General features: G+C 73.2%; 37 protein-coding genes, 1 tRNA gene and 1 pseudogene. 24 read left to right on the top strand and 15 right to left on the bottom strand.

Translation table 11 applies throughout. From position 1 onward, the window contains the following. Positions 1 to 97 precede the first annotated feature (97 nt). Positions 98 to 1,165, bottom strand: coding sequence for a WD40/YVTN/BNR-like repeat-containing protein (locus IF02_RS0129325; RefSeq protein ID WP_037837348.1), 1,068 nt, complete (start codon positions 1,163 to 1,165; stop codon positions 98 to 100). 95 nt (positions 1,166 to 1,260) lie between these two features. On the opposite strand from IF02_RS0129325, the gene IF02_RS0129320 reads away from it, so the two are divergent. The 4 genes from IF02_RS0129320 to IF02_RS0129305 all read left to right on the top strand — a co-directional run bounded on the left by IF02_RS0129320 (position 1,261) and on the right by IF02_RS0129305 (position 5,376). Next, positions 1,261 to 1,677, top strand: coding sequence for a (4Fe-4S)-binding protein (locus tag IF02_RS0129320; RefSeq protein WP_030162233.1), 417 nt, complete (start codon positions 1,261 to 1,263; stop codon positions 1,675 to 1,677). Between the two features lie 178 nt (positions 1,678 to 1,855). Next, positions 1,856 to 2,272, top strand: coding sequence for an SsgA family sporulation/cell division regulator (locus IF02_RS0129315; protein WP_030162230.1), 417 nt, complete (start codon positions 1,856 to 1,858; stop codon positions 2,270 to 2,272). A 255-nt stretch (positions 2,273 to 2,527) separates the two neighbouring features. Continuing rightward, on the top strand, positions 2,528 to 4,168 hold the full coding sequence (locus tag IF02_RS0129310; protein ID WP_030162227.1) for an ABC-F family ATP-binding cassette domain-containing protein: 1,641 nt from the start codon (positions 2,528 to 2,530) through the stop codon (positions 4,166 to 4,168). A gap of 236 nt (positions 4,169 to 4,404) precedes the next feature. Further along, positions 4,405 to 5,376, top strand: a complete 972-nt coding sequence (locus tag IF02_RS0129305) for an acyl-ACP desaturase (protein ID WP_030162225.1) — start codon at positions 4,405 to 4,407, stop codon at positions 5,374 to 5,376. Between the two features lie 117 nt (positions 5,377 to 5,493). Here the strand turns inward: IF02_RS0129305 and IF02_RS0129300 are convergent, their stop codons facing one another. The 3 genes from IF02_RS0129300 to ligD form a co-directional block, all read right to left on the bottom strand. Continuing rightward, a complete protein-coding gene (locus IF02_RS0129300; RefSeq protein WP_030162223.1) occupies positions 5,494 to 5,739 on the bottom strand; it encodes a WhiB family transcriptional regulator in 246 nt (81 codons plus the stop codon). Between the two features lie 76 nt (positions 5,740 to 5,815). Beyond that, positions 5,816 to 6,610, bottom strand: a complete 795-nt coding sequence (locus tag IF02_RS0129295) for a VOC family protein (RefSeq protein ID WP_030162221.1) — start codon at positions 6,608 to 6,610, stop codon at positions 5,816 to 5,818. Between the two features lie 56 nt (positions 6,611 to 6,666). Next, positions 6,667 to 7,686, bottom strand: a complete 1,020-nt coding sequence (gene ligD / locus IF02_RS0129290) for a non-homologous end-joining DNA ligase (RefSeq protein ID WP_030162219.1) — start codon at positions 7,684 to 7,686, stop codon at positions 6,667 to 6,669. Between the two features lie 75 nt (positions 7,687 to 7,761). Here ligD and IF02_RS0129285 point away from each other — a divergent pair, with 75 nt between their 5' ends. Then, the gene (locus tag IF02_RS0129285; protein ID WP_030162217.1) at positions 7,762 to 8,835 is read left to right on the top strand and encodes an ATP-dependent DNA ligase; all 1,074 of its coding nucleotides are present in this window, start codon (positions 7,762 to 7,764) and stop codon (positions 8,833 to 8,835) included. On the opposite strand, the gene IF02_RS0129280 is transcribed toward IF02_RS0129285, so the two are convergent. Together IF02_RS0129280 and IF02_RS0129275 are read right to left on the bottom strand one after the other, a co-directional pair. Next, positions 8,793 to 10,217 (bottom strand): NAD(P)/FAD-dependent oxidoreductase, encoded by a 1,425-nt coding sequence (locus IF02_RS0129280; protein WP_030162214.1) that lies wholly within the window; start codon positions 10,215 to 10,217, stop codon positions 8,793 to 8,795. The genes IF02_RS0129285 and IF02_RS0129280 overlap by 43 nt on opposite strands. 104 nt (positions 10,218 to 10,321) lie before the next feature. Beyond that, positions 10,322 to 11,344 carry an NAD(P)/FAD-dependent oxidoreductase gene (locus IF02_RS0129275; RefSeq protein WP_030162212.1) on the bottom strand — a complete coding sequence of 341 codons (1,023 nt, stop codon included), beginning with the start codon at positions 11,342 to 11,344 and terminating at the stop codon, positions 10,322 to 10,324. Positions 11,345 to 11,409: 65 nt separating this feature from the next. Between IF02_RS0129275 and IF02_RS0129270 the strand changes: the two genes are divergently transcribed. The 3 genes from IF02_RS0129270 (at position 11,410) to IF02_RS0129260 (ending at position 12,565) form a co-directional block, all read left to right on the top strand. Then, on the top strand, positions 11,410 to 11,895 hold the full coding sequence (locus tag IF02_RS0129270; protein WP_030162210.1) for a nucleotide triphosphate diphosphatase NUDT15: 486 nt from the start codon (positions 11,410 to 11,412) through the stop codon (positions 11,893 to 11,895). A gap of 150 nt (positions 11,896 to 12,045) precedes the next feature. Further along, positions 12,046 to 12,318, top strand: coding sequence for a DUF6400 family protein (locus tag IF02_RS0129265; RefSeq protein ID WP_030162208.1), 273 nt, complete (start codon positions 12,046 to 12,048; stop codon positions 12,316 to 12,318). Then, positions 12,305 to 12,565, top strand: coding sequence for a hypothetical protein (locus IF02_RS0129260; protein WP_030162206.1), 261 nt, complete (start codon positions 12,305 to 12,307; stop codon positions 12,563 to 12,565). The genes IF02_RS0129265 and IF02_RS0129260 overlap by 14 nt, the downstream gene beginning before the upstream one ends. Before the next feature lie 13 nt (positions 12,566 to 12,578). Here the strand turns inward: IF02_RS0129260 and IF02_RS0129255 are convergent, their stop codons facing one another. From IF02_RS0129255 to IF02_RS0129245, 3 genes are all read right to left on the bottom strand, one after another. Continuing rightward, positions 12,579 to 14,693, bottom strand: coding sequence for an MDR family MFS transporter (locus tag IF02_RS0129255; protein WP_199809304.1), 2,115 nt, complete (start codon positions 14,691 to 14,693; stop codon positions 12,579 to 12,581). 51 nt (positions 14,694 to 14,744) lie between these two features. Beyond that, positions 14,745 to 16,100: a 6-phospho-beta-glucosidase gene (locus tag IF02_RS0129250; RefSeq protein WP_030162202.1), complete on the bottom strand. Its 1,356-nt coding sequence runs from the start codon at positions 16,098 to 16,100 to the stop codon at positions 14,745 to 14,747. Between the two features lie 107 nt (positions 16,101 to 16,207). Continuing rightward, positions 16,208 to 17,080, bottom strand: a complete 873-nt coding sequence (locus IF02_RS0129245) for a helix-turn-helix domain-containing protein (RefSeq protein ID WP_037837347.1) — start codon at positions 17,078 to 17,080, stop codon at positions 16,208 to 16,210. A 336-nt stretch (positions 17,081 to 17,416) separates the two neighbouring features. On the opposite strand from IF02_RS0129245, the gene IF02_RS0129240 reads away from it, so the two are divergent. From IF02_RS0129240 to IF02_RS0129230, 3 genes are all read left to right on the top strand, one after another. Beyond that, positions 17,417 to 18,082: a helix-turn-helix domain-containing protein gene (locus IF02_RS0129240; RefSeq protein ID WP_030162198.1), complete on the top strand. Its 666-nt coding sequence runs from the start codon at positions 17,417 to 17,419 to the stop codon at positions 18,080 to 18,082. 67 nt (positions 18,083 to 18,149) lie between these two features. Then, positions 18,150 to 18,707, top strand: coding sequence for a hypothetical protein (locus IF02_RS0129235; RefSeq protein ID WP_030162197.1), 558 nt, complete (start codon positions 18,150 to 18,152; stop codon positions 18,705 to 18,707). Beyond that, positions 18,704 to 19,891 carry an MAB_1171c family putative transporter gene (locus IF02_RS0129230; protein WP_030162195.1) on the top strand — a complete coding sequence of 396 codons (1,188 nt, stop codon included), beginning with the start codon at positions 18,704 to 18,706 and terminating at the stop codon, positions 19,889 to 19,891. Before IF02_RS0129235 ends, IF02_RS0129230 begins: the two co-directional genes overlap by 4 nt. Before the next feature lie 18 nt (positions 19,892 to 19,909). Here IF02_RS0129230 and IF02_RS0129225 read toward each other — a convergent pair whose 3' ends face one another. Then, on the bottom strand, positions 19,910 to 20,689 hold the full coding sequence (locus tag IF02_RS0129225) for a DUF4239 domain-containing protein (RefSeq protein WP_030162193.1): 780 nt from the start codon (positions 20,687 to 20,689) through the stop codon (positions 19,910 to 19,912). A gap of 82 nt (positions 20,690 to 20,771) precedes the next feature. Next, positions 20,772 to 21,371 carry a hypothetical protein gene (locus IF02_RS33310; protein WP_158708583.1) on the bottom strand — a complete coding sequence of 200 codons (600 nt, stop codon included), beginning with the start codon at positions 21,369 to 21,371 and terminating at the stop codon, positions 20,772 to 20,774. A 216-nt stretch (positions 21,372 to 21,587) separates the two neighbouring features. Between IF02_RS33310 and IF02_RS0129215 the strand changes: the two genes are divergently transcribed. Beyond that, positions 21,588 to 22,913: a sensor histidine kinase gene (locus tag IF02_RS0129215; RefSeq protein WP_051696633.1), complete on the top strand. Its 1,326-nt coding sequence runs from the start codon at positions 21,588 to 21,590 to the stop codon at positions 22,911 to 22,913. Beyond that, complete coding sequence (locus IF02_RS0129210) at positions 22,901 to 23,569, top strand: response regulator transcription factor (RefSeq protein WP_030162188.1); 669 nt, start codon at positions 22,901 to 22,903, stop codon at positions 23,567 to 23,569. Before IF02_RS0129215 ends, IF02_RS0129210 begins: the two co-directional genes overlap by 13 nt. Here the strand turns inward: IF02_RS0129210 and IF02_RS0129205 are convergent. Beyond that, positions 23,487 to 24,734: a glycosyltransferase 87 family protein gene (locus IF02_RS0129205; RefSeq protein ID WP_030162186.1), complete on the bottom strand. Its 1,248-nt coding sequence runs from the start codon at positions 24,732 to 24,734 to the stop codon at positions 23,487 to 23,489. The genes IF02_RS0129210 and IF02_RS0129205 overlap by 83 nt on opposite strands. 188 nt (positions 24,735 to 24,922) lie before the next feature. Beyond that, positions 24,923 to 26,638: a methionine--tRNA ligase gene (gene metG / locus IF02_RS0129200; protein WP_030162184.1), complete on the bottom strand. Its 1,716-nt coding sequence runs from the start codon at positions 26,636 to 26,638 to the stop codon at positions 24,923 to 24,925. A gap of 448 nt (positions 26,639 to 27,086) precedes the next feature. Between metG and IF02_RS0129195 the strand changes: the two genes are divergently transcribed. Both IF02_RS0129195 and IF02_RS0129190 read left to right on the top strand, forming a co-directional pair. Continuing rightward, positions 27,087 to 27,770 (top strand): RNA polymerase sigma factor, encoded by a 684-nt coding sequence (locus tag IF02_RS0129195; protein ID WP_234318363.1) that lies wholly within the window; start codon positions 27,087 to 27,089, stop codon positions 27,768 to 27,770. Positions 27,771 to 28,543: 773 nt separating this feature from the next. After that, positions 28,544 to 29,263: pseudogene (locus tag IF02_RS0129190) on the top strand (IclR family transcriptional regulator domain-containing protein); the annotation flags it as partial. A gap of 378 nt (positions 29,264 to 29,641) precedes the next feature. Here IF02_RS0129190 and IF02_RS0129185 read toward each other — a convergent pair. Then, on the bottom strand, positions 29,642 to 30,493 hold the full coding sequence (locus tag IF02_RS0129185) for a LysR substrate-binding domain-containing protein (RefSeq protein WP_030162177.1): 852 nt from the start codon (positions 30,491 to 30,493) through the stop codon (positions 29,642 to 29,644). A gap of 160 nt (positions 30,494 to 30,653) precedes the next feature. Between IF02_RS0129185 and IF02_RS0129180 the strand changes: the two genes are divergently transcribed. Together IF02_RS0129180 and IF02_RS0129175 are read left to right on the top strand one after the other, a co-directional pair. Then, positions 30,654 to 31,706 carry a bile acid:sodium symporter family protein gene (locus IF02_RS0129180; RefSeq protein ID WP_030162175.1) on the top strand — a complete coding sequence of 351 codons (1,053 nt, stop codon included), beginning with the start codon at positions 30,654 to 30,656 and terminating at the stop codon, positions 31,704 to 31,706. Between the two features lie 9 nt (positions 31,707 to 31,715). Then, positions 31,716 to 32,153: a (2Fe-2S) ferredoxin domain-containing protein gene (locus tag IF02_RS0129175; RefSeq protein WP_199809303.1), complete on the top strand. Its 438-nt coding sequence runs from the start codon at positions 31,716 to 31,718 to the stop codon at positions 32,151 to 32,153. Between the two features lie 52 nt (positions 32,154 to 32,205). Here the strand turns inward: IF02_RS0129175 and fdhD are convergent, their stop codons facing one another. Continuing rightward, a complete protein-coding gene (fdhD, locus tag IF02_RS0129170; protein WP_030162171.1) occupies positions 32,206 to 33,042 on the bottom strand; it encodes a formate dehydrogenase accessory sulfurtransferase FdhD in 837 nt (278 codons plus the stop codon). 217 nt (positions 33,043 to 33,259) lie between these two features. Here fdhD and IF02_RS0129165 point away from each other — a divergent pair, with 217 nt between their 5' ends. The 7 genes from IF02_RS0129165 to IF02_RS0129135 form a co-directional block, all read left to right on the top strand. Then, on the top strand, positions 33,260 to 34,201 hold the full coding sequence (locus IF02_RS0129165; RefSeq protein WP_030162170.1) for a beta-ketoacyl-ACP synthase III: 942 nt from the start codon (positions 33,260 to 33,262) through the stop codon (positions 34,199 to 34,201). Positions 34,202 to 34,368: 167 nt separating this feature from the next. Continuing rightward, a complete protein-coding gene (locus tag IF02_RS0129160; protein ID WP_037837346.1) occupies positions 34,369 to 34,830 on the top strand; it encodes a hypothetical protein in 462 nt (153 codons plus the stop codon). A 144-nt stretch (positions 34,831 to 34,974) separates the two neighbouring features. After that, positions 34,975 to 35,062 (top strand) — tRNA-Leu (locus IF02_RS0129155). 77 nt (positions 35,063 to 35,139) lie between these two features. After that, positions 35,140 to 36,852 carry a serine/threonine-protein kinase gene (locus IF02_RS0129150; RefSeq protein ID WP_051696631.1) on the top strand — a complete coding sequence of 571 codons (1,713 nt, stop codon included), beginning with the start codon at positions 35,140 to 35,142 and terminating at the stop codon, positions 36,850 to 36,852. Between the two features lie 198 nt (positions 36,853 to 37,050). Then, a complete protein-coding gene (locus tag IF02_RS0129145; protein ID WP_030162164.1) occupies positions 37,051 to 38,874 on the top strand; it encodes an AMP-dependent synthetase/ligase in 1,824 nt (607 codons plus the stop codon). A 113-nt stretch (positions 38,875 to 38,987) separates the two neighbouring features. Next, positions 38,988 to 40,265 (top strand): ABC transporter substrate-binding protein, encoded by a 1,278-nt coding sequence (locus tag IF02_RS0129140; RefSeq protein WP_030162162.1) that lies wholly within the window; start codon positions 38,988 to 38,990, stop codon positions 40,263 to 40,265. Positions 40,266 to 40,275: 10 nt separating this feature from the next. Continuing rightward, the coding region (locus IF02_RS0129135; protein ID WP_030162161.1) for an ABC transporter permease at positions 40,276 to 42,260 on the top strand (1,985 nt) is incomplete at its 3' end.

Genomic DNA, 42,260 nt, shown 5'->3' with positions numbered 1-42,260 from the left:
CCCGACACGGAAGGACAGTGGACTGACGGGACGCCCCCGGACCCTTCACCGACCCCGGCCGACCGGAACCCTGCCCCCCCGGAGCCCGATGTCCCCCTCAAGCCCCCTCCAGCCTCCCCACCCTCCCCTTCTCCCCCGCTGCCCAGCAGCCCCCGTCGCCCGCGCAGTCGACCGTGTCGAACGAGCCTTGGGCCAGTGCCCTCCAGGTCCTGCCCCCGTCCGTCGTCACGTCCGTGCCCGTCGGGCCCACCGCCAGGGCCGCCGTGCGCAGGTGCGGGAGCCAGGCCGCGCCCGAGCGGTAGGCGGGGGGCGGGGTCGAGGCCGGGCGCCAGGTGCGGCCCGCGTCCGCCGATACCGCGGCTGCCTGCGGGGAGGCCTCGCCGGTGCGGTAGTCGCCGCCGACCGCGAGGCCCGTCGTACGGTCGCGGAAGGCCAGGGCGAAGACCCCCTTGGCCGGGTCGCCCGCCGGGATCCCCGACTCGGCGATCCGCCAGGTGCGGCCGCGGTCCGCCGAGTGCAGGATCCGGGCGACCGCGCCGCCGCCCGTGGCCAGCCACACGTCGCGCGGCCCGGCGTTCACCAGGCACTGGCCACTGGCCGCGAAGCCCGCCTCGCCCGGCAGGGCGTCCGGCATCCCCGTACTCGGCAGCACCGCCCAGTTGCGGCCGCCGTCGTCCGTCGACAGGATCCGGAACTTGCCGTCCACCGGGTCGCTCATGGCCAGCCCGTGGCGGGAGTCGAAGAAGGTGAGGCAGTCGTAGAAGGCCCGCGGGTCGGGGTTGCGGAAGGCCTCGGTCCAGGTGGCGCCGCCGTCCTCGGTGCGCAGCACCCGCGAAGCCTCGCCCTCCCCGATGGACAGGGCCACCGCGCGCCGTGCGTCGAAGGCCTCGATGTCGCGCAGCTCCAGGCCCTCGGCGACCGCGCCCGGCGGTGAGACGTCACGCCAGCTGCGGCCGCCGTCCACCGTGCGCAGGACCGTGCCCTTGGAGCCGGCCACCCAGGCCGTGGAGCGGCTGACCGCCGCCAGCCCGCGGAACCGGGCGTCCTTGCCGGTGTCCTTCAGCGCCCAGGCCGCGCGCCCGTCCCGTAACCCCTGCACGTCGCCCGGGTCCTCCGCGTGTGCCGGGGCGGCCAGCAGACCCACCGCCAGAGCCGCCGCGCACATGCCAACTCCAAGAAGTCTCATGGCGCCGGAAGCTAATGCACACCGGATTCGGCGTCCAGGGTGCGTCCGTGCCGCCGCGTTCCTACGCTGAGGCCATGCCATCCAAGGAACCCAAGGCCTACGACGGCAAGCGCATCACCGTCACCTACGACACCGGGCGGTGCCTGCACGCCGCCGAATGCGTGAGCGGCCTCCCCGAGGTGTTCGACTCGGGGAAGCGTCCGTGGGTACAGCCGGACGGCGCCGAGCCGGAGCGGGTCGCCGAGGTGATCCGCCGGTGCCCCTCGGGCGCGCTCCAGTACCGGCTCGCCGACGGCGGGCCGGCCGAGGAGCCGGACCGGCCGACCACGGTCGTACGGTCGCCCGCCGGTCAGCTCGTGATGCGCGGCGATCTGCGCGTGACGACCCCCGAAGGGACCGTCCGGCGGGAGACCAGGGCGATGCTTTGCGCCTGTGGAGTGAGCGGGAACCAGCCGTTCTGCGACCACTCGGGGGCGTGCGGCAGCGACTGAGGCCCCTTCACCCGCACCCCTCCCCTCGTTACTCTGTGCGATCAAACGGACGCGTTCCAGCCAATCGGTGACACAGCTCACGTCAGTTCGCATGCACGGATTTGCCGATTCCGGCGTCTATCCGGTTGCCGGGCTTCACCCCACGCCCGGCAGCAGATCCGCCGCAAGGGAGCGAGCCTTGATCACTGTTATCGAGCAGGCCGTGCAGGCCCGTCTGGTCGCCACCGCCCCGAAGGTCGAGACCGTACCCGTCACGCTCTGCTACGACCGTGCCGATCCCTTCGCGGTGCGCATGGCCTTCCCCGCTCCGGCCACCCTGGAAGGCGTCGAGGTTTCGTGGACGTTCGCCCGCGAGCTCCTCGAATCGGGGCTGGACCGCCCCACGGGGTGCGGCGACGTGCGGGTGCGGCCGTACGACATCGACCGGACCACGATCGAGTTCCACGCGCCCGAGGGCGTGGCGATCGTGCTGATGCTGACGGCCGAGCTGCACCGGTTCCTGGAGCGGGCGGCGGCGGTCGTGCCGCCGGGTCTGGAGCACCTGTACCTCGACATGGACCACAGCCTGGCCGAGCTGATGCGCGACCCGCGCTGAAGCCCGGCCCTGGCACCGGCCCCGGCACCGCCCCTCCCCCTCCCCCGCCCCCTCCCACGGTTAATTCGATTGCGGGCGGCTCCGGCCGTCCGTAGCTTCGTCGACGCCCCACTGCCGTCGAAACGGAGCAGGACATTGCTCGTCTGAGGTTCGAGACACCGACCGATCCCACCGATCCCGCCGATCCGCCATCGGATCCCACCGTCGGCTGTCTCCCCGAGTTGCACGTACCACTCACGCAACCTGGAGGCCTCCATGAGCCATACCCCTGCATTCATCACCTGCTCCGCCCTGTCCTTCGACTGGCCCGACGGCACTCCCGTCTTCGAGGACTTCCAGCTGGCCGTCGGCCCCGGCCGCACCGGCCTGATCGGGCTCAACGGCTGCGGGAAGTCCACCCTGCTGAAACTCATCGCGGGTGAACTGAAGCCGTCCGACGGCCAGTTGTCCGTGGCCGGCACCATCGGCTACCTCCCGCAGAGCGTCACCCTCGACACCGCCCTGCGCGTGGACGAGGCGCTCGGCATCCGCACCGTCCGTACCGCCCTGCACGCCATCGAGGCGGGCGAGGCCACCGAGGCGAACTTCGCCGCGGTCGGCGACGACTGGGACGTCGAGGAGCGGGCCCTGGCCGCCCTCGACCAGCTCGGTCTCGCCCGGACCGGCCTGGACCGTACGGTCGGTGAACTGTCCGGCGGCGAATGCGTGTTGCTGCGCCTCGCCGCCCTGCTCCTCGCCCGCCCCGACGTCCTGCTGCTGGACGAGCCGACGAACAACCTGGACCTGCGGGCCCGGCGCCGGCTGTACGCGGCGGTCGAGTCCTGGTCCGGGGTGCTGCTCCTGGTCAGCCACGACCGGGAGCTGCTGGAGCGGGTCGACCAGATCGCCGACCTGCACGACGGTGAAGTCCGCTGGTACGGAGGGAACTTCACGGCGTACGAGGAGCAGCTCGCCGCCGAGCAGGACGCGGCCGAGCGGATGGTCCGGGTCGCGGAGGCCGACGTACAGCGGCAGAAGCGGGAACTGTCCGACGCGCACCTGAAGTTGGCGCGGCGCAAGCGGTACGGCCAGAAGATGTACGACACCAAGCGCGAGCCGAAGATCGTCATGGGCGCCCGCAAGCGCGCGGCGCAGGAGTCGGCCGGCAAGCACCGCATCCTGCACACCGAGAAGCTGGCGCAGGCGAAGGAGCGGCTGGACCAGGCGGCGGAGGCTGTCCGGGACGACGACGAGATCCGGATCGAGCTGCCCGCCACGCAGGTCCCGCCGGGGCGCCGGGTCCTGACCCTGAGCAACGTGCACCTGGCGCACGGGGCCCGGGCCGCGGGCGAGTGGGAGCTGCGCGGGCCGGAGCGGATCGCGCTGGTGGGCCGCAACGGCAGCGGCAAGACGACCCTGCTGCGCACGATCGCGGGGGCGCTCGCGCCGGTGTCCGGTGAGGCGATCACGCACGTGCCGACGCGGTTCCTGCCGCAGCGGCTGGACGTGCTCGACGAGAGCCGGTCGGTGGTGGAGAACGTGGCCCGGTTCGCCCCGCAGGCCTCGAACAACCTGATCCGGGCGCGGCTCGCGCACTTCCTGTTCCGGGGCGCCCGGGCGGACCGGCCGGCCGGCACCCTGTCGGGCGGCGAGCGGTTCCGGGCGGCGCTGGCGGCGCTGCTGCTGGCGGAGCCGGCTCCGCAGCTGCTGATGCTGGACGAGCCGACGAACAACCTGGACCTGGCGAGCGTAGGGCAGCTCACGGACGCGCTGGGGTCGTACCAGGGCGCGCTGCTGGTGGCCAGCCACGACGTGCCGTTCCTGGAGTCGATCGGGATCACCCGGTGGCTGCTGCTCGACGGCGAGCTGGAGCCGACCACGGCCGAGGAGGTGCGCGAGGCGCTCTGGCACGGTTAGGCCGTTTCTTGCGGATCGTGCCGCGACGCCCGCCGTCAAGGCGGGTGTCGCGGGCCACCTGCCGGGGCGACTTTCGCTCCGGCGGGCCCTTCGCGCACGCCCTCAAACTGCACAGATAACCGGATGTAACCGGTCATATGAACGCCTGGGGCTTGGCTGGTCCTCACGCTCCGCTTAACCTACGGATTCGTAGGCTACGGAACCGTAGGTATTTCGCTTTGTCCCCAGGAGCACCCGTGACAATCACCTCTCCCCACCTCGGCAGCTCGGAGGCGTGGACCGACGCCAAGCTGCTGTACGCGCTGGAAGAGGTGGTCGAGAAGGAACTCAACCGCCACCTGAAGGTCACCAAGGACTGGATGCCCCACGAGTACGTCCCGTGGAGCGACGGCCGGAACTTCCCGGGCTTCTTCGAGGACGGCGAGGCCTGGGACCCGGAGCAGTCCAAGGTCACCGACATCGGCAAGATCGCGCTGGTCGTGAACCTGCTGACCGAGGACAACCTCCCCAGCTACCACCACGAGATCGCCACGCTCTTCGGGCGCAACGGCGCCTGGGGCACCTGGGTGCACCGCTGGACGGCCGAGGAGGGCCGCCACGGCATCGTGATGCGCGACTACCTGCTGGCCTCGCGCGCCGTGGACCCGGACAAGCTGGAAGCGTTCCGCATGCAGCACATGTCGGAGGGCTTCGAGTCCGACAACCGGCACTCGATGCTGCACTCGGTGGCGTACGTGGCCTTCCAGGAGCTCGCGACCCGCATCTCGCACCGCAACACCGGCCACCAGTCCGGTGACCCGGTCTGCGACCGGATGCTGGCCCGCATCGCGCAGGACGAGAACCTGCACATGGTCTTCTACCGCAACCTGCTGGGCGCGGCCTTCGAGATCGCCCCGGACCTGACGATGCAGGCCGTGCGGGACGTCGTGGTCAACTTCCGGATGCCCGGTCACGGCATGCCCGGCTTCGAGCGGATGGCCGCGCAGATGGCGATCGGCGGGGTCTACAACCTGCGGATCCACCACGACGACGTGCTGAGCCCGGTGATCCGCTTCCTGAAGATCATGGACATCGACGGTCTCGGCCCGGAGGGCCAGAAGGCCCAGGAGGAGCTCGGGCTCTTCATGAACGGCCTGGACTCCGAGGCCCGCAAGTTCGACGAGCGCCTGGCCGCCCGCGCGGCCCGTATCGCGGCCCGCAAGGCCTGACCGCTCCGCAACGTCACGCAGCGCCGCAGCGCCCCCGCAGCGCCCCGAAACCCTGGCACGGCCCCGCCCTGCCAGGGTTTCGCCTTGTCCGGCGGTGCCGGCCGCTCGCGGGCCCGGTCAGCCGCGCGGGCGCAGGGCGAGGCGCTCCGACTCCGAGAGGCCGCCCCAGACGCCGAATCGCTCGTCGTTGGCCAGGGCGTACTCCAGGCATGCCGCGCGGCCCTCGCACGCCCCGCACAGCCGCTTCGCGTCCCGCAGGGACGAGCCGGGCTCGGGGAAGAAGAAGCCCGGGCCCGTCTGGGCGCAGAGGGCGAGGTCGTACCAGGCGGGTGCTGCGGTGGTGGTGGCGGTGTTCATCGACATGCCGGAGATACTCATCGCCGCCGATGGACGTCCGATCAACGCCTGATCAACACCGCTTCGCTGCCGGCCGCGCTCCTCACGCCCCGGGCGCGGGAGCGCTGGCGATGACCGCGAACCGCGCGCCGTAGGGGTCCGCCAGCTTCGCGAAGCGGCCGACGCCCTCCATGAACACCGGCGACAGCCGGACCTTGCCGCCCGACTCCTCCGCCCGGGCCGCGGTCACATCGCAGTCGGCGACCTCGAAGTACGGGGTCCAGTAGGGGCGTTCGGCGTCCTCCACCGGGTCGGACCCGATCGGGACCAGGCCACCGAAGGCCGCCTCGTCGGACGCGCCCGCCGCCTTGACCACGGTGTACGAGCCGCCTTCGAAGGGCATTTCGCTGATCTCCCACCCGAACACCGAGCCGTAGAAGGCGGCGGCCGCCGGCACGTCGCCCGTGTACAGCTCGGTCCAGCACAGGGTGCCGACGTCGGTCACCGCGCCGAGGCCTTCGATCCTGCCCGGCTGCCAGATCGAGAACGTGACCCCCGCCGGGTCGGCGAAGATCGCCATCCGGCCGAGGCCCATGACGTCCCTGGGCGCGACCGCCACCGTGCCGCCCGCCTTGACCACGGCGGCCGCCGTGGCGTCCGCGTCGGGGCTCTGGAAGTACAGCGTCCAGGCCGACCGGACCTCCTCCGGCGCGACGGCCATGCCGCCGGCCACCGTCTTGCCGTCGAGCTGGAACATCGCGTATCCGCCGGCTTCCTCGCCGCCCGGCCGGTAGTCCCAGCCGAACAGTCCGCTGTAGAACCCGGCGGCGCCGTCGAGGTCGGGCGTGCCGAGGTCGACCCAGTTCGGCGAGCCGTCCGTGTAGTCCGTCGTGAGCATGACCCGTACTCCTTCCGTCCTCCCTGTGAGCATGGCATCCGCCACTGACAGGGCACTCAGTCCTCGTGCTTCGCCCGGCTCGGCTGGACGCGCTTCGGTTCGCCCGGCATCTTCGGGTAGTCCGGCGGGTACGGCATGTCGCCCAGGCCGTGGTCGTGTTCGTGGCGCTCGGCCAGTTCCAGGGCCGCGTCCAGGGTGAAGGCGTGGTCGTCCATGTCCGCGTGCAGGTCCCCGAGCTCGGCGTAGCGCGCCGGCATCGTCGTGATGTCGAAGTCGCGGGGCTCGGCCGAGTCGATCTCGTCCCAGCGCAGCGGGGCCGAGACGGGGGCGTGCGGGCGCGGGCGCACGGAGTACGCCGAGGCGATCGTGCGGTCGCGGGCGGTCTGGTTGTAGTCGACGAAGATCCGCTCGCCGCGCTCCTCCTTCCACCACGCCGTGGTCACCTTGCCGGGCATCCGCTGTTCCAGCTCGCGGCCGATCGCGATCGCGCAGCGCCGGACCTCGGTGAAGGTCCAGCGCGGCTCGATCGGGACGAAGACGTGCAGCCCTCGCCCGCCGGAGGTCTTGGGCCAGCCGCGCAGGCCCAGGTCCTCCAGTACGTCGCGCAGTTCGTGGGCGCAGATCACCGCGTGGTGGTAGTCGGTGCCCGGTTGCGGGTCCAGGTCGATGCGCAGTTCGTCGGGCCGGTCGGTGTCCTCGCGCCGCACCGGCCAGGGGTGGAAGGTGAGGCAGCCGAGGTTGGCGGCCCACAGGACGGCGGCCGGCTCGGTCGGGCAGATCTCGTCGGCCGTCCGCCCGCTGGGGAACTCGATGTGGGCGGTCGGAATCCAGTCGGGCAGGTTCTTCGGGGCCCGCTTCTGGAAGAAGGACTCGCCCTCCACGCCTTCGGGGTAGCGCTCCAGGGTGGTGGGCCGGTTGCGCAGGGCGCGCGTGATCCCGTCGGCCACCGACAGGTAGTACTGCGCCACGTCCAGCTTCGTCAGGCCCCGCTCGGGGAAGTAGACCTTGTCCGGGCTGGACAGCCGCACGGTCCGCCCGCCCGCGTCCAGCTCGATGGCATTACCGGATGCACCCATGTGCGCCACGGTAGGCGGCCCCCGCCTGGTGCGCATACCGGGCGGGCAGGGACGTACCACCGCAGAATCTAAGACATGGATCTGCCCGTGATGCCGCCCGTGAAGCCGATGCTCGCCAAGTCGGTGGCCAAGATCCCGCCGGGTATGCAGTACGAGGCGAAATGGGACGGATTCCGGGCCATCGTGCACCGCGACGGCGACGAGGTGGAGATCGGCAGCCGCACCGGCAAGACCCTGACCCGGTACTTTCCCGAGCTGGTGACCGCGCTGAAGGACAACCTGCCGGCCCGCTGCGTGGTGGACGGCGAGATCGTCATCGTTCACGGCGGGCGGCTGGACTTCGACCGGCTGACCGAGCGGATCCATCCCGCGCAGTCCCGTGTCGACATGCTGGCGCGGACGACCCCCGCCAGCTTCGTCGCCTTCGATCTGCTCGCGCTGGGCGACGAGGGGCTCCTCGACACCCCGCTCGCCGACCGCCGCAACGCCCTCACCAACGCCTTGTCCACTGCTCGGCCCCCCGTTCACCTCGCGCCCGCGACCACTGACCCCGCGCTCGCGCAGGAGTGGTTCGAGCGGTTCGAGGGCGCCGGGCTCGACGGGGTGGTCGCCAAACCGCTCGATCTCCCCTACCGGCCCGATGCCCGTCTCATGTTCAAGATCAAGCACGAGCGTACGGCCGACGTCGTCATCGCGGGTTTCCGTTTCCACAAGAGCGGTCCGATTGTCGGATCGCTGCTCCTGGGCCGGTACGACGACCACGGCGCCCTCCAGCACGTGGGGGTCTGCGCCGCCTTCCCGATGAAGCGCCGCGCCGAGCTGGTGGACGAGCTCGCACCGCTGCGGATGGAGGACACCGCCGGGCACCCCTGGGCCGCCTGGGCCGAGGAGTCCGCGCACGAGAGCGCCCGGCTGCCCGGCGCGCAGAGCCGCTGGACCGGCAAGAAGGACCTCTCCTGGGTGCCGCTGCGCCCCGAGCGCGTCTGCGAGGTCGCGTACGACCACATGGAGGGCGACCGCTTCCGGCACACCGCGCAGTTCCGCCGCTGGCGGCCCGACCGCGAACCGCCGAGCTGTACGTACGCCCAGCTCGAGGAGGTCGTCGGCTACGACCTCGCCGATGTCCTCGGCCCGACCGCCGGGTCGTAGACCAGCCTCTCCCACTCCTCCCGGTCCGGCCCCGCCACGTGCGGCGCGTACCCGGGGCGGGCCGCCAGCCAGCGCTCCACCCGCGCCCGCACCTGCGGGTCCGCGTACGCCCGCTCCGGCGGCTCGACCAGGTGCCGCACCCGCGCGCGGGCCCGCATCACCTCGGGGTCCTCCAGTGCGCACTCGAACAGGGCGGCCACCACGCGCGCCGGATCCGTCCGCCCGGCCCGCGTCGCGAACCGCTCGCCGATGGCCGCGTCGGCCACCACCTGGAAGTCGAACCACGGCTTCAGGGTCCGCACGGCCCACGCGTGGTACGCGGCGGCGAACCGCACCGATCCCGCGTCCTGGTGCGCCGTACGGGCCACCCGGCACGCGGCCCACAGCGCCAGCGAGGTGCCCTGACCCAGCGTCGGGTTGGTGTGCGCGATCGCGTCCCCGATCGCCACCAGTCCGGTCGCCACCGGCCCCCGCTCGTCGACCAGCGCGCTCCACCGGTTGTCCAGGCTCGCCGTGGCCAGTACGCCCGACAGCGGTTCGGCGCCCAGGCCCAGCCAGGCCGCACCGGGCGGAAAGGCGCGCGCGGCGGCCTCGAACACGGCGGGATCGCGCAGCGCGGAGCGGGTGGTGTCCCCGGTGTGGACGAACAGGGTCACGGCGAACACCCGGTTGTCGGCGGGGAAGACGGCGCACCCGGCGAAGGTGCCGCCGGTCACCGCCCAGGGCCGGCGCGGCCCCTCCTCCATCCCCTCGGGCAGCCGGTACCAGCGGCAGAAGTACGCCAGCCCCGTGCGGTGCCGTTCCACGACCGGCGGCCGGCAGCCCGCCGCGGGCAGCAGTCGCTCGACGCCGCCGCGCCGCCCGCCCGCGTCCACGACGAGGTCCCCCGTGTACGCACCGGCCCGCGTGGTCACGCCCCTCACCCGTACGGCGGAGCCCGTCGGCTCGGCCAGCAGCCCGGTCACCGTCTCCCCGTGGTGCATGACGGCTCCCGGTTCCGCGCGCAGCGCGGAGGCCAGGGCGCTCTCCAGCACGATGCGCCGGGCCTGGAGCATCACCAGGTCCTCGTCGCCGGGCCGCGCCGGCGGGCGTACGTCGAACCAGTCCAGCTCGTGCCGCTCGCGGGCCCCGAGCCGCAGCATCTCCGCGTGGACGTCGGGCAGTTCCTGCCGCAGGACGGTACGGGCCGCGCCGAGCAGGGCGTGCGGCTGCGCGGCCTGCGGGACGCCCGGCCGGTGCCATCCGAAGAAGTCCCGGTCGAGCGCGGCACCGGGTGCGCGGGTATCGCGTTCGAACACTTCGGCGGTGTGCCCGTACCGCGCCGCGAGCAGCGCGGTCGCCAGCCCTCCGACACCTCCGCCGATGACCAGCACATGTGCCATTGCGAGCCCCCCGAGCCTCTGAGCCGATGAACGGTACGAAGATCAGACTGCTCAGAGCCTGCACGGACCCGCCCTGGCCGAAACCCGCACACGTGTCCGACGGGCTACGCCCCGCTCGCGCTCCGGCCGGTGCTCCGGCCGGCAGCGCGGTGGGCTTCGAGGGCCCTCCGGCCCTCCTCCTCGATCAGGTCGGTGTTGATCGCCACGGCCGCGCGGACCCCGGCCGCGGCCGCCCCGGCCAGCTGCTCCATGGGGCCGGCCACGTTCCCGGCGGCCCAGACGCCGCTCAGCGCGGTGGCCCCGCTCGCCGGATCGGCCTCCAGGCAGGTGCCGATCGCCGCTCCGGCCCGCTCCACGGTGGCGACGGACAGCCCGAGGCTCGCCGCCACCCCGGCGCGGGCGGTGAACCTCGGGGCCACCACGAGCGCCGTGCACGCCACGGCCGCGCCGTCGGCCAAGGTCACCCCGGCCAGCCGGTCGCCTTCGGTGGCGAGACCGGTCACCTCACCCTCCACCACCGCGACACCGAGTGCGGACAGCAGCTCCCGGTCCGCGTCGGTCAGGCGCCGGGTGTGGGTCAGCAGGGTCACGCGGTCGGTCCAGCTCCGCCACATCTGCGCCTGGTGCACGGCGACGGGGCCGGTGGCCAGGACCGCGACCGGCTCGTCGCGGACCTCCCAGCCGTGGCAGTACGGGCAGTGCAGCACGTCCCGCCCCCAGCGCTCCCGGAGCCCCGGCAGCTGCGGCAGCTCGTCCACCAGCCCGGTGGCGATCAGCAGCCGGCCGGCCCGGACCGAGGACCCGTCGGCGCACCGGACGAGGAAGCCGCCGCCGGGCAGCCGGTCGGCGGCGAGCGCGGTGCCGGCCGCCCCGGAGCGGATCTCGCCCCCGTACCCGGTCACCTCGGCCCGCCCCGCGGCCAGCAGCTCCGCCGGGCTCGCCCCGTCCCGGCCCAGGTAGCCGTGCAGGTGGGCGGCGGGGGCGTTGCGGGGGCTGCCGGAGTCGAGCACCAGCAGCGAACGGCGGGCCCGGGCCAGGGTCAGCGCCCCGGCCAGTCCGGCGGTCCCGCCGCCCACGACCACCACGTCGAAAGAGCCCGTCAGCGTGTTGTCCCTCGCGTCGTCCATACCGCCGAGGGTGCCGCCGGCCGACCCGCTTGACAAACGCTGTTGCCGAACCGGCAAATGGAGCGATGACCACACCGAACGACCAGCCCGGACGCCCGGCACGGGCCGTCCCCCGGCCCAACGCCGTCGTCGGCGTCGGCCTCGTCGTGACCGACGCCGCCGGGCGGGTGCTCCTCGGCCAGGCGCACGACGGCCGCTGGGAACTGCCCGGCGGGAAGGTCGACCCCGGGGAGAGCTTCGAGCAGGCCGCCGCCCGCGAACTGGCCGAGGAAACGGATCTGCGGGCGGCCCCCGGGGACATCCGGATGCTGACCGTCCAGCTCTCCCCCGAGGCCGGGACGACCCGCCTGACCGCGGGGGCCGTCACCGGCGCCGCCCGGGGCACGCCCAAGGTCACCGAGCCGCACAAGATCCTGCGCTGGCAGTGGTTCGCCCCGGACGGGATCCCGGAGGCCCTCTACGCGCCCTCGGTGACGGTCCTGCGGGCCTGGCGCCCCGAGCTCGGGCCGACCCTGCCGCCCGTCCCGTCGTACGACTACCCGACGCCCTAGAGCCGCGAACAGGGGCCACCGACCGGGCGCGCCCCGCCACCGACCGGCCGCCGACCGGCCATCGACCTGCCGCCGCCCCGCCGCCGGCCTGCTGTGACATCTCCCACCCCCTCTTGCCACAGGAAGGAAGGCATACCTAAGTTCAGACGTATGGCCCCACACCACCCCACACCCCCCACCGGCCCGGGCACCCCCGAGCTGGTCGACTTCGCCGTCGACCTCACCGCCCAGGAGGTCCTCCGGCGGGCCCAGGTCATGGCCGCCCTCGGCCCCGACTGGGACCCGATCGAGGTACTGCGCGGTGAAGAGGCGGCGTACGACCTGCTGTACTCCGGCCTCGACGCCGAGCAGCAGCGCGTCTACGACGGCCTGGTCGCCGCCGGCGTGCTCGCCCCGCGCGGGGACGGCCATGCTGCCCCTTGACCCGCAGGCGGACCCCGGGCGACGCGCCTGGGTGGCCTGCCCGAGCTGCGACGACGCCCGCGGCTGCGCTTCCTGCGAGCAGCAGCGCACCTGCTCCGCGCACTGGCGCTACCTGCTCACCAACACCGGCAGCCTGCTGCACCTGCAGTGCCCGTCCTGCGCCCACGTCTGGGTGCACGAGAGCGGCTTCGGCGCCACGCGCTCCCTGTGGAGCCGCATCACCAGCGGCCGGTCGGCCGGACTGTGACCACGGTCTCGGCTCACAGCCCCGCCGGGGCCTTCTGCGCGAAGTAGCCCTCGCTCAGGTCCTCCACGAGCAGCCGCTTCGCGATCGCGTCGGCCGCCGCCCGGAGTTCCTCGCTCCGCGGGCGGCCGCGGTCCTTCTCCAGTTCGCCGCCTAGCCAGTCCCCCCACGCCTTCGTGAGGGTCGCCGCCTCCCGCTGCCCCGCCGGCGTGAGCGTGAAGAAGGCACCCTCGCGGGTCATGTACCCCTCCTGCTCCATCCGGTCGAAGACCGGCACCAGGACCTCCGGCGGCAGGGCGCGGCGCGAGGCGATGAGCCCGAGGCTCGCGTGGCCGACCGTACGGGTCGTGATCTCCACCTGCATCACCGCCCACGCACCCGCGATGTCCAGCCGGGTGTCCGAGGCGTTCACGATCGCCCGCGCCGTCTCCGGCCCCATGTTCCGTACGAGCTTGCCGACCGCCAGCTCCAGCAGTTTGGCCGAATCGCCGGAGGCCGTGGCCGGTGAGGCGAAGCCGTCGCCCATGTCCGTCGACGCCGCGCGGGCGCTGTCGCGCAGCCGGACCTGCTTGAGGAAGAGCGCGACGACGAAGCCGACCCCGGCCACCGGCACCGTCCACAGGAACACCGTGTGCAGTGCGTGCGCGTAGGCCTCGACGATCGGGGCGGCCGCCGCCGGGTCGAGCCCGTGGACGCCCTGGGGGCTCTGGGCTGCCTTCGCCAGCTCCGCCGGATCGGCCCCGGTGGCCCGCGCGGCCTCCGCGACGGCCTTCTCCAGCGCGGGGCCCAGGGTGTTGGCGTAGATGGTTCCGAACACGGCGGTGCCGAACGAGCTGCCGAGCGTACGGAAGAACGTGACACCTGATGTGGCGGTTCCGAGGTCGGCGTAGTCCACGGTGTTCTGCACGGCGATCGTCAGGACCTGCATGCACAGGCCGATCCCGACACCGAGCACGAACATGTACAGCGATTCCAGCCACGCGCCGGTCTCCGGGCCCATCCGCGAGAGCAGGTACAGCCCGACGCCCATCACCAGGCTGCCGACGATGGGGAAGATCCGGTACCGCCCGGTCTTGCTGGTGACGTTCCCGCTGAAGACGGACGCGATCAGCAGCCCGATCACCAGCGGCAGGGTCCGTACGCCCGAGACCGTGGCCGAATCCCCGTCCACGTACTGGAGGTACGTCGGCAGGAAGGTCATCGCGCCGAGCATGGCGAAGCCGACTACGAAGCTGAGCACCGAGCAGACCGTGAAGACCTGGTTCCCGAAGAGCCGCATCGGCAGCATCGGCTCCGCCGCCCGCCTCTCGACCAGGCAGAACAGGGCCAGGGCCAGCACGCCGAGCACGAACAGCCCGATGATCCTCGCGGAGCCCCAGGCGTACTCGTTCCCGCCCCAGCTGGTGGCCAGGATCAGGGCGCTGGAGCCCACCGCGACCAGGGCGATGCCCAGGTAGTCGATCCGGGCGCCCCCGGGTGCCCGGACCGAGGGGATCGTCCGGGCCGCCGCGACGACCACCAGGATCGCGATCGGGACGTTCACGTAGAACGCCCAGCGCCAGGTGAGGTGGTCGGTGAACAGGCCGCCGAGCAGCGGCCCGATGACGGTCGCGACCCCGAAGACGGCGCCGATCGCGCCCTGGTACTTGCCGCGTTCGCGCAGCGGGACCACGTCGGCGATCAGGGCCATGGAGGTGACCATGAGGCCGCCGGCGCCGACGCCCTGGACGCCCCGCCACAGGATGAGCAGGGACATGTTGCTCGCCAGGCCGCACAGGAACGAGCCCGTGATGAAGACGATCGCGGAGATCTGGAAGATCAGTTTCCGGCCGAAGAGGTCACCGAACTTGCCCACGAGCACCGTCGCGACGGTCTCCGCGAGCAGGTACGAGGTCACCACCCACGACATGTGCTCGCCGCCGCCGAGATCCGCCACGATCGTGGGCAGCGCGGTGCCGACGATCGTCTGGTCCAGGGCCGCGAGCAGCACCCCCAGCATGATCGTGCCGAAGACGACGTTGCGCCGCCGCCGGTCCAGCACGGGAGGCTCCGCGGCCGCCGGCGCGGCTGCGGCTTCGGCGGGGGCAGTGGTCACATCTCGCACTCTCACAGCGCCCCCGCCCCACCGCATGCCCACTGAGCCGTACGGGGGACCCTCCCCGGCGGTCCGGCCGGCGCGGGATCAGCGCAGGTAGGCCAGGCCCGGGTGCTCGGCCGCGTACCCTTCCAGCAGCCGCCGGGCCACCCCGACCGAGTCCACCAGCGGGTGCAGCGCGAAGGCCTTGACGGCGTCCGCCCGGGAGCCGCTCGCGGCGGCCGCGAGCACCTCCCGCTCGACCGCCTTGACGGAGGTCACCAGGCCCACCGCGTGCAGCGGCAGCGGGTCCACGGCCACCGGGTGCGCGCCGTTCGCGTCGACCAGGCACGGCACCTCGATGACCGCCTGCGCGTCGAGCACGGACAGCACGCCGCGGCCCGGCACGTTGAGGATCAGCGTGGCCCGCTCGTCCCGCGCGATGGCCCGCATCAGCGCGAGCGCCACCTTCTCGTACCCGCCGGACTCCAGATCGCTCTCGTCGCGCTCGCCCATGCCGGCCGCCTCGCGGTTCTCGGCCATGTACGTGGCCTCCCGCTCGGCCCGGGTCCGGTCCCAGGCGGCCAGCGCCGCCCCGGCCGCCTGGTCCGCCCGGCCCGCCTCGGCGTAGAACCCGCGCTGCTGGTCGCGCAGGAACGCCCCGCGGGTCTGCTTGGCCTGCGTGTACGCCCGTACGGTGTCGCGGTTGAAGTAGTAATAGTGCAGGTACTCGTTCGGGATCGCGCCGAGCGAGCGCAGCCACTCGGCCCCGAACAGGCGGCCCTCCTCGAAGGACTCCAGCGCCTCGGTGTCGGCCAGCAGCCGCGGCAGTTCGTCGCGGCCGCCGATGCGCAGCCCGCGGACCCAGCCCAGGTGGTTGAGGCCGACGTAGTCGATCCAGGCCTCCTCGGGGCGGGCACCGAGCAGCCGGGCGATGCGCCGGCCGAGCCCCACCGGGGAATCGCAGATCCCGATCACCCGGTCGCCGAGCTCCTCGGCCATGGCCTCGGTGACCAGCCCGGCCGGGTTGGTGAAGTTGATGACCCAGGCCTCGGGGGCGATGCGGGCCACCCGGCGGGCGATCTCCCGGGCGACCGGCACCGTCCGCAGGCCGTACGCGATCCCGCCCGCGCCGACCGTCTCCTGGCCCAGCACGCCCTCGGCCAGCGCGACCCGCTCGTCGGCGGCGCGCCCTTCGAGGCCGCCGACGCGGATGGCGGAGAAGACGAAGTCGGCCCCGCGCAGGGCCTCGTCGAGGTCCCCGGTGGCGGTGACGGCCGGGGCGTCGGGCGCTCCGGAGGCGGCCGCCTGGTCCGCCAGCACCCGGGCCATGGCGCGGAGCCGGGCGGGGTCCTCGTCGTACAGCGTCACCTGGGACACCCGGCCCTCGGCATGGTCGCCGAGGAGTGCACCGTAGACGAGCGGGACCCGGAATCCGCCCCCGCCGAGGATGGTCAGCCGCACGCCTTACCGCCCTTCGCCCGTGCCACGATCGGTGCCACGATCCGTGGCATCCGATCCGCGACACGGGATCGACCCGTGATGGAGGCTCCCAGTGTCCCCCGCCGGGACTAGTCCTCCAGCGAGGGCACGGCGCGCAGCCGGGGCCCCTGGTGGAGCGGGGCGGTCGCGCCGCCCCGGACCGGGTCCGTCGCCGCGCCCTGCGGAGTCGACAGGATCATGGTGATCCGGGTGAGGCCCATCCCGTCGAGCATCCGGCTGGATTCGGCCACCATCCGGCAGCGCACGTGGCCCCAGCGCGGGTCCCAGTGGCGGACGGTCCGCACGGCCCCGTCGCGCTCGGCGGCGTCCGCCCCGTGGGTGCTCAGCCAGTGCGGCACCCCGTAGCGGTAGGCCGCCTCCATGAACGGATCGCGGGCCACCTCCTGGCGGATGCTGCTCAGGCCCTCGTCCTCCGGGGCCGCGGCGAGCGCGCCGGCGAACTGGGCCAGCAGCGGTACGCACCAGGCCGGTTCGTGGTCCTCCAGCACGGCCGCGGCGTCCGGGTGGAACAGCACGAAGCGCAGGAAGTTGTCGTCCGGCAGGGCCGTCGGATGCGGGCGCACCGACTGGAAGAGCTTGTCGAACGCCGAGTTGGTGAGCGCCACGTCCCAGCGGTGGTCCACCAGGAAGCTCGGGTACGGCACGGCCTCCATGAGCGCCGCGTAGTCGCACAGGTAGTCGCGCTGGGCGGGGTCCTGGGGCAGCCGGCTCTCCTCGGCCGCCCGCCAGGTCGACGGCGGGTCCCGGTCGACCATGACGCGGAAGAGCCAGAAGCACTGCCGCTCGCTCATCTCCAAGGCCTCGGCCAGGGCGAGCAGTTTGCGGTCGGTCCATTCCTTGACCAGGCCGCGTTCCCAGTTGCCGTAGGCGCGGACGCTGATGCGCAGCCGGGCGGCGAGGTCCTCCTGGCTCAGGCCCAGTTCCTCGCGCCGCTGGCGCAAAATCTCCTTGCGTCGCTCCGACCGCACTGCGCCGCGTGCGGACTCTTCGCCCGCAAGGCGCTCCTCACCGGCTCGGGCAAACCCATCGGACGGGCCCACCGCTGCGAGATGTGGCACCGAGAGCTCCCCCTCTTCACGGTCTGGATCTTCAATTTCCTCTGGCGATCCTGCTACCGACTTCATTCGAGTGTCAACTATCGTGGCAATTCCAGCCTCTTGACAGCTCATTCCCGCCACAGCTGTGGCAAGTTCTGGCCCTGCGGCGGGTCCTCGGCTAGATTCCAAAAGCCGACCATGTGCCCGTACCGACCCCGCCGCGATCTAGGAGAACCACTGGTGACAGACGGCTTCCCGGCTCCCGTCGCGGTGGCCAACGCGCCCCTGGCAGCCACCGTCACGCGCGTCGCCGAACTCGCGGGCAAGATGGGCCACGACCTGAACAAGGTCTTCGACCTGCGCCGCCTCTCCGAGGCCTCCGGCGTACCCGCCGACGTGGTCCGGTCCCTGCTGGACGGCCGGCCCGCCGTCGAGCCCTGCCTGCAGACGCGCTTCCTCCAGCGCCTCGACCTGCTCCGGCGCACCCGGCTGAAACCGAACGGACGCCGCTACACACAGCAGGAGATCGCGGACGGCGCCGGCATGTCCCGCCAGCAGGCGGGCGCCCTCATCAACGGCGACCGCCGGCCCACCATGGAGCACTGCGACGCGATCCAGCGCTTCTTCGGCGTCCACGCCGGCTTCCTCACCGCGCACGACGCCGAGGCCCTCACCGACGCCCTCCAGCGGACCGAGCAGCAGCTGCTCCAGGACTACGCGGGCCGCACGCGCGAAACCGTACCCGCCCCGGCGGCTTCGACCGGCGATCCGCTGGCAAGACTCCTGCAGAACCACGGTGTCCGCGGCATCGCCTGGCGCGCGGCCCAACTGCCCAGCGACAAACACCGGGACAAGGTGACCGAGTGGCTGGACATGCTTCTCGAAAGCGTCAAACCGAATGAATGATGACCCGGTCGAGAGTCTGGGTCTGATCCTTGAGTCCTGATCCGGATCCGCGCCGACGGGGAGAACGGTGAGCATAGGCAGAGAGCAGCGCCGGTTGTGCGGCGAACTGGTGGCCGGGCTCCGGCTGACCGCGCCCGTGGAACCCGTGGACCTCTACGCCGCCCTCTGCGAGGGCATGAGCAGACACCGCGGCCGCCGGGTGGACTTCCGGATGGCCTCGTTCCCGCCGGGGACGGCCAGCGGACTGTGGCTCGACATGGCGGACCGCGATCTGGTGGTCATCGAGGAACGCACCGCACCCGACCACCAGCTGGTCATCCTGGGCCACGAGCTGTGGCACATGAAGGCCGGCCACTGCAGCCACCACGTCGACGGAGCCGCCGTCGCCGCCCGGATGCTCTCCGACGAGGCCGACCTCGGCGAGACCGTCCGGAGCGTGGCCGCGCGCACGCGGGCCGACGTCTCGGAAGAGACCGAGGCGGAGACGTTCGGTTTACTGTTGGGCAGCCGGTGCCGGACCTGGCTCGCCGGTTCCGCGAGCCATCGGGCGCCCGCACAGCGTGATCAGTTGGCGGGCCGCATCGAGGCCTCGCTCGGATACCGGGGGCACAGGAACGACCGTTGAACGGCCAGGACTACTACATACCGGCAGCCGCCCTGGCGGTCTCACTCGCCTTCAAGCTGCCGGCGCTACGGCACAACTGGCGCGACCCGCTCCTGCGGTCGGTCTGCGCCCTGCTGGTCCTGGCCGGGTCGGTGTTCACCTTCGCCGCCCCGCCCACCATCGAGGCGGTCAACAAGTGGACCGGCATCACCAACGTCTCCGCCCCGCTCGTCTACTGCCTGATCACCCTATTCAGCGCCGCCTGCCTGGTGCTGATCGTGAACTGGCGCGGCGGCCCGCCCGAAGAGACCCGGCGCATCTCGCGCCGCTGGATGCTCGGCTACGGCGGGGTCGTCGTGGTGCTGGTGGTGCTCTTCGCGCTCGGCGACGCCCCGGTCGAGCGGCTGCGCGACTTCGACACGTACTACGCCAACACCCCGTACATCCAGCAGATGATCGCCCTCTACCTGACGGCGCACCTGGTGGCGGCCGTCGTGATGGTGGCCATGTGCTGGCGCTGGTCCCTCCAGGTGCACGGCTGGCTGCGGATCGGCCTGATGATCATCGTCTCGGGCTACGTCTTCAACCTCAGCTACGACGCCACCAAGATCTCCGCGGTCGTCGCCCGCTGGGCCGGCCACGACCTCGACGACCTGAGCACCTACATCGCCCCGCCGCTCGCCTCCGTCGGCGCCCTGATCAGCGCGATCGGATTCGTCCTGCCCCTGCTGTGCCAGCGGCTGTCCGACAGCTGGCAGACCTGGACCACGTACCGGCGCCTCGGCGCGCTCTGGCACGAGGTGCAGATCGGCGCCCCCAGCGGCACGCCCTGCGTGCAGATGTCCTGGTGGGCCCCGGCGGAGCTGCGGGTGATCCAGCGCGAGTCGGACATCCACGACGGATTCCTGCACCTCGGCCCGTACTTCGACCCCGGCCGCCGCGAGGACGCGTACGCGCGGGCCCTCGCGGCGGGGGCGAAGGAGGAGACGGCGCGGGCGGTAGCCGACGCGGCGATGGTCGCGGCCGCCGTCCAGGCCCGCTCGGCGGACCCCGAGGGCGCGGTCATCGGGGCGAGCGACGAGAGCGTCCTCGACACCCTCGGGGGGCCGCGCGACCTCGTACGGATCTCGCACGCGCTACGGCATTCGCCGGTGGTGGCGGCCGTACGGCGGCAGGTGGCGCTGTCGGGGAGCGGACCGGCCTGAGCCGGCGGCCTCAGGGGGTCAGCGCTCGGCTGCGGCCAGCGCCACCTTCGGGAACAGGTCCTGGAACGGGCCCGCGGAATCGATTCCGTCCCGGCCGTAGGGTGCGTCGAAGCTCCACACCATGAACAGCAGGAACACGATCAGCGCGCTGAACAGCCCCGCCAGCAGCAGCTCCCGCCCCGAACGGCGGATCTGCAGGGTGAAGATCAGCCCCACCGTGACCAATCCGCCGACCAGCAGCCCGAACCACACCACGCTCGGCAGGGTGGACTCGTCGGCCTGCATGCGCGAGTGCCGGGCGTCGTCGGCGGCCGCGATGTGGTCCAGCAGCGGCTGGTAGGCCTGCGCCTGGAGCTCGTTCGCCGGGCTCTGGTGGGTCACGTCGGTGCGCAGCTTGCCGAGCAGGTCGGCGCCCTGGGACGAGGCGCCCTGGCCGGAGGTGAGCAGCGGCCAGTCCACGGCGACGGTGTGGGAGACGTACGCGTCGACCTCGCCGCGGATCCGGTCGCGGACGGGGGCCGGGTAGACGTCCGCGCGCTGGGTGACCTCGTACAGCGACTGGGCCTCGCGGCGCACGCTGTCCTCGGCGGCGCCGCGCGCCTCCCAGACTCCGGCGATGGCCAGGCCGAGCACGATCGCGTAGACCACGCCCACCATCATCGTCATGTACTCGATGACGTCGGGGGTTTCGCTGGTGTCCTCGTCCTCCGCGACCCGGCGGTGCCGGAGCGCGGTGCAGGCGAGGACGAGGGCGCAGACGAGCGCCATGGCGACGGCCAGGACCAGCCATTCGGACACGAGGGTTCTCCCGTTGGTGGATCGGTGGATCGGTGGATCGGTGGGTCGGTGCAGGGGTGGGTCGGTGCAGGGGTGGTCGGAGTCAGCGACGGCTCTTGGAGCGCGGCCGCAGCGCGGCTGCGGCGAGCACGGCCGGGGTCGTGACGACGACCATGAGCATCACGGTGGACATACCGCCCGGGCCGCGCCGCTCCAGGGCGATCGAGTGGTACGGGCGCACGTGAAAGGCTCTGACGGGCGCGGCCACGGCTGCGGCCCGGGGCGGGGCAGGCGTTTCGGCCGGCGCCGGCCCGGCAACGGCCTCGGGATCCGGCGCGGGTGGCGCGGGCTGCGGCTCCCCGGCCCCGGCCTTCGCCGTCGGCCCGGGAGGCTGCGCCTCGGGGGCCGGGGCGGCCGGCGCGGGCCCCCGCCCCGGGTGGTGCACGGTCGGCCGCTCGGCGCCGGGCACGAGCACCCGTACCGGAGGCCGGACCGCGGGCGGCACGACGGCCGGGGGTACGACGGCCGGGGGTACGGCGGCGGGCGGCCGCGGCTGCCCGGTCGGGACGCAGGCGTCGAGCCGGGCTCCGTGGCCGCGGAGGGGGGTGGGTCCGGTGCCGTCGTCCGCGACCGCCACATGGCCGTACAGCGGGCACAGCGCCGCCACCATGCCTGCTCCGGCGAGGTACTGCCAAGCCGTCACCGCGCGTCCTCCCGTTGTGAGGGTTCCGGCTGAAGAAACGATCACAGCGGCGCTTCGATACGCCGCAGACGCGTCAAGATCTCCGGCGGAGGGGTGACTTCAAGCCATCGACCCCGCGAGCGCACCCCCTGTGTCCCTGTGGGCAGTCGGCCCTCCACCGGGAGCCCGAGCCGGCCTGATCCGAAAGACACCCCCTAGGCTGGCCGCATGTCCCGCATGTCCGAACCCGCCGCCCCCGGGGAGCCGCGCGAGGAACCGCCGGGCGCCGAACCGCCCGTCGCCGTCCGGGCGGCGCTGAAGACGCCGGTCCGATTCCTCGCCTCCTGGTGGCCGTGGCGCTGCTGGGCGTACCTCGGCAGCGGGACGGTCCTCGGGTACGGGGTCCTGCTCGCGCTGGCGGTGCTCGTCGGGCTGGGTGTGCTGCTGGCGGTGGCCGGGATCGGGCTGCTCCTGCTGCTCGGCGCCGTCGCCGGCGGTGTGCCGCTCGGCGCCCTGGAGCGGTGGCGGCTGCGGTGGGTGGAGCCGGTCCCGGTGCCCGATCCGCACATCTCACTCGCGGGGGCCGGTCCGGCCGCCTGGCTGCGGACCCGGCTGCGCGAGCGGGCCACGTGGCGGGAGCTCGGGTACGCCGCCCTGCTCGGGCCGGCGTTCGGGGCGGCCGGCTTCGGGGTCGTCACCCTGCTCGCCTTCTCGCTGATCCTCGTGGCGAGCCCCGTCGTCGTGTGGGCCCTCGCCCCCGAGACCGTGATGCTGATCCCCGGCAGGGCCGTCTCCGGCCCGCCGGAAGCCCTGGGCGGCACCGCCGTCGGACTGGTCGGGCTCGTACTGGCCGCGTACGCGGGCGGGTTGCTCGCGGGGGCACAGGTGAAGACCGCGCGCCTGCTGCTCGGAGCACGCGAGGAGGACCCCCGGGTGCTGGAGCTGACCCGCTCCCGGGTACGTCTCGTGGACGCGTTCGAGGCCGAACGGCGGCGTATCGAACGCGACTTGCACGACGGGGCGCAGCAGCAGCTGGTCGCCCTCAGCATGACCCTCGGCCTCGCCGAGCTGGAGCTGCGCCGCGTGCCGCAGGCCGCCGACGCGGCCGCGCTGGTGGCCCGGGGCCGCGGTGAGGCACGCCGGGCGCTGGAGCAACTGCGCGACCTCGTACGGGGGATCCATCCACAGGTGCTCACCGACCACGGGCTCGCGGCGGCCGTCGCGGAGGTCGCGCTGCGCCATCCCGTGCCGGTGACCGTCGACCTGGACGTGCCGCGGCTGCCCGAACCGGTCGAGATCACGGCGTACTTCACCGTCACCGAGGCCCTGGCCAACGCGGCCAAGCACAGTGGCGCCTCCCGCATCGGGATCGCCGGTAAGGTCGACGGGGGCCGGCTGACTCTCTCCGTCACCGACGACGGCCGCGGCGGGGCGGATCCCGGTGCGGGTGCGGGCCTGGCAGGTCTCGCGGACAGGGTGGCGATGTTGCAGGGCAGGCTGGTGGTGTCCAGTCCGGTGGGCGGTCCCACCGAACTCCGGGTGGAGGTGCCGTGCTCCGGTTGATCCTCGCGGAGGACTCGGTCCTGCTGCGCGCCGGGCTGACGGAACTCCTCACCCGAGGCGGCCACCGGGTCCTCGCCGCCGTCGGCGACGGCGACGCACTGGTACGGGCGGTGGAGGCCGAACGGCCGGATGCCGTCGTCACCGACGTCCGGATGCCGCCCGGTTTCCGCGACGAGGGGCTGCGCGCCGCCCTCGAACTGCGCTCCCGGGACGGCTCGTTGCCGGTCCTCGTGCTCTCGCAGTACGTCGCCACGGCGTACGCGACCCGGCTGCTGACGGCCGGTGCGGCGGCGGACGGTCCGGCCGGGCTGGGCTACCTCCTCAAGGATCGGGTCGGGGAGGTGGCGGAGTTCCTCGACGCCCTCGAACGGGTCGCCGCGGGCCAGACGGTCATCGACCCCGAGGTCGTCCGGGTCCTGCTGGGGCGACAGGCGGCGGACCGGCCGCTCGCCCGGCTCACCCCGCGCGAACGCGAGGTGCTGGGCCTCATGGCCGAGGGCCTCAACAACCAGGCCCTGGCGGCCCGGCTGTTCGTCACCGAGGCCGCCGTCGTGAAACACGCGAGCAGCATCTTCATGAAGCTGGACCTCGACCCGGCCGGGGGAAACCGGCGCGTCCTCGCGGTGCTGGCCCATCTGCGGGGCGCGGAGGGCTGACCGGCCGGGCACTTTGCGCATCGGGGCCCGCGGAACCGGCCACGATGAGGGAGCGCTGCCGCGGGGAGCCGGCGACGGCCGCCGACCGGGCCCAGACCGACAGCAGCACCGGCAGCGCGAGGTATCCGAAGCGGCCCGCCGGGGCCAGGGCGAAGGCCAGGACGAGACCGGTCGCGAGGCGGTCGGCGGCCGCCACCACCGTGCACGGCGGGCGCACCAGCAGGGAGAGCGCCACCGCGAGGGCGCCCACCGCGAGCAGCACCACCGTCAGGTACCAGCCCCACGAGCCCAGTCCGGCCAGCAGATGCCCGGGAAGCGGGCTGCTCGCCGGGGTGGGGACCTCGGCCCGTCCGGTCGGGAACGCGAACACCTGCCGCCACAGCTCCGCCGGCTGGAGCAGCGCACTGGGCAGGACCAGCCCGGCCGAGCCCAGCAAGGCCACCAGTGCGCAGCGCAGCGCCGCACCCCGGCCGCGGCGGGCGGCGAGCAGCGCGACCGCCACGGCCACCGCGGGCAGCGCCGTCCACTTGAGCGCGCAGGCGCCGGCGAGCACCGCTCCGGCCAGGACCGGCCGCCCGGCCCCCGCGGCCGCCAGCGCCAGGCAGAGCAGCCCGGCCAGCGGGAGGTCCACCCCGCTCACCGCCAGCGGCAGGGCCACCACCGGCGAGGCCACCAGCAGCGGCAGCCACGGGGAGCGCGGCCCGCCCAGCAGCCGGCGCCCGGCCCACATGCCGCCGAACAGCGCGGCCGCGCACCAGAGCCGGGCATCGCCCAGCGGACCGCCCAGCACGGCGCGCGGGATGCCGAAGACCGCCATGACCGGCAGGTACGGGGTGTACTGCGCCACTCCCGCCGGCCGGTCCACGTAGATCCGCCCGGTCTCCAGCAGCAGCCTGCCGGAGCGTTCGATGACCATGACCTCCGACTGGCCCTGCCCGCTCAGCACGAGCCACAACAGGGGGACGGCGATCGCGCCCGTCAGGGCGGCGACGGCGGCGGCGCGCGGCCTGCGGGAGTCGAGGGCCGCGGCGCACAGGTAGCCGACGGCCGCGCAGCAGCCCCACAGCCGGTGCGGCCCCAGCGAGGACACGAGCGGAAAGGACAGCGCCCAGGCGGCCGCTGCCAGCCAGCCGGCGGTCCGGCACACGGAGGGGGAAGGGGTCATGGGCCCATTCCAGCCGCGCGACCGGGCCGGGTCTGCCCATCCAGGTGGACACTTCACGGTCGGGTTTTCCCTACCCCGGTGTGCCCGCGAACGGGGACGGGGTACGGCGAAGTGGACGGGTACGGGTACGGGTACGGCGAAGGGGCGCAACCTCGGAAGGTCGCGCCCCTTGGCCCGGGCAGCGGGGGTCAGGCGGTTTCGGAGCCGCCGAAGCGCTCGCGGTAGGACTCCAGGTCCTCCTCGGCGATCCGCGCGAAGAGCACCGGCGGCACGGTGAACGGCGTACCCGCCGGGACCGCGTCCAGCGACTTGGCCTGCTCCGGGGTGATCCACGTCGCCGTGTCGTCGGCCAGCGCGAACGAGGAGCGCATGGTGCGCGCCGAGGCCGGGATGAACGGCTCCGAGACCACCGAGTAGAGGTGGATCAGGTTCATCGCGGTGCGCAGGGTGAGCGCCGCGCCGTCCAGGTCGGTCTTGACCTCCAGCCAGGGGGCCTTCTCGTCGAGGTAGGCGTTGCCCGCGGACCACAGGGCGCGCAGCGCGGCCGCGGCCTTGCGGTACTGGAGGGAGTCCATGTGGCCCTCGTACTCGGCCAGCAGCTCGGCGATCTGCTCGCCCAGCTTGGCCTCGACCTCGCCGGCCGGGCTGCCCGCCGGGACCTCGTCGCCGAACTTCTTGCGGGAGAAGGTCAGCACGCGGTTGACGAAGTTGCCGAGGGTGCCGCCGAGGTCCTTGTTGACCGTGGTGGTGAAGTGCTCCCACGTGAAGGACGAGTCGTCGGACTCGGGGGCGTTGGCGATGAGGAAGTAGCGCCAGAAGTCGGCCGGGAGGATCTCCAGCGCGTGGTCGGTGAAGACGCCGCGCTTCTGCGAGGTGGAGAACTTGCCGCCGTAGTACGTCAGCCAGTTGAAGGCCTTGACGTAGTCGACCTTCTTCCACGGCTCGCGGGTGCCGATCTCGGTGGCCGGGAACATCACCGTGTGGAACGGGACGTTGTCCTTGGCCATGAACTGCGTGTAGCGCACGTCCTCGGCCTCGTACCACCACGACTTGTGGTCGCGGTTCGCCGGGTCGGCGTCCGCCCACTCCTTGGTGGAGGCGATGTACTCGATCGGCGCGTCGAACCAGACGTAGAAGACCTTGCCGTCGGCGGCCAGTTCGGGCCAGGTGTCGGCCGGTACCGGCACGCCCCAGTCCAGGTCGCGGGTGATGGCGCGGTCGTGCAGGCCCTCGGTCAGCCACTTGCGGGCGATGGAGGAAGCCAGCTGCGGCCACTCCTCCTCGTGCTCCGCGACCCAGGCCTCGACCTCGTGCTGGAGCTTGGACTGGAGGAGGAAGAGGTGCTTGGTCTCGCGGACCTCCAGCTCGGTGGAGCCGGAGATCGCCGAGCGGGGCTCGATCAGGTCCGTGGGGTCCAGGACGCGGGTGCAGTTCTCGCACTGGTCGCCGCGGGCCTTGTCGTAGCCGCAGTGCGGACAGGTGCCCTCGACGTAGCGGTCCGGCAGGAAGCGGCCGTCGACCGGCGAGTAGACCTGCCGGATCGCGCGCTCCTCGATGAACCCGTTCTTCTGCAGCTGGCGCGCGAAGTGCTGGGTGATCTCGGCGTTCTGCTGCGAGGAGCTGCGGCCGAAGTAGTCGAAGGACAGCTCGAAGCCGTCGTAGACCGCCTTCTGGGCGTCGTGGGCCTGCGCGCAGAACTCGGCGACGGAGAGGCCGGCCTCCTTCGCGGCGAGCTCGGCGGGGGTGCCGTGCTCGTCGGTGGCGCAGATGTACAGGACGTCGTGGCCGCGCTGGCGGAGGTACCGGGAGTACACATCCGCCGGAAGCATCGACCCGACCATGTTGCCCAGGTGCTTGATCCCGTTGATGTAGGGAAGCGCGCTGGTGATCAGGTGTCGAGCCATCCTCGGATGCTCCATTTCATCTATGCGGTGACAACGTGACGTGACGGATTGTGATGCGGTTCATGGTATCGAACCGCCGAAAGGCCACGTGCCGCATTTTCGTGGGGTGGACGTCGGTGGGTGTAACGCAAAAGCGAGGGTGGTGACCTCTGCGTCACGGCCCTCGCAATGGGCCCATGCTACAGCCGGACCGGATCATCGCGGACACCGGTCCACGGGGCGCACGCCGGTGCACGGCGGCCCGGCTTGGCTCCGGCATATGCGTACGCACGGAGTGGGCGCGTGCGCGGTCGAACTCGGTCATCGGCCGATCATCACCGAACGTAATCTCTCGACGTCTCTCTTCTGCGCTCCCCGGGTACGCCCGCACTGCCAGGCTGTCCGCGCACAGGGGACGAGGTGAGGTGGAACGGTGAGTGATGGCGGACCAGAGGAGTCCGGTGGGGCCGTGGGACTGCCACTGCCCAGCCGACGGCGGCGGCCGACGCCCATGAGCCAGTGGGACCCGACGGCACGCCTGTCGTACTGGGCCTTCCACGCCAACCGGCGGCCCTCGTACATGCGTTTCGCGTACCTGCAGCTGGGCTCCGACGCGGCTGCCGAGGACGCGGTGGACGCCACCTTCGACTCGATCATGAACGAGTGGTTACGCATGCTCCACATGGACCGGCTCGACGCCTACGCCTGGACCATCCTCAAGCAGCGGCTGGTCGACCGGCAGCAGCGGCGCGGAGCGCGCGGCGCCTTCCCGGCCGAACCGACCGTGCCCGAACCGACCACGTCCGAACCGACCACGTCCGAACCGACCGCGCCCGAGCCGATGGACATCAGCGCCTTCGAGGCCGCCCTCAAGGAGGCCCGGGCCGATGAGCAGTGCGAGGTGCTGACCGACACCATCCGCTTCTACTCCGCCGTCTCCCGGCTCGCCGAGCGCCAGCGCGACGCCGTGCTGCTGCGGTACGGGCTCCAGTGCACCCCGGGGGAAGCCGCGTCCGTGATGGGCGTCGACGAGGCCACCGTCCGCTCGCAGCTCGGCCAGGCCCACCGCCGGCTCGCGCGCATGCTCGACGCCTCCGCCGAACCGGCCGACGCGGCGGAGTGCGCCGACCCAGCCGAATCACCCGAGTCATGAGGCGCCGCGAGGGCAAGGAGGAGCGCGGCGGCGAGGCCGGCCGCCGCTCCCTGGCCGAGTTCCTGGCCCGGGCCGGCGTCCGCGACCGGTACCCGCACTACGATCTGGGCGCGGCCGAGGCCCGGCTGCTGCGCGCCTCCCGGGGGCGGGCCGCCGCGGCGCCCGCCCGCCGCCGGGCCGCGTACGGGTGGAGCGATCCCTCGCGGGACTGCCCGCTCGACTCCGAACGCGCCCGGCGCGACCTCAAGGCCGTCTGCCTGGCCGCCGTGTGCGGCCCGAAGGCGGAGGCGCAGCTCACGGCCTTCGCCGAGAGCGGGCACACCGATCTGGCCGGGGCCGTGGTCTTCGGCTGCCTGCTGCACCTGGCCGGGCTGCGCGAGGGCGCCCGCTTCTGGTGGCAGTTCGCCGCCGGTTCCGGGCGGGCGCGGACCGCGTCGGCCGCGTACTGCCTCTTCCTCGACCACTCCCGGCGCGGCGAGCACCACGACGCCCGCTTCTGGGCGCGCGAACTGGGCCGGCGCGGCTACCGGCCGGGCGGCCGCCGGGATCTGCGCGAGGTCCGGCTGTGCGCGCAGGCCACCGTGCTGCGGTACGTCGACCAGCTCGACGATCCCGATCTGGGCCCGGTGCCGCTGCCCAGGCCCGGACTGCCGTCGGCGCTGGCCGCGTTCCGGCCGACGCCCCCGGTCGCGGCGGAGCCGGAGCGGTCCGTACCGCGCCGGCGCGCGACGCGGGTGTCCGGGCCGGTCCGTTCCCCGGGTACGAGCGAGGCCATGGCGCAGGCGCGGCGCGCGCTGGCCGTCGTACGGGTCCTCGAAAAGCATCCGCTGGGGGTACGGGCCGCCCAGCTGCGGCGGGAGTCCGGCCTGGCCGAGGCGGAGCTGCGGCCGCTGCTGGCGATGCTGTGCGAGGAGGAGTACGCGTACCGGCCGGGCGCGGGCGTCTTCGCGCGCGGGCCCGCCCTCGACCGGCTCGCCTCGGCCGGCGCCGGAGGGCTCGCGGGCCAGCTCCAGCGCACGCTGTCCCTGGCCCGGGACAGCGCGGGCGCGGCGGTGTACCTGAGCCGGTACGCCGAGGGGGAGGTCAGGATCACGCAGATGGCGGACGGGCCGGGGGCGCCGCCGGTGCAGGAGTGGGTGGACTTCAAGGCCGCCGCGCACGCCAGCGCGGTCGGCAAGTGCCTGTTGACCCAGCTCGATGCCGACCGGCGCCGCGACCATGTCGCCCGGTACCGGCCGGCCCGGCTCACCCCGCAGACGATCACCGACAGCCGGGTCCTGTTCACCGCCCTCGACGCGGTGGCTCCGGGGGCGCCGGTGTTCGACCTGCGCGAGTACTCCCCCGGCGTGGTGTGCTCGGCGGTGCCGATCGCGACCGGCGACGCCGCCGGGAGCCTCGCCCTGTCGCTGCCCGCGACGCACGCGCACCGGCTGTACGAGGCGACGGAAGCACTGCGCCGCAAGGCCGTTCCGGTGCTCTTGGCGCTGCTGCTGTCGGGGGCCATCCCGCCGGACGCCCCGGTCGGCGCGACCGCCGCGGACGACCCCGACGCCCCGGCCACCGCACCCGCGCCGCACCCGTCCGGGGTCACCCCGGAAACCCTGCGCCACCTGCGGATGCTGTTCCGCACCCCGCTGACCCGCTCCACGGCTTCACCGGCCGACCCCCACCTGGTCAGCGACACGGCGTCGGAGGCGGCGTACTTCTTCGACCCCCTGCCGGAATCCGACCCGCCCCGCCTGTCCCTCCCGGTCACCTTCGCCCCGCTCACCCCGGGCACCCTGCGCACGGCCGAGGGTCTGGTGGTGCTCAGCACCTGACTGCCGCCCGTCCCGCGCGGCGGCAGTCGGGCAGGCACGTCAGGGGGCGGGTCAGGCGGGGCGGGTGAGGCGGTCCGCGCCCGAGAGGATCGCGGAGGCCAGCGCCTCCGCCGCCGGGGAGCTCCGCCCGCCCCGCAGCAGCGCGAACTCCACCGATCCGAGGTCCGGCAGCCCCGCCACCCTCACGAGCCCCGGCGGGATGAGCCCGCGGGTGTGGGCCATCACCCCCAGCCCGGCCCGGGCCGCCGCGACCAGCCCGCTCAGGCTGCCGCTCGTACAGGCGATCCGCCAGCCCCGCCCGTCCCGCTCCAGCACCTCCAGCGCCCGGGCCCGGGTGATCCCCGGCGGCGGGAAGACGATCAGCGGAACGGGCCGGTCCGGGTCCACTCGCAGCCCCTCCGCCCCGATCCACACCATCCGGTCGCGCCACACCAGCCGGCCCCGCTCGTCCCCCGGACCGCGCCGCTTCGCCAGGACGAGGTCGAGCCGCCCCGCGTCGAGCCGTTCGTGCAGGGTCCCGGACAGCTCGACCGACAGCTCCAGGTCCACCTCGGGGTGCTCGTGGCGGAAGCCCTCCAGGATCTCCGGCAGCCGGGTCAGCACGAAGTCCTCCGACGCCCCGAACCGCAGCCGCCCGCGCAGCCGGGTCCCGGTGAAGTAGGCCGCCGCGCGCTCGTGCGCCTCCAGGATGGTCCGGGCGAAGCCCAGCAGCGCCTCGCCGTCCTCCGTCAGCTCCACGCTGTGCGTGTCCCGCAGGAAGAGCGGCCGGCCCGTCGCCTCCTCCAGCCGCCGTACGTGCTGGCTGACCGTGGACTGCCGGACGCCCAGGCGGCCCGCGGCCTGCGTGAAGCTGAGCGTCTGGGCCACCGTGAGGAAGGTGCGCAGCTGGACCGGGTCGTACATGGCACCCCTGGCTCCCATGCCTCTCATTTCTCCCATGGTGGCACGGTCATCACGAAGCGCGATGACAGTAAGTGTGGTGTGCAGGTTTCCCGATCACCGCTCCGCCCACGACGATGAAGGGGCCCCGCCAGACGAGCCACCGACCGGAGAGTCCCCGTACATGCGCCGCCCGCACCTACCCGCCCGGCTGCCCCTGGACCCGTGGATCCCGGCCCTCCTCGCCGCCGTCGCCCTCGCCGCCCTGCTGCCCGCCCGCGGCCTCGCCGCCTCCGTCGCCGAGGGCGCCGCCACCGGGGCCGTGGCCCTGCTCTTCTTCCTCTACGGCGCCCGGCTCTCCACCCGCGAGGCCCTCGACGGCCTGCGCCACTGGCGGCTCCACCTCACCGTGCTGGCCTGTACGTTCGTTCTCTTCCCGGTGCTCGGCCTGGCCGCCCGGGGGCTGGTCCCCACCGTCCTCACGCCCCCGCTCTACAGCGGGCTGCTCTTCCTCTGCCTCGTCCCCTCGACGATCCAGTCCTCGATCGCGTTCACCTCGATCGCCCGCGGCAACGTGCCCGCCGCGATCTGCGCGGGCTCCTTCTCCAGCCTCGCCGGCATCGTCCTCACCCCGCTCCTCGCCGCCGGGCTGCTCGGCGGCAGCGGGGGCGGGTTCTCCCCCGGCTCCCTCCTCAAGATCGTCGTCCAGCTCCTGCTGCCCTTCCTGCTGGGCCAGGCCCTGCGCCCCTGGGTCGGCGGTTTCCTGCTCCGGCGGAAAAGGGCCCTCGGCTACGTCGACCGCGGCTCGATCCTGCTCGTCGTGTACACCGCCTTCGGCGCGGGCGTGGCCGCCGGGGTCTGGCACCAGGTCAGCGCCGCGCGCCTGGGCGCGCTGATGGCGGTGGAGGCCGTACTGCTCGCCGTCATGCTGCTGGTGAGCTGGTACGGGGCGAAGCGGCTCGGGTTCGAGCGGGCGGACCGGATCGCGATCCAGTTCGCGGGGTCGAAGAAGAGCCTCGCGGCCGGTCTGCCCATGGCCAGCGTGCTGTTCGGGGCCCAGGCGAGCCTCGCGGTGCTGCCGCTGATGCTGTTCCACCAGATGCAGCTGATGGTGTGCGCGGTGCTGGCGCGCCGCCGCGCCCGGGACGCCGAGTCCGCGGCGGGCGCCGAACTGCCCGCCGGGCATGTGGTGGAGGTCTCCCCCGAGGCCCAACACCCCGCACCGCAGGCCCGGTAGCGTGCGGCGGTGACCTGGATACGCCCGCTCGCCGCCCACGCCGAACGCCCCTGCACCCTCGTGGTCTGCCGCGGCTGCTGCTGTGGGGACCCCCGCAAGAACCCCGGCTCGGACCACGCCGGGCAGCTGACCCGGCTGCGCGAGGCCGCCGCGGCGTCGGGGGGCCGGCTGGCCGTCCGTACGAGCGACTGCCTCGGGCCGTGCGCCCAGGCCAATGTCATCGTGGTCCAGCCCACCACCGAGGCGCGCCGCCGGGGCGCCCGCGCGGCCTGGTTCGGCTGGGCGCTGGACGACACCGCGACCGACGAGGTCATCGCGTGGGCGCAGTCCGGCGGTCCGGGCGTCACGCCGATCCCGGCGACCCTGGACCTCCACCGCATCGACCCGCCGAAGCCGGAGGCCAAGGCCAAGCCGGCCGCCAAGGGCCGCGCCCGCCGGGGCCGCTGACCCCGGAAACGGCGGACCGGCAGAAACGGCGGACCGGCGGACCGGCGGACCGCTACAGCGTGATCCGCTCCTCGCCCGCGTAGATGTTCATGTTCGGCCCGCGCAGGAAGCCGACCAGCGTCAGGCCCGACTCCAGGGCCAGGTCCACGGCCAGCGAGGACGGGGCCGAGACGGCGGCCAGCACCGGTATGCCCGCCATCACCGCCTTCTGCGCCAGCTCGAACGAGGCCCGGCCCGACACCAGCAGGACCGCGCCGTCCAGCGGGAGGCGGCCGGCCTGGAACGCCCGGCCGACGATCTTGTCCACGGCGTTGTGCCGGCCGACGTCCTCCCGCACGTCCAGCAGCCGGCCCTCCGGAGAGAACAGCCCGGCCGCGTGCAGCCCGCCGGTGCGGTCGAACACCTTCTGCGCCGCGCGGAGCCGGTCCGGCAGCTCGCCGAGGAGCTGCGCGGGAATCCGTACGGCGTCGTCGGCCGCGCTCCGCTGGAGCGGGAAGCGGGTCGCCGTGCGCACCGCGTCCAGGCTGGCCTTTCCGCACAGGCCGCAGGAGGAGGTGGTGTAGACGTTCCGTTCGAGGGTGATGTCCGGCAAGGGAACGTCGGGCGCGAGCTGCACGTTGACCACGTTGTAGGTGTTCGAGCCGTCCTCCGTGGCCCCCTCGCAGTAGGTCACGGCCCGTACGTCCGACGCGGCGGCGAGGACTCCCTCGCTCACCAGGAAACCCACGGCCAGCGCGAAATCGTCGCCGGGGGTGCGCATGGTGATGGCCAGCGGCTTGCCGTTCAGCCGTATCTCCAGCGGCTCCTCGGCGACCAGCGTGTCCGGGCGGACCCCGGCCTCCCCGTTGCGTACCCGGATGACACGACGGCGCTCGGTGACCCGTCCCATGGTGATCAGCCCGCCCGTTCTCTCCTCGTCGCGCACTCCGTCGTGCAGCTGACGAGCCCATTCTCGCGGATCGCCGTCGCGCGGCGCTCCCGGCAGGAAGATCCTCCGGAATCTCCAAATTCAGGGGCGGTAATCCTGTTGGGTCACGTGCACCTGTACCCACCAGTAGCAGGTCAAGCTGGGTGATCCTGACTTCCGCTTAAGGGGGACCCCGCCTATGACCGGTTCACGCGTGGTGGCGCTAGGGCACTACCAGCCCGCGAAAGTGATCACCAACGAGGACCTCGCGGCGATGGTCGACACCAACGACGAGTGGATCCGCTCCCGGGTCGGCATCAAGACCCGGCACATGGCGGGCCCCGACGAACCGGTGGACGAGCTGGCCTTCCACGCCGCGGGCAAGGCCCTCGCCGGCGCCGGGCTGACCCCCGACGACATCGACCTCGTCCTGGTGGCCACCTCCACCGCGATCGACCGTTCGCCCAACATGGCCGCCCGCGTGGCGGCCAAGCTGGGCATGGGCGGCAGCCCCGCCGTCATGGACCTCAACGTCGTCTGCTCGGGCTTCACCCACGCCCTGGCCACCGCCGACCACGCGATCCGGGCCGGCTCCGCCACCCGCGCCCTGGTCATCGGCGCCGACAAGATGACCGAGATCACCGACTGGACCGACCGGACCACCTGCGTGCTGACCGGCGACGGTGCGGGCGCGGCCGTGGTCGAGGCCTGCGAGGACCCCGGCATCGGCCCGGTCCTGTGGGGTTCGGTCCCGGAGATGGGCCACGCGGTCCGCATCGAGGGCTCCCCGCCGGTCTTCGCCCAGGAGGGCCAGTCCGTCTACCGCTGGACCACCAGCCAGCTCCCGGCGCTCGCGCGCAAGGTGTGCGAGAAGGCCGGGATCTCCCCCGAGGAGCTGGCCGCCGTCGTCCTGCACCAGGCGAACCTGCGGATCATCGAGCCGCTCGCCGCCAAGATCGGCGCCGTGAACGCGGTCGTCGCCCGCGATGTCGTGGACTCCGGCAACACCTCGGCCGCGAGCATCCCGATGGCGCTCTCGAAGCTGATCCAGCGCGGCGAGATCCCGACCGGCGCCCCGGTCCTCCTCTTCGGCTTCGGCGGCAACCTCTCGTACGCGGGCCAGGTCATCCGCTGCCCGTAGCGGGTGTCGGGCGGATCCGCGACCCGTACCGGGATCGGGGTGTCCGTCGGGGTCGTCCGACCTGAGGAGTACGCGGATCCCGCCCGGTGGAGGGACGCGCGGCCGGCCGGCGCGGGCGGAGGATGGGGGGACGCCGTCAGCCCGCCGCCGAGGGAAGCGAACGCCCCATGATCCGCAGGTCCGTCATCCTGACCACCGCCGCAGTCGTCTCGGCCGTGGGGCTCGCGATCGTCGTCGCCCTCCCGGCCGCGGCCGACTGGTACGGGAACCGCCACCAGGAGACGAACGCGTACGCGACGGGGGCCGAGGCGAAGTCGGCCCGGGCCTCGGTCCCGCGCTGGCTGGCGGACGAGGCGGAGTCGGTGCGGTACGCGATGCGGACGACCGGCGGCGACCGCCTCCTGAAGGCGACCCTGACGGACGACCGCCTCCCCGTCGCGTGCACGACCGAGCCGCGGCCGAAGGCGCAGGAGGTCCCGCTCGAGGAGGACTGGTTCCCGAAGGACGCCCGGGGGAAGGCCACCGCGCGCTGCGGCCTCTACTACGCGTACATGGACGGCACCACCCTCTACGCGTGGCAGCACAACGACGACTGGCTGAGGGCCGGGCACGCCGAACCGGCCCGCTGAACCGCGAGACGCCGGGTCTCGCCGACCCGCCGGGGACATGCGTGCAGGTCAGCGAGCGGCCCGGCCCGAATACCTGGTCGGAAGCACGCCGATCCTTTGCTATTGTTGTCCTTGTCGCCGCGGGAAACCGGGGCCGACCACCTGGTCCGGGTGGCGGAATGGCAGACGCGCTAGCTTGAGGTGCTAGTGCCCTTTATCGGGCGTGGGGGTTCAAGTCCCCCCTCGGACACCAGCAGGAACCCCACTTCGGTGGGGTTCTTTTGCGTTCCCGGTGCTTGTTCGCCGGGGCCGATCCGGTGGTGCGGCATCATGGGCGCACGGGGTCGGAGGGGAAGCAACGTGTCGCACGACGGGCCGGACAGCAGCATCGTGATCGCCGGACGGTACCGCCTGGAGAGGCGGTTGGGGCGCGGCGGCATGGGGACCGTCTGGCAGGCCTCCGACGAGCTCCTCGGGCGTCTCGTAGCCGTCAAGGAGCTCCATGTCGACGGGGGCACGGAGGCCAGGGGCGCCCTGCGGGAGGCCCGGACCGTCGCGCAGGTCAGGCATCCGCACGTGGTGGTGGTGCACGACGTCGTGGAGCACGACGGGCGCCCCCACATCGTCATGGAACTCGTCGAGGGCGGCTCGCTGGCCGACCGGCTCGGCGCCGAGGGGCCGCTGGACCCCGCCGAGACCGCGCGGACGGGGCTGGCCCTGCTGGGCGCCCTGCGCGCGGCGCACGCCCGCGGGGTGCTCCACCGGGACGTCAAGCCGGCCAACGTGCTCCTGGAGGCCGGGACCGGGCGCGTCGTGCTGACCGACTTCGGCATCGCCCGGCTCGCCGGGTCCACCACCATCAGCGAGACCGGCGCGTTCGTCGGCTCGCCCGAGTACACCTCGCCCGAGCGCATGCAGGGAGCGGCCGCGGGTCCCGAATCCGACCTGTGGTCGCTCGGGGTCCTGCTGTGCGCGGCGCTGACCGGGAAGTCGCCGTTCCACCGTGATTCGCTCGGCGGGGTCCTGCATGCCGTCGTGTACGAGGAGATCCGGCCGCCGGCGCAAGCGGGGCCGCTGACCCCGGTCATCCGCGGCCTGCTGGAGCGCCTTCCGGAGCGGCGGATGGAAGCGGCGGAGGCCGAGCGGCTGCTGTCGGCCTACGTGAGCACCGGAGCGGTCCCCGCCGTGGCCGACCGGGCGCCCGGGACGGGTCCGGAGACAGCCGCGGCGACCGGGGCCGCGTCCGGCGCGGGTGGCCCGGGTGGCCCGGGTGGCCCGGGCGGCGCGGGCGGCCCGGGTGGCCCCGGCGCCGCGGTCGGGTACTCGCCCACCGAGCACGTCGTACAGCCGTCCGCCCCGGCGCGGCGGACCCGGCCCGCTCTGCGGGCGGGGCTGATCGCCGCGCTGTTCGCCGTCGCGGTCGCCGGCGCCGTGGCCGTCAGCACGCAGTTCGGCGAGCGGTCCCCGGACGCCGCGCGGGAGACGGCCCCCGCCCCCGCCACCGCGTCCGCCCCGGCCCGGGCCTCCGCCCGGGCCTCCGCCCCCTCCTCCGCTTCCTCCGCCGTCGCCTCCGCCGTCGCTGCCGACGCCAAACCCGCGCCCGCCGGGTACCGGACGGTGTCCGACGCCGAGGGCTTCAGCCTCGCCGTACCGAACGGTTTCCAGCGCAGCACCGACGACCAGCGGGTCTTCTACGTGTCCCCGGACGGGGCCTTCCGGATCGGCGTCAAGACGAAGCCCGCGGGCTCAGAGGGGCCGGTCACCGTCATGCGCCTCTCGCACGCGAGCGGCCCGGCCAGCAACCCCGGCTACCGCGACGGCTCGGTCGTACCGACCACGCACAACGGACTGCCCGCCGCCCTGTGGGAGTTCACCTGGAACGGCTTCACCGCCGCCGAAGGCGCCCGGCACACCTTCGACCTCTGCTGGGAGGAGAACGGGCGCATGTACGACGTCTGGGTGTCCGCGCCCGTCGGCCGGCTCCCGGAGGCGCGGAGCCACTTCGACGCGGCGCTCGACTCCTTCGCGCCGGACACCCGCTGAGCCCTCGGGTGCGCGCCGCGTCCCGACCGGCGCGGGATCGGGGCGGCGTTCGGTGTTTCCGGGGTGGTGGGGCGGGGAGTTTCCCTATCCCCGGGCCTGCACACCTCCCTGGGGAGGTCTTGTGGAGGTCTTCGCTCGGTGATCAACCCTGGTGAGCGGTGGGGTAGCGTCGCCGCGCTGCGCGGAGAGGAGCGGGGCATGCGCGAGATCACCGTCCCACCAGTCGTTGTTGCGGCGCCCGTCGGCGGGCTCGCCGACGCCGTGTTCCGCCATGCCCAGGAGGAGCCCGGCCGGGTGGTGCTCGGGCGCAAGGTCGACGGGGTCTGGCAGGACGTGACCTCGGGGGAGCTCGCCGCCGAGGTGCTCGCGCTGGCGAAGGGGCTGCTGGCCCAGGGGGTCCGGTTCGGGGAGCGGGTCGCCGTCATGTCCCGGACCCGGTACGAGTGGACGCTGTTCGACTTCGCCCTGTGGGCGATCGGCGCCCAGCCCGTGCCCGTCTACCCGACCTCCTCCGTCGAGCAGGTGCACTGGATCCTCCAGGACTCCGACTGCACCGCCTGCGTCGTCGAGGACGAGGACCAGGCCATGACCGTCGGGTCCGTCATCGAGCGGCTGCCGCACCTGCGGCGGCTGTGGCAGCTCGACGCCGGGGCCGTCGACGCGCTCGTCGCGGACGGCCGCGGCGTCGCCGAGGACCTGGTGCACCGGCACCGCGCCGCGGTCACCCCCGACGCCGTCGCCACCGTCATCTACACCTCGGGGACCACCGGGCGCCCCAAGGGCTGCGTGCTCACGCACGGCAATTTCATGTACGAGGCCGACACGATGGTGGCCCGCTGGGAGTCCGTCTTCCAGGCGGGGCCCGGGGAGCAGCCCTCCACCCTGCTGTTCCTGCCGCTCGCCCACGTCTTCGGGCGGATGGTGGAGGTGGCGGCCGTACGGGCGCGGGTGAAGCTGGGTCACCAGCCGGTCCTGGCGGCGGCCGAGTTGCTGCCGGACCTCGCCGCTTTCCGGCCGACGTTCGTGCTGGGGGTCCCGTACGTCTTCGAGAAGGTCTTCGCGGCGGCCCGCCGCAAGGCGGAGTCGGAGGGGCGTACGGGCCCCTTCGACCGGGCGGTCGAGGCGGCCGTACGGTACGCGGAGGCGCGCGAGCAGAAGGCGTTCGGGACCGGGCCCGGCCCCTCGGCGGGGCTGCGCATGGAGCACCAGCTCTTCGAGAAGCTGGTGTACGGGAAGGTCCGCGAGGCGATGGGCGGCCGGGTGCGGCACGCCATGTCGGGCGGGTCGGCGATGTCGCGCCGCCTCGGGCTGTTCTTCGACGGGGCCGGGATCACGGTGTTCGAGGGCTACGGCCTGACCGAGTCCTGCGCGGCGGCCACCGCGAACCCGCCGGGCGCGACGAAGTACGGCACGGTGGGCCGGCCGATCCCGGGCAGTACGGTGCACATCGCGGAGGACGGGGAGGTGTGGCTGCACGGGAGCCACGTGTTCGCCGGGTACCTCAACGACCCGCGCTCCACGGAGGCGGTGCTGCGGGACGGCTGGCTGGCGACCGGGGACCTGGGGCGTCTGGACGAGGACGGGTACCTCACGATCACCGGGCGCAAGAAGGAGATCCTGGTGACCTCCAACGGCAAGAGCGTCTCCCCGACCGCCCTGGAGGAGCGGGTGCGTTCGCATCCGCTGGTCTCGCAGTGCGTACTGGTCGGCAACGACCGGCCGTACGTGGCCGCCCTGCTCACGCTGGACATGGAGGGGATCGCGCACTGGCTGAAGATGCGCGGGCGTCCGCAGCTGCCGGCGGCGCAGCTGGTCCACGACCCGGATCTGACGGCGGAGGTGCGGCGGGCGGTGGTGGCCGCGAACACGCTGGTCTCGCAGGCCGAGGCGATCCGCACCTTCCGGGTGCTGGCGGAGCAGTTCACGGAGGAGCGGGGTCTGCTGACACCCTCGTTGAAGCTGAAGCGGCGGGCGATCGAGAAGGCGTACGCGCAGGAGGTGGCGGCCCTCTACCAGCCCTGACGGGCCCCTCTCCGCATTAACTGACGATGCATCATTTCTTCTCGCCGGTGATATTGACGAGTCGTCAGGTCACGCACAGAATGCGGGGATTCCGACCGGAGGGGATCCCACACATGCTGCGACCGATCCGCACCCTGGCCGCCGCGGCGGCGGCGCTCGCGCTCGTCTCCGCCTGCAACTCCGCCTCCAACAGCTCCGCCCCCAACGGCTCATCCCCCGGCAAGCCCGGGTCCGCCGGGAACTCCCGCGGCGTGACCGCCGACTCGATCAAGGTCGGCGGGATCGTCTCCATGACCTCCGCCAGCGGGTACAGCAAGAAGGACACCGACCTCGGTGCGAAGGCCCGGTACCTGAGGGCCAACGCCGAGGGCGGCATCAACGGACGCAAGATCGACTACCTGGGTGCGGAGGACGACGGGCAGGACCCCGGCAAGAACATGGCCGCCGCCCGCAAACTCGTCCAGCAGGACAAGGTCTTCGCGGTCGCCCCGATGAGCTCGGTCACCTTCTCCGGCGCCGACTTCCTGGAACAGGAGAAGGTCCCCACCTTCGGCTGGGGCACCCTGCCCTCCTTCTGCGGGCCCAAGTACGTCTACGGGTTCAACGGCTGCCTGGTCCCCTCCCCCGGCGGCACCCTGAACCAGACCTGGCCCGAGGGCATCGGGCAACTCCTCGGCGGCGCGCAGGGCAAGTCCGTCGCGGTCATCGCCAACGACAGCGACGCCGGGAAGTTCGGCATCCGCACCTTCCAGCAGGGCTTCGCCGCCGCCGGGTTCAAGGTCGCCTACGCCAAGGCCTCGGTACCCGCGACGGCGGTGCCGAGCGACTGGTCCGCGTACGTGAAGGAGATCCTGGAGAGCAACGGCGGCAAGGCCCCCGACGCCGTCGTCTCGGTCATGCAGACCCCGAACAACATCGGCCTGTTCACCGCGCTCAAGCGCAGCGGCTACCAGGGACTGCTCTCCGACCCGACCGACTACGACCCCGGACTGCTCGCCAAGGACGCCACCAAGCAGGCCCTCGACGGGGTGCACGTCCTGCTGCAGTTCCAGCCGTTCGAGTCGGCGGACCCGAACATGGCGCAGTTCAAGGCCGACGTGAAGGCGGCCGCGGGCGGGCAGGACGTCCCGCTGAGCATGCACACGCTCACCGGGTACATGTCGGCCGACCTGTTCGTCTCCATCGCGCAGAAGGCGGGCAAGGACTTGACCGTCGAGTCCTTCCAGGCCGCCGCGCAGGGCTTCTCCGACACCGGCACGCTCGTCGGCGACCGCTCGGAGCCCAAGGGACAGAAGGACAGCTTCGGCTGCGGAGCGCTCGTCCAGCTGCGCGGCGAGGCGTACGAGGTCTCGGTGCCCTTCTCGTGCCGCCGGCCCATCCCCTTCAAGTAGGGCCGTCGGCATGGGAGATCTGCTCGTCTTCGTGCTGAGCGGTCTGGTATCCGGCGCCCTGTACGCACTGCTGGCCACCGGGCTGGTGCTGTCGTACTCGGCGTCCGGGCTGTTCAACTTCGCTCACGGGGCCACCGCCTACCTGTGCGCGCTGACCTTCTACGAGGTGCACTCCGGGCTGGGCTGGCCGGCTGTCCCGGCGGCCCTGCTGGTGGTCTGCGTACTGGCCCCCGGGCTCGGGTGGGGACTGGACCGGCTGATGTTCCGGCGGCTCGCGCGCGTCGGCGAGACGGCGCAGATCGTGGCCACGATCGGGCTGCTGGTGGCCCTGCCGGCGGCCGGGCTGTGGGCCGTGGAGCTGCTGGGGGACGCGGGCGCGCCGGTGAAGCCCGCGGAGAACCAGTTCGGGCTGCCGGGGGTGGGGCCGAGCCCGGCCCGGAGCTGGCAGCTGCTCGACGGGGTGGGCGTCGACTCCGACCAGCTGATCACGTGGGTGGTGACGGCGGTGGTGGCGGTGGGTCTGTGGGTGCTGATGCGGCACACGCGGCTGGGGCTGCGGCTGCGGGCGGCCGTCGACAACCGCTCGCTGACCGAGCTGCGCGGGATCAGCGCAGACCGGCTGTCCTCGGTGGCCTGGATGATCTCGTCCGCGCTGGCGGGGCTGGCCGGGGTGCTGGCGACGCCGCTGCTGGGGCTGTCGGCGCACGACTTCACCCTGTTCCTGTTCGTCTCGGCGACGGCGGCGGTGATCGGGCGGTTCGCGTCCGTGCCGCTCGCGTTCGCGGGCGGACTGGGGCTGGGAGTACTGCAGAACCTGGTGGCCGGGTACGCCTCGTTCGCCGAGGGGATCACCGGGTTCCGGACGGCGGTGCCGTTCCTGATCCTGTTCGGCGGGCTGCTGGTACTGGCCCGGCGGGGGCGGACTGCGGGGACCGCGGCGGGGGACGCGGGCGGTCCGGACGCGGCTCCCGCGGACCATGTGGCGGGGGCTTCGTGGGGGCGCCGGTGGGGGGTGTGGGCGGCGGCCGCCGGGGCGTTGGGCGTGGCCTTCTACACCGTGACCACGCCGTTCTGGAGCGGGCTCCTCGCACAAGGGCTGGCCCTCGGGCTGGTGTTCATGTCCTTCACCGTGGTGACCGGGCTCGGGGCGATGGTCTCGCTCGCACAGGGCACCTTCGTGACCGGGGCCGCGCTGGTGGCGGGGCTGCTGATGAGCCGGGGCTGGCCGTTCGTGGCGGCGCTGGCGGTGGGTACGTGCGCGGCCGCGGTGCTCGGGGCGCTGGTCGCGCTGCCGGCGCTGCGGCTGGGCGGGCGGACGCTGGCCCTGGCGACGCTGGCGCTGGCCTTCCTCGCGGACCAGGTGCTCTTCCAGATGCGGTGGCTGCGGAACGGGGACTCGGGGTGGTCCGTTCCGCGCCCGGTGTTCGGGCCGGTGGACCTCGGCGACGACCGGGCGCTGGGTCTGGCGCTGGTGGTGGTCGTCGCGGTGTGCGGGGCCGGGCTGAGCGCGCTGCGGAACTCCCCTTCGGGGCGGGCGATGCTGGCCGTGCGGTCGGCTCCGGCGGCGGCGATGGCCTCGGGGGTGTCCGTACTGCGGACGAAGCTGCTGCTGTTCACGCTGTCGGCGGGGCTGGCGGGGTTCGGGGGCGTGCTGGTCGCTTCGTACAACACCCGGATCACGGCGACGGACTTCACGGCCATGACGGGGCTGGTGTGGCTGGCGGTGGTGGTGGCGGCGGGGGTCCGGCGGCCGCAGTACGCGGTGGTGGCGGGGGTGGTCTTCGCGGTGGCCCCGCGGGTCCTGGCCGACTACGTGACGCAGTCCGCGCACCTGCCGGTGATTCTGTTCGGGCTGGCGGGGTTGGCGCTCGCCAACGATCCGGACGGGTACTGCGCCGCGGTTCCGGTGCGGTGGGCGAGGCGGCGGGCCGGTGCCGCCGGCGCCTCCGGCGGGGGTGCCGGTGCCTCCGGCGGGGGTGCGGGGGCTGCCGGCGG

The sequence above is a fragment of the Streptomyces sp. NRRL S-244 genome (genome assembly GCF_000717915.1).
Classification (GTDB): domain Bacteria; phylum Actinomycetota; class Actinomycetes; order Streptomycetales; family Streptomycetaceae; genus Streptomyces.
This window is presented reverse-complemented; position numbering and strand designations above follow the sequence as displayed.

Coding starts and splice junctions, on each gene's coding strand:
- fdhD (WP_030162171.1), bottom strand. CDS start 33,042: ATGGGACGGGTCACCGAGCGCCGTCGTGTCATCCGGGTACGCAACGGG.
- IF02_RS0129270 (WP_030162210.1), top strand. CDS start 11,410: ATGACCACACCGAACGACCAGCCCGGACGCCCGGCACGGGCCGTCCCC.
- IF02_RS0129325 (WP_037837348.1), bottom strand. CDS start 1,165: ATGTGCGCGGCGGCTCTGGCGGTGGGTCTGCTGGCCGCCCCGGCACAC.
- IF02_RS0129260 (WP_030162206.1), top strand. CDS start 12,305: ATGCTGCCCCTTGACCCGCAGGCGGACCCCGGGCGACGCGCCTGGGTG.
- IF02_RS0129320 (WP_030162233.1), top strand. CDS start 1,261: ATGCCATCCAAGGAACCCAAGGCCTACGACGGCAAGCGCATCACCGTC.
- IF02_RS0129165 (WP_030162170.1), top strand. CDS start 33,260: ATGACCGGTTCACGCGTGGTGGCGCTAGGGCACTACCAGCCCGCGAAA.
- IF02_RS0129140 (WP_030162162.1), top strand. CDS start 38,988: ATGCTGCGACCGATCCGCACCCTGGCCGCCGCGGCGGCGGCGCTCGCG.
- metG (WP_030162184.1), bottom strand. CDS start 26,638: ATGGCTCGACACCTGATCACCAGCGCGCTTCCCTACATCAACGGGATC.
- IF02_RS0129295 (WP_030162221.1), bottom strand. CDS start 6,610: ATGCTCACGACGGACTACACGGACGGCTCGCCGAACTGGGTCGACCTC.
- IF02_RS0129285 (WP_030162217.1), top strand. CDS start 7,762: ATGGATCTGCCCGTGATGCCGCCCGTGAAGCCGATGCTCGCCAAGTCG.
- IF02_RS0129150 (WP_051696631.1), top strand. CDS start 35,140: ATGGGCGCACGGGGTCGGAGGGGAAGCAACGTGTCGCACGACGGGCCG.
- IF02_RS0129310 (WP_030162227.1), top strand. CDS start 2,528: ATGAGCCATACCCCTGCATTCATCACCTGCTCCGCCCTGTCCTTCGAC.
- IF02_RS0129255 (WP_199809304.1), bottom strand. CDS start 14,693: ATGCGGTGGGGCGGGGGCGCTGTGAGAGTGCGAGATGTGACCACTGCC.
- IF02_RS0129205 (WP_030162186.1), bottom strand. CDS start 24,734: ATGACCCCTTCCCCCTCCGTGTGCCGGACCGCCGGCTGGCTGGCAGCG.
- IF02_RS0129300 (WP_030162223.1), bottom strand. CDS start 5,739: ATGTCGATGAACACCGCCACCACCACCGCAGCACCCGCCTGGTACGAC.
- IF02_RS0129185 (WP_030162177.1), bottom strand. CDS start 30,493: ATGTACGACCCGGTCCAGCTGCGCACCTTCCTCACGGTGGCCCAGACG.
- IF02_RS0129280 (WP_030162214.1), bottom strand. CDS start 10,217: ATGGCACATGTGCTGGTCATCGGCGGAGGTGTCGGAGGGCTGGCGACC.
- IF02_RS0129215 (WP_051696633.1), top strand. CDS start 21,588: ATGTCCGAACCCGCCGCCCCCGGGGAGCCGCGCGAGGAACCGCCGGGC.
- IF02_RS0129180 (WP_030162175.1), top strand. CDS start 30,654: ATGCGCCGCCCGCACCTACCCGCCCGGCTGCCCCTGGACCCGTGGATC.
- IF02_RS0129160 (WP_037837346.1), top strand. CDS start 34,369: ATGATCCGCAGGTCCGTCATCCTGACCACCGCCGCAGTCGTCTCGGCC.
- IF02_RS0129265 (WP_030162208.1), top strand. CDS start 12,046: ATGGCCCCACACCACCCCACACCCCCCACCGGCCCGGGCACCCCCGAG.
- ligD (WP_030162219.1), bottom strand. CDS start 7,686: ATGGGTGCATCCGGTAATGCCATCGAGCTGGACGCGGGCGGGCGGACC.
- IF02_RS0129145 (WP_030162164.1), top strand. CDS start 37,051: ATGCGCGAGATCACCGTCCCACCAGTCGTTGTTGCGGCGCCCGTCGGC.
- IF02_RS0129275 (WP_030162212.1), bottom strand. CDS start 11,344: ATGGACGACGCGAGGGACAACACGCTGACGGGCTCTTTCGACGTGGTG.